The sequence below is a fragment of the Streptomyces sp. NPDC001493 genome (genome assembly GCF_053597235.1).
In genome coordinates, this window is the sequence record NZ_JBSFHV010000041.1 from 1 (window position 1) to 51,293 (window position 51,293).

At 73.0% G+C, this 51,293-nt stretch carries 47 protein-coding genes and 1 riboswitch; of the genes, 27 read left to right on the top strand and 20 right to left on the bottom strand.

The window, feature by feature from the left end:
- Positions 1–61 precede the first annotated feature (61 nt).
- Positions 62–2,260 (top strand): hypothetical protein, encoded by a 2,199-nt coding sequence (locus ACWCWD_RS34865; protein ID WP_450779306.1) that lies wholly within the window; start codon positions 62–64, stop codon positions 2,258–2,260.
- On the opposite strand, the gene ACWCWD_RS34870 is transcribed toward ACWCWD_RS34865, so the two are convergent.
- From ACWCWD_RS34870 to ACWCWD_RS34890, 5 genes are all read right to left on the bottom strand, one after another.
- Positions 2,230–4,683 (bottom strand): right-handed parallel beta-helix repeat-containing protein, encoded by a 2,454-nt coding sequence (locus ACWCWD_RS34870; RefSeq protein WP_450779308.1) that lies wholly within the window; start codon positions 4,681–4,683, stop codon positions 2,230–2,232. The genes ACWCWD_RS34865 and ACWCWD_RS34870 overlap by 31 nt on opposite strands.
- 293 nt (positions 4,684–4,976) lie before the next feature.
- On the bottom strand, positions 4,977–5,585 hold the full coding sequence (locus tag ACWCWD_RS34875; RefSeq protein ID WP_450779310.1) for an Rv1733c family protein: 609 nt from the start codon (positions 5,583–5,585) through the stop codon (positions 4,977–4,979).
- Between the two features lie 155 nt (positions 5,586–5,740).
- The gene (locus ACWCWD_RS34880; protein ID WP_450779312.1) at positions 5,741–6,565 is read right to left on the bottom strand and encodes an MOSC domain-containing protein; all 825 of its coding nucleotides are present in this window, start codon (positions 6,563–6,565) and stop codon (positions 5,741–5,743) included.
- A gap of 88 nt (positions 6,566–6,653) precedes the next feature.
- Positions 6,654–7,235 carry a DUF6643 family protein gene (locus ACWCWD_RS34885; protein ID WP_450779314.1) on the bottom strand — a complete coding sequence of 194 codons (582 nt, stop codon included), beginning with the start codon at positions 7,233–7,235 and terminating at the stop codon, positions 6,654–6,656.
- A 298-nt stretch (positions 7,236–7,533) separates the two neighbouring features.
- A complete protein-coding gene (locus ACWCWD_RS34890) occupies positions 7,534–8,715 on the bottom strand; it encodes a glycosyltransferase (RefSeq protein ID WP_450779316.1) in 1,182 nt (393 codons plus the stop codon).
- 57 nt (positions 8,716–8,772) lie between these two features.
- Between ACWCWD_RS34890 and ACWCWD_RS34895 the strand changes: the two genes are divergently transcribed.
- From ACWCWD_RS34895 to ACWCWD_RS34910, 4 genes are all read left to right on the top strand, one after another.
- Positions 8,773–9,558 (top strand): glutamate racemase, encoded by a 786-nt coding sequence (locus ACWCWD_RS34895; protein ID WP_450779318.1) that lies wholly within the window; start codon positions 8,773–8,775, stop codon positions 9,556–9,558.
- Positions 9,559–9,628: 70 nt separating this feature from the next.
- Positions 9,629–10,192, top strand: coding sequence for a hypothetical protein (locus ACWCWD_RS34900; protein WP_386889795.1), 564 nt, complete (start codon positions 9,629–9,631; stop codon positions 10,190–10,192).
- 117 nt (positions 10,193–10,309) lie between these two features.
- Entirely contained in the window at positions 10,310–11,902 is a 1,593-nt protein-coding gene (gene lnt, locus ACWCWD_RS34905) for an apolipoprotein N-acyltransferase (protein WP_450779320.1), read from the top strand.
- A 22-nt stretch (positions 11,903–11,924) separates the two neighbouring features.
- On the top strand, positions 11,925–12,413 hold the full coding sequence (locus ACWCWD_RS34910; protein ID WP_450779322.1) for an NUDIX hydrolase: 489 nt from the start codon (positions 11,925–11,927) through the stop codon (positions 12,411–12,413).
- A gap of 9 nt (positions 12,414–12,422) precedes the next feature.
- Here ACWCWD_RS34910 and ACWCWD_RS34915 read toward each other — a convergent pair whose 3' ends face one another.
- Complete coding sequence (locus tag ACWCWD_RS34915) at positions 12,423–13,544, bottom strand: glycoside hydrolase family 26 protein (RefSeq protein ID WP_450779324.1); 1,122 nt, start codon at positions 13,542–13,544, stop codon at positions 12,423–12,425.
- A gap of 69 nt (positions 13,545–13,613) precedes the next feature.
- On the bottom strand, positions 13,614–14,900 hold the full coding sequence (locus tag ACWCWD_RS34920; protein ID WP_450779326.1) for a cytochrome P450: 1,287 nt from the start codon (positions 14,898–14,900) through the stop codon (positions 13,614–13,616).
- A 247-nt stretch (positions 14,901–15,147) separates the two neighbouring features.
- Here ACWCWD_RS34920 and ACWCWD_RS34925 point away from each other — a divergent pair, with 247 nt between their 5' ends.
- On the top strand, positions 15,148–15,603 hold the full coding sequence (locus ACWCWD_RS34925; protein WP_450779328.1) for a tyrosinase family oxidase copper chaperone: 456 nt from the start codon (positions 15,148–15,150) through the stop codon (positions 15,601–15,603).
- An 18-nt stretch (positions 15,604–15,621) separates the two neighbouring features.
- Positions 15,622–16,482 (top strand): tyrosinase family protein, encoded by an 861-nt coding sequence (locus tag ACWCWD_RS34930; RefSeq protein ID WP_450779330.1) that lies wholly within the window; start codon positions 15,622–15,624, stop codon positions 16,480–16,482.
- Positions 16,483–16,578: 96 nt separating this feature from the next.
- Here ACWCWD_RS34930 and ACWCWD_RS34935 read toward each other — a convergent pair whose 3' ends face one another.
- The 9 genes from ACWCWD_RS34935 to ACWCWD_RS34975 all read right to left on the bottom strand — a co-directional run bounded on the left by ACWCWD_RS34935 (position 16,579) and on the right by ACWCWD_RS34975 (position 26,604).
- Positions 16,579–16,881: a chaplin gene (locus ACWCWD_RS34935; RefSeq protein WP_450779332.1), complete on the bottom strand. Its 303-nt coding sequence runs from the start codon at positions 16,879–16,881 to the stop codon at positions 16,579–16,581.
- Positions 16,882–17,015: 134 nt separating this feature from the next.
- Positions 17,016–18,176, bottom strand: a complete 1,161-nt coding sequence (locus ACWCWD_RS34940) for a GNAT family N-acetyltransferase (protein ID WP_450779334.1) — start codon at positions 18,174–18,176, stop codon at positions 17,016–17,018.
- Entirely contained in the window at positions 18,173–18,862 is a 690-nt protein-coding gene (locus ACWCWD_RS34945) for a lipopolysaccharide biosynthesis protein (RefSeq protein ID WP_450779336.1), read from the bottom strand. Before ACWCWD_RS34945 ends, ACWCWD_RS34940 begins: the two co-directional genes overlap by 4 nt.
- Entirely contained in the window at positions 18,859–19,989 is a 1,131-nt protein-coding gene (locus ACWCWD_RS34950; RefSeq protein WP_450779338.1) for a glycosyltransferase, read from the bottom strand. The genes ACWCWD_RS34945 and ACWCWD_RS34950 overlap by 4 nt, the downstream gene beginning before the upstream one ends.
- Positions 19,986–20,798 (bottom strand): polysaccharide deacetylase family protein, encoded by an 813-nt coding sequence (locus tag ACWCWD_RS34955; RefSeq protein ID WP_450779340.1) that lies wholly within the window; start codon positions 20,796–20,798, stop codon positions 19,986–19,988. The genes ACWCWD_RS34950 and ACWCWD_RS34955 overlap by 4 nt, the downstream gene beginning before the upstream one ends.
- On the bottom strand, positions 20,788–22,578 hold the full coding sequence (gene murJ / locus ACWCWD_RS34960; protein WP_450779342.1) for a murein biosynthesis integral membrane protein MurJ: 1,791 nt from the start codon (positions 22,576–22,578) through the stop codon (positions 20,788–20,790). The genes ACWCWD_RS34955 and murJ overlap by 11 nt, the downstream gene beginning before the upstream one ends.
- Positions 22,575–23,984: an O-antigen ligase family protein gene (locus ACWCWD_RS34965; protein ID WP_450779344.1), complete on the bottom strand. Its 1,410-nt coding sequence runs from the start codon at positions 23,982–23,984 to the stop codon at positions 22,575–22,577. Before ACWCWD_RS34965 ends, murJ begins: the two co-directional genes overlap by 4 nt.
- Before the next feature lie 2 nt (positions 23,985–23,986).
- Positions 23,987–25,477 (bottom strand): exopolysaccharide biosynthesis polyprenyl glycosylphosphotransferase, encoded by a 1,491-nt coding sequence (locus ACWCWD_RS34970; RefSeq protein WP_450779346.1) that lies wholly within the window; start codon positions 25,475–25,477, stop codon positions 23,987–23,989.
- Positions 25,474–26,604 (bottom strand): glycosyltransferase family 4 protein, encoded by a 1,131-nt coding sequence (locus tag ACWCWD_RS34975; protein WP_450779348.1) that lies wholly within the window; start codon positions 26,602–26,604, stop codon positions 25,474–25,476. Before ACWCWD_RS34975 ends, ACWCWD_RS34970 begins: the two co-directional genes overlap by 4 nt.
- 816 nt (positions 26,605–27,420) lie before the next feature.
- Between ACWCWD_RS34975 and ACWCWD_RS34980 the strand changes: the two genes are divergently transcribed.
- Both ACWCWD_RS34980 and ACWCWD_RS34985 read left to right on the top strand, forming a co-directional pair.
- Positions 27,421–28,440, top strand: coding sequence for an endonuclease/exonuclease/phosphatase family protein (locus tag ACWCWD_RS34980; RefSeq protein ID WP_450779350.1), 1,020 nt, complete (start codon positions 27,421–27,423; stop codon positions 28,438–28,440).
- An 89-nt stretch (positions 28,441–28,529) separates the two neighbouring features.
- Entirely contained in the window at positions 28,530–28,832 is a 303-nt protein-coding gene (locus ACWCWD_RS34985) for a hypothetical protein (RefSeq protein ID WP_450779352.1), read from the top strand.
- A 40-nt stretch (positions 28,833–28,872) separates the two neighbouring features.
- On the opposite strand, the gene ACWCWD_RS34990 is transcribed toward ACWCWD_RS34985, so the two are convergent.
- Positions 28,873–29,520 (bottom strand): nitroreductase family protein, encoded by a 648-nt coding sequence (locus ACWCWD_RS34990; RefSeq protein WP_450779354.1) that lies wholly within the window; start codon positions 29,518–29,520, stop codon positions 28,873–28,875.
- Between the two features lie 207 nt (positions 29,521–29,727).
- On the opposite strand from ACWCWD_RS34990, the gene ACWCWD_RS34995 reads away from it, so the two are divergent.
- Both ACWCWD_RS34995 and ACWCWD_RS35000 read left to right on the top strand, forming a co-directional pair.
- Positions 29,728–30,210, top strand: a complete 483-nt coding sequence (locus ACWCWD_RS34995; RefSeq protein WP_450779356.1) for a MarR family winged helix-turn-helix transcriptional regulator — start codon at positions 29,728–29,730, stop codon at positions 30,208–30,210.
- A gap of 41 nt (positions 30,211–30,251) precedes the next feature.
- A riboswitch (ZMP/ZTP riboswitch) is annotated at positions 30,252–30,337 on the top strand.
- 48 nt (positions 30,338–30,385) lie between these two features.
- Positions 30,386–31,219, top strand: coding sequence for a bifunctional 5,10-methylenetetrahydrofolate dehydrogenase/5,10-methenyltetrahydrofolate cyclohydrolase (locus ACWCWD_RS35000; protein WP_450779395.1), 834 nt, complete (start codon positions 30,386–30,388; stop codon positions 31,217–31,219).
- Between the two features lie 51 nt (positions 31,220–31,270).
- On the opposite strand, the gene ACWCWD_RS35005 is transcribed toward ACWCWD_RS35000, so the two are convergent.
- Positions 31,271–33,157, bottom strand: a complete 1,887-nt coding sequence (locus ACWCWD_RS35005) for an ABC transporter ATP-binding protein (RefSeq protein ID WP_450779358.1) — start codon at positions 33,155–33,157, stop codon at positions 31,271–31,273.
- Between the two features lie 277 nt (positions 33,158–33,434).
- Here ACWCWD_RS35005 and ACWCWD_RS35010 point away from each other — a divergent pair, with 277 nt between their 5' ends.
- The gene (locus ACWCWD_RS35010; RefSeq protein ID WP_450779360.1) at positions 33,435–34,229 is read left to right on the top strand and encodes an SDR family NAD(P)-dependent oxidoreductase; all 795 of its coding nucleotides are present in this window, start codon (positions 33,435–33,437) and stop codon (positions 34,227–34,229) included.
- A gap of 71 nt (positions 34,230–34,300) precedes the next feature.
- Positions 34,301–34,984 carry a ribonuclease H family protein gene (locus ACWCWD_RS35015; protein ID WP_450779362.1) on the top strand — a complete coding sequence of 228 codons (684 nt, stop codon included), beginning with the start codon at positions 34,301–34,303 and terminating at the stop codon, positions 34,982–34,984.
- A 484-nt stretch (positions 34,985–35,468) separates the two neighbouring features.
- Here ACWCWD_RS35015 and ACWCWD_RS35020 read toward each other — a convergent pair whose 3' ends face one another.
- Positions 35,469–35,846, bottom strand: a complete 378-nt coding sequence (locus ACWCWD_RS35020) for an ArsR/SmtB family transcription factor (RefSeq protein WP_450779364.1) — start codon at positions 35,844–35,846, stop codon at positions 35,469–35,471.
- Between the two features lie 95 nt (positions 35,847–35,941).
- Between ACWCWD_RS35020 and ACWCWD_RS35025 the strand changes: the two genes are divergently transcribed.
- The gene (locus ACWCWD_RS35025; protein ID WP_450779366.1) at positions 35,942–37,192 is read left to right on the top strand and encodes an MFS transporter; all 1,251 of its coding nucleotides are present in this window, start codon (positions 35,942–35,944) and stop codon (positions 37,190–37,192) included.
- Between the two features lie 79 nt (positions 37,193–37,271).
- On the opposite strand, the gene ACWCWD_RS35030 is transcribed toward ACWCWD_RS35025, so the two are convergent.
- Complete coding sequence (locus tag ACWCWD_RS35030; RefSeq protein ID WP_450779368.1) at positions 37,272–37,919, bottom strand: ScbR family autoregulator-binding transcription factor; 648 nt, start codon at positions 37,917–37,919, stop codon at positions 37,272–37,274.
- Positions 37,920–38,075: 156 nt separating this feature from the next.
- On the opposite strand from ACWCWD_RS35030, the gene ACWCWD_RS35035 reads away from it, so the two are divergent.
- The 13 genes from ACWCWD_RS35035 to ACWCWD_RS35095 form a co-directional block, all read left to right on the top strand.
- Complete coding sequence (locus ACWCWD_RS35035; RefSeq protein ID WP_450779370.1) at positions 38,076–39,056, top strand: ScbA/BarX family gamma-butyrolactone biosynthesis protein; 981 nt, start codon at positions 38,076–38,078, stop codon at positions 39,054–39,056.
- Complete coding sequence (locus ACWCWD_RS35040; protein ID WP_450779372.1) at positions 39,050–40,186, top strand: oxidoreductase; 1,137 nt, start codon at positions 39,050–39,052, stop codon at positions 40,184–40,186. The genes ACWCWD_RS35035 and ACWCWD_RS35040 overlap by 7 nt, the downstream gene beginning before the upstream one ends.
- Positions 40,183–40,926, top strand: coding sequence for an HAD family hydrolase (locus ACWCWD_RS35045; protein ID WP_450779374.1), 744 nt, complete (start codon positions 40,183–40,185; stop codon positions 40,924–40,926). The genes ACWCWD_RS35040 and ACWCWD_RS35045 overlap by 4 nt, the downstream gene beginning before the upstream one ends.
- A gap of 40 nt (positions 40,927–40,966) precedes the next feature.
- Entirely contained in the window at positions 40,967–41,596 is a 630-nt protein-coding gene (locus ACWCWD_RS35050) for a TetR family transcriptional regulator (RefSeq protein WP_450779376.1), read from the top strand.
- A gap of 106 nt (positions 41,597–41,702) precedes the next feature.
- Positions 41,703–42,731, top strand: coding sequence for a LysR family transcriptional regulator (locus ACWCWD_RS35055; protein ID WP_450779378.1), 1,029 nt, complete (start codon positions 41,703–41,705; stop codon positions 42,729–42,731).
- Between the two features lie 311 nt (positions 42,732–43,042).
- A complete protein-coding gene (locus ACWCWD_RS35060; protein ID WP_450779380.1) occupies positions 43,043–44,041 on the top strand; it encodes an NAD(P)H-dependent flavin oxidoreductase in 999 nt (332 codons plus the stop codon).
- Positions 44,042–44,086: 45 nt separating this feature from the next.
- Positions 44,087–44,677 carry a YciI family protein gene (locus ACWCWD_RS35065; RefSeq protein ID WP_450779382.1) on the top strand — a complete coding sequence of 197 codons (591 nt, stop codon included), beginning with the start codon at positions 44,087–44,089 and terminating at the stop codon, positions 44,675–44,677.
- A gap of 113 nt (positions 44,678–44,790) precedes the next feature.
- Positions 44,791–46,224 carry an FAD-binding protein gene (locus tag ACWCWD_RS35070; RefSeq protein ID WP_450779384.1) on the top strand — a complete coding sequence of 478 codons (1,434 nt, stop codon included), beginning with the start codon at positions 44,791–44,793 and terminating at the stop codon, positions 46,222–46,224.
- Between the two features lie 33 nt (positions 46,225–46,257).
- A complete protein-coding gene (locus ACWCWD_RS35075; protein ID WP_450779386.1) occupies positions 46,258–47,193 on the top strand; it encodes a hypothetical protein in 936 nt (311 codons plus the stop codon).
- A complete protein-coding gene (locus ACWCWD_RS35080; RefSeq protein WP_450779388.1) occupies positions 47,190–47,972 on the top strand; it encodes an alpha/beta fold hydrolase in 783 nt (260 codons plus the stop codon). The genes ACWCWD_RS35075 and ACWCWD_RS35080 overlap by 4 nt, the downstream gene beginning before the upstream one ends.
- Entirely contained in the window at positions 47,969–49,777 is a 1,809-nt protein-coding gene (locus tag ACWCWD_RS35085; protein ID WP_450779390.1) for an isocitrate/isopropylmalate family dehydrogenase, read from the top strand. The genes ACWCWD_RS35080 and ACWCWD_RS35085 overlap by 4 nt, the downstream gene beginning before the upstream one ends.
- Positions 49,770–50,663: a DUF6282 family protein gene (locus ACWCWD_RS35090; protein ID WP_450779392.1), complete on the top strand. Its 894-nt coding sequence runs from the start codon at positions 49,770–49,772 to the stop codon at positions 50,661–50,663. Before ACWCWD_RS35085 ends, ACWCWD_RS35090 begins: the two co-directional genes overlap by 8 nt.
- A gap of 34 nt (positions 50,664–50,697) precedes the next feature.
- On the top strand, positions 50,698–51,293 hold a 596-nt coding region (locus ACWCWD_RS35095; RefSeq protein WP_450779394.1), incomplete at its 3' end, for a phosphoenolpyruvate carboxylase.

The following is a 51,293-nucleotide window of genomic DNA, read 5'->3' on the forward strand; positions in this document are numbered from 1 at the left end:
ACAATTAAAAACAACAATACGCAATACGAGTTTACGTTGGGGGTGATTGTATTTCTGTCTTTTGCTCTTCCGATCCGACACCCCCGCGCCCTGGCCGCGCCCGGCCGCGCGCGGCCGCGGCCGCGCGGTCCGGCTCTACGGTGTGCTGGTCCGGGTCCTCGCGCTCAGTCTCACCGTGCTGCTGACGGCGGCGGCCTGCGAGGTGGCGCTCGACCTCGTGGCCTGGCAGTGCGCCGGCCTGTCCGCCTGTTCGGACCGGCGGTCCTGGCTCGGCTTCCTCTCCGCCGAGCAGGGCGGCTGGTGGTCCCAGCCCGGCAGGCGGCTCGCCCTCGCGGCCGTGCTGCCCACCGCCCTGGTCACCCTGCTCTGGTACCTGTCCAACCGCACCTGGAGCGCGTACGAGTCCCAGCGCCCCTTCCTCGGCACCGACTCGCGAGGCGATTCGCGAGGCGGCCCCGACGGCGGCCTGGACGGCGGTGATCCGTACGGCGACACGCCGGAGCCGAAGGTCCCCACCCCCGACGACACCCCCGACGACACGCCCTCCGCGCGCCCCGCCCTCGGACGCCCCGGCTTCTGGTACGGGCGCCGCCTGGTCGCCCGGCTGCGCGCCGCCCACACCGCCGCGGGGCTCCTCACCGTCGCCGTCTTCGTCGAGCGGGCCACCGCCGACTACGACTCCGCCCACTCCGGCCCCGGCCCCGTACTCCTCGGCCGCCTGCTGACCACCGCACTCGCGCTCTGCGCCCTCCTCGTCCTCGCCGTCGTCTGCCGCCGGGGCCGCAGCGAGCGCCGGCTCGACCACCGCCTCGACGGCGCGGTCATCAACTTCCTCCCGTCCGCCGCCGTCGTCCTGCTGGCCCTGTCCCTCGTCCACGCGGTCTGGTCGCGGCCCGGCTGGACCTCCTCGGGCGTGCTCGTCGCGGGCGAGGACACCTTCCGGGCGCTGACCGTCGGCCAGGGCTTCCTCGTGGTCGCGCTCGCCGCCGTCGCCCTGAGCCTCCACCGCCACGCCCCCGACGCCCGCACCTCGCTGTACGGGCTGGGCGGCCCGGCGATCGCCATGCTGGCGTGCGCGCTGGGCGGGGTGATGACCGGCGGGCTCGCCCAGCGGGTCGCCGACTGGCTCGACGGTCCGGGCACCCCCGGCATGGGAGCGGGCTCGGCCATAGGAGGTCCGCCCGTCCTGCTGAGCTGGCAGGCCTCGGTGCTCCCGGTGCTGCTCCTCGTCCTCCTGGTGCCCGTGGGCGTACTCCTCGTCCGTACCGCCGGGCTGGCCCGGCGCACCGAGCCGGTCGTCGCCGCCGAGTACGCGCCGGAGTACGGGGGCCGCACCCCCGAACGCGGGCGCACCCGGCAGATCGCACGGGTACGGGCCACCGCCCGGCTCACCGACGAGGCGTCCTGGATCATCGGACTGGTGTCCGGGTCCACCCTGTTGCTGGGCGCCGCGGCGCTGGCGGGCTCCTGGGCCAGTGGGCAGGTGCCCGGCCGGGCCATGGACGGAACCGGTCCCTTCATCGAATCCGCCGCGGAGGCCGCGCAGTCGACGGGGTCCTGGATGGTCGGCTTCGGCTTCATACTGTTCGTCGCCTCCGGCCGGCGGGCCTACCGCGACGCCTCGGCCCGGCGGACCATCGGCATCCTCTGGGACGTCGGCACGTACTGGCCGCGCGCCGCCCATCCCTTCGCGCCGCCCTGCTACGCGGAGCGGGCCGTGCCCGACCTCGCCTCCCGGATGTCCGCCTGGACGGCCAGGACCGGCGGCCGGCTCGTCATCTCGGGCCACTCGCAGGGCAGTGTGCTCGCGGCCTCCGCGGTCTGGCAGCTCCCGGCGGCCACCCGCCGCCGGATCGCCCTCCTGACCTACGGATCACCTGTCGAACGCCTGTACGGTCGCTGGTTCCCGGCCTATTTCGGTCCCGCCGCACTGCACGGGCTGCACGGATCGGTCCACTGCTGGCGCAACCTGTGGCGGGCCACCGACCCGATAGGGGGACCCGTCCGGGTCGACGTGGCCGCGGGACGCCCCGAGGTCGACCGCGGACCGCTGAAGGACCCGCTGGTGCACGGCCGCACCGCCGAACTGCCCCTGCCCGAACCCATCCTGGGCCACTCCGACTACCAGGCCGACCCGGTGTTCGCCCGGGAACGCGCCGCGCTGCTCGCCGAACTCGGCCCCGTACTGCCCCGGCAGGGCGACGGGGCCGGTCACCCGAGCACCGAGGGTCAGGGGAGTTCGGGCAGATCCTCCGGGTAGAGCAGGGTCAGGTCGTCCGTGCTCGTCTCGGCGAACTGGGCGACCCGGCCCGCGTGCCGTTCCACCATCGATTCGAAGGTCTGGCGCGCGGTGCGGCCGTTGCCGAAGGCGGGGCCCTTGGGCAGCTCCGTGAAGTACTTCGTGAGAGCCTCGCCCGTGCCCTCGGCGAGGGTGTACTCGTGCTCCTCGGCCTGCTGCTGGACGATCCGCAGGAGTTCGTCCGGCTGGTAGTCGCCGAACGTGATGGTCCGCGAGAAGCGCGACGCCACACCGGGGTTGACGGTGAGGAACCGCTCCATCTCGTGGGTGTAACCGGCCACGATCACCACCACGGCGTCGCGGTGGTCCTCCATCAGTTTCACCAGGGTGTCGATGGCCTCCCGGCCGAAGTCCCGGCCGGAGTCCTCGGGCGAGAGGGCGTACGCCTCGTCCACGAAGAGGACTCCGCCCCGCGCGCGGTCGAACGCCTCCTGGGTGCGGATGGCGGTCGAGCCGATGTGCTCGCCGACCAGGTCCACCCGGGAGACCTCGACCAGGTGGCCGCTCTCCAGCACGCCCAGAGAGGCCAGGATCTCGCCGTACAGCCGGGCCACCGTGGTCTTGCCGGTGCCGGGGGAGCCGGTGAAGACGAGGTGGCGGCGGACGGAGGCGGCCTTCAGGCCCGCCCGCTGCCGCCGTCGACCCACCTCGATCATGTCGGTCAGCGCCCGGACCTCCCGCTTGACGCTCTCCAGCCCCACCAGCGCGTCCAGTTCGCCGAGGACGGCGTCGGAGTCGCGGGCCGGTTCGGCCGGGGCGCCGGGCACGGGGGCGGGCGCGGCGGAGGGCGCCGCGGCGCGCTGCGCGGGCAGCGAGCCGAGCAGCCCCGGCGCCGCCGCCTGGGTCGCGGTGAGCACGGGCGCGGCGGGCGCGGCGGGGGTCCCACGCAGGGCGCTCTCGTCGCTGGTGCAGTCCTCCACGACCGGCCCGGCGCCGCCCGATCCGTCGTGGGAGGTGCCCTCGGGGAACTCGTAACCGCCCCGCGCGCAGCGCTCGGTACGGCACCGGGTGAGGGTGGTGCGGCAGCCGTCCATCACATGGAAGCCGTACCCCTCGCTGCCGGTCACCCGGCAGCCGTGGAAGGTGCCCCGGCCCTCGGCGGAGACGTAGAACCCGGCCTCGGCCGGGGAGGTGACCGTGCAGCGCTCGATGGTGGGATCGGCGCCCTTGGTCACGATGACGCCGGTCTGCGCCGCGTCGATGGTGCAGTTGTTGAGCGTGCCGCCACTGCCGTGGTCGCGGAACCAGGCGCCGGTGGACGCCTCGCGGATACGGCAGTCGTCCAGCTGCGCGGTGGCCCCGTCGCTCACCGAGACCGCGGTGTTGCGGATCTGGGTGAGATCGCTGTCCACCACGTCGGCACGGGAGCCCCGGTCGAGGACGAACAGGGCGTCGGGCACGTCGTGGACGCGGCAGGCGTCCAGTATCACCGTGGCGCCGTCGCTGACCCAGACGGCGGGATAGTCGCCCGTGCTGTCGTGGATCTCGCACTGGTTGGCGTCGACCCGCGTGCCGGGGTCCCACACCGAGAGCCCGTTGCGGCCGAACCGGCGGACCGTCGAGCGGGTCAGCGTCAGCACCGAGCGGGAGCGCAGGTCGATCGCGTTCTCCGGGATGTCGTGGATGTCGCAGTCGGCGAGCGTCAGCACCGCGTCCGTGTCCAGCGTGATCCCGTCGCCGGAGGTGCGGTGCACGGTGCAGTCGGTGAGATGGGCCGAGGCACGCGCGGTCACCTGGACCCCGCTGCCCTTGATCTCGTACACCTCGCAGCCCACGGCCTCCAGCCCGCTGCCCTCACCGGTCACGCTCAGCCCCGAGCCGGAGGAGTGGTGGACGCGGCACCGGTCGAGCCGGGGGTGGGCGCCGTCGCGCACCGACACGCCGGACTGCCCCGCCGACACGACCTCGCACTCCTCGAACACGCCGCCCGCGCCGTCCAGGACGGCGATCCCGACCCCCGCCGGATTGTCGACGGTGCACCGGCGCACGGTGGGACGGCCGGCGCCGCGGACCTCGATCCCGGCGGCCGAACGCGTCACTATCCGCAGGTCCACGAGGTCGGGGGCACCGCCCTCCACCAGCACCGCCGGGGCCGCCGAGTCCTGGCCCTCCACGTGCAGGTCCTGGATGATCGCGGAAGCCCTGACGGTGAGCGGCACGCCGTCCACCGGGGCGATCCGCACCGAGCCGACGGCTCCCTCGGGACCGCGCAGCGTGACTGCCCGCTGGACGACGAGATTCTCCCGGTACGTTCCCGGAGCGATCGTGAGGACATCGCCCTCGGCCGCCGCTTCCAGGGCCGCGCCGAGCGAGGGGTACTCGCCGGTGCGGCGCCGCCATCGCGATGTGCCGGTGTGCGTCACCTGGACCGTGCCCTGTGCCATGGCGCTGTTCTGCCCCCACCTCGTGCTGTGTGCGATCCCTCGTACCCGTACGCACATTCGTGCGACCGCGAGGTGCCGTCGGCCTTCCGACGACGGCGCGGGCGGGTCCGCCCTGCCGAGGGGAAGGGCGGGCCGGTCCACCGTAGCGCGCGCCGGGGGCGGGAGTTGACGACTCCCGCCCCGACCTCACCGAAGTGGGGCCCCGCACAAGGCCGTAGACCCGCTCCGCAGGGGCACTGGGGGATGCCCGGGAACCGGGTCCGGGACGTCCCGTGCTGCGCTCGCGCTCGCGTTCACGAACCCGTTCCGGTTCTGCCCCAGTCCGGGCCCACCGCCGCCCAGGCCCGGTCCAGCCGTTCGTGCCGCCGCCGCACCATGAACCGTACGCCGGCCCGCCGGGCCACCTCCACGGCTCCGGCCGTCAGCAGGAACGCGCCCGTCCCGGCCAGGCCGGCGTGGATGCGGGCGGTCGTCGCGTCCATGGGGCGGGGGGTGGGAACACCCCGGTCGTCGGTCCATATCCGCACCCGCTCGCCGGGCTTGCGCACGTGCGCCGCGGTCGGCACCGTGCCGTGCCGCTCGCGGCCGTCCGGAGCCGTCCATCGCGCCGTCACCGTCTGCAGGGTCGCGGGGCCGGCCCCGCCCTCGGGGTCACCGGGGAACGCCGCCTGGCGCGCGGACACGCTCACCACGACCGCGCTCACCCGATGGCGGTGCTCCTGCTGCTCCCGGATCGCGGCGCGCAGGGTGGAGTCGGCGAACGAGCCGCAGAGACAGCCGACGGCGGGCGCGACGACCAGCACGAGGACGAGTGCCCACAGAGCCAGCCACGCCTCGCGGCGGTCGGTGACCCGGCACAGAGGATTGTGCCGCCAGCGCCAGACCCCCACGACCGCTCGCACAGCTGCCGCCCCCTTGCCTCTCTCCCCCTGCGCCGCCCGTTCGCAGCGCACACACCCTCGCGAAGCTCCCGCGGGAGCTTCGCGCGGCCTCACCATCCCCAACGCCCACCCGCCCCCCGACCGTTCCCGGCCGGCCGCCGCCACGGGCGTGAGGCTCATTCCAGGACGCGAACCGGGTCCCCGACCCGGACGGCTCCCGTCCCCTCGGGCACGAGGTGCATGCCGAAGAGCAGCTTCGTCCCCGACCTGCGGTGCAGGGCGAGCGTGCGCAGCGGTTCCCTGCCGCGTCGTGCCGTCGACTGGTCGATGGTGGTGATCACGCATCTCTGGCAGGGCTTCGCCACCCGGAAGGCGACCGGTCCGATCGCGACCCGCCGCCAGCCGTCCTCCTCCCACGCGTCGGTGCCGTCCACCACGGCGTTGGGCCGGAACCGGTTCATCGGCAGCGGGCCCTCCTGCGGGTGATCGCCGCTCGCGATCAGCGCGTTGAGGGCATGCAGCGAAGCGCTGGTGGTCAGCAGCAGCGGGTAACCGTCCGCGAGACTGACCGTCTCCCCGGGGCGCGCGTACGCCGGGTTGATGGGCCTCCGGAACGACGGCTCGTCCTGATGGACGAGCCGGACCTCCGTTCCGAGGAATCCGCTCAGCCAGACCCGTGCGGCCGGTGCCGCCTCGACCACTTCGACCCTCTTGCCGAACAGCTCCACGGCGACCGTGTCCGCGCGCCCAGGCACCGCCACCTTCAGCGGCTGTCTGCCGGGGGCGGAGAGCTCCACCCCGCCGTCGGGCAGCGGTGTCGCGGAGATCCCTGCCAGACGGGGGTTCTGACGCTGTGTGACCGCTGTGCCCGCCCCGTCCACCAGCATCCAGCGACGGTCGCCGGCGAGTCCCCACGGCTCGACGACGGCGCTGTCGACGGTCAGTGCCGCCAGCGACTTGACGGGATGGAGATGGAGGGAGTGCAGAACGGGATGAGCCATCCGCCCATTTTGTCAGCGGCCTCCGAGGACTCCCGCACGCACCCGTCCGTGGCCACGACCAGTGCTGTTCCCTCCGGACCGGGTGCGGTCAGTACCCCCGGCCCTGGTACGGCTGGTCGTACGGGTCCTCGTACGGCGAAGGCGCCGGTGCGGGGCGGGGTGCCGCCGGCCGCATCGCCTCGTAGCCCGTGGCGGGCGCGGGACGCGGCGGCTGTTGCTGCTGCGGGTAGCCGCCGCGCCCGGGCGCCTGCTGCTGGGGGAATCCGCGCGCCGGGGTCTGCTGCGCCGGGAACCCCCGTGCGGGGGTCTGCTGTTGCGGGTATCCCCGCGCGGGGGAGGGCTGCTGCGGGATGTACGGCGCGGGGGCGTGCTGCAGCTGTGCGGGCTGCATCTGCGCGGGGTGCATCGGAGCCTGCGGCTGGTACGGCTGGGCCATCGGCTGCTGGTAGCCGTAGGAGCCGACGGGCTGGGAAGGAGCAGCGGGAAGAGCCGGCAACGAGGACGGCAGCGCGGGGAGGTAGCTGTTGCCGGTCTCGTATGCGGCGGGCACTCGGATCGGTGCGATCTGAGGCGTGCCTCGCTCCGCGACCAGGGAGTCGTAGATCGGAGTGTCGGCGAACGACGGTGCGGCGTAGTAGCCGCTTCCGTAGCTGGAGCGGGGGGAGGTCATGCCACCTAAGTTAAGCCCACGATGTGCTAGTTGGGGAGGCCGCCCAGAAGGTTGTTTCCCGAGTTGTGTGCCAGCTGAGTTCACCAATGCGAGCGAACTTCCCATAAAGGGTCACCGTGGTGTGTAGTGATCGTGTAAAGGGCGCAATGTCGGGCGGCCGTAAGATCCTGTCGCGTCCCGGTTTGGGCGGACGGCGGCAGGACCCCGCGCACCCGCCCCGGAGCGCGTGCGACGACCCGTCACCGCCCCGTCCACCATCACCGTCCGCGTCACCGCACGTCCCCCGTCGCCGTCCGCGTCACTGCTCCGGCGCGGTCTCCGGCCGTGGATAGGTACGCCCCTTCCAGGCGGCGCCCCGCCCCCGGTAGTGCTGGACCGCCGAGTCGACGGTCATCAGCAGATACAGCAGGGCGGTGAAGGGGAGCAGCGGCGCGAGCCAGAGCGACTGGCGGTAGTAGGTCAGCATCGGCAGATACGTCACCGTCATCACCGTCCACGCCAGCCCCCCGGCCCACGAGGCCGCCGGATCGACCAGGGCCGAACCGGCCACCAGCGTCACCGGCGGCGCGAGATAGACGAGGGCGAGCCCCGGCACCGTCCCCGCGAGCAGCAGCGGGCTGTGCCGCAGCTGCGCGTACGCGCTTCGCGAGACCATCCGCCACAGCTCCCCGAGCCCCGGGTAGGGGCGGACACTGTCCACCCGCTCCGCGAGCCCCAGCCAGATCCGGCCGCCGGTGCGCTTGACCACCCGCGCCAGCGACACGTCGTCGATCACCGCCTGCCGGATGGACTCCGGGATCCCGGCCCGCACCGCGGCCTCGTCGCGCAGCAGCACGCAGCCCCCGGCCGCCGCGGCGGTCCGGGACCCCGGCCGGTTCACCCGGCGGAAGGGGAAGAGCTGCCCGAAGAAGTAGACGAAGGCCGGCACCACGAGCCGCTCCCAGCAGCTCTCCACCCGGAGCCGGGCCATCTGGGAGACCAGGGCGTAGCCGTCCGGGCCCGCCGGCCCGGCCGCCGCCACCAGCTCCCGCAGGCTGTCCGGCTCGTGGGCGATGTCCGCGTCGGTCAGCAGCAGGAACTCGGGGCCGCGCCGCCGCGCCACCGCGATCCCGTGCCGTACCGCCCACAGCTTGCCCGTCCACCCCGGCTCCGGTTCGCCCGGCGTGACGACCTGGAGCTCCAGCCCGCCGCACCGGTCCGCCAGCTCTCGGGCGAGCTCCCCGGTGCCGTCCGTACTGCAGTCGTCGACGAGGACCACGAAGACCTCACCCGGATAGTCCTGCGCCAGCAGCGAGGGAAGGCTCACCGGAAGGATCGGGGCCTCGTCCCTGGCCGGCACGACGACGGCGACCGAGGGCCAGCGCGCCGGCTCGGACCGCACCGGCAACCGCTGGTCCGTCCGCCAGTAGAACCCCTGGCCGAGCAGCAGCCACACCCACGTGATCAGGGAACCCACGGCAGTCCAGGCAACGGCGCTCATCCGCCGAGTCTGCCCCACTCCGACCGGCCGCGGAGGGGGGTGGCATAAGGTGACCGGGTGAAGATCGCGCTCATGGACTCAGGAATCGGACTGCTGGCGGCCGCCGCCGAGGTGCGCGGACTGCGCCCCGACGCCGATCTGGTGCTCTCCTCCGACCCCGGCACCATGCCCTGGGGACCGCGCGGGCCCGAGGACGTCACCGCGCTCGCGCTCGCCGTGGCCCGCGCCGCCGCGGCGCGGCGGCCCGACGCGCTGGTCGTCGCCTGCAACACGGCGTCCGTGCGCGCGCTGCCCGCGCTGCGCGCCGAGCTGGAGCCCGCACTGCCGGTCATCGGCACCGTACCGGCGATCAAGCCCGCGGCCGCCGGCGGCGGTCCGTTCGCCATCTGGGCCACCCCCGCCACCACCGGCAGCCCCTACCAGCGCGGGCTGATCCGGGAGTTCGCGGCCGGTGTGGACGTCACCGAGGTGCCCTGCCCGGGCCTCGCCGACGCCATCGAGTACGCCGACGAGGCCGCGATCGACCGTGCCGTGGCCGAGGCCGCCGCCCTCACCCCCGCCGATGTCCGCACCGTGGTCCTCGGCTGCACCCACTACGAGCTGGTCGCCGACCGCGTCGCCGACGCCCTGCGGCGGCCGGGCCGCCCCCCGGTCGTCCTGCACGGCTCCGCCGGGGCCGTCGCCGCCCAGGCGCTCCGCCGCATCGGCGCCGAACCCGCTCCGTCGGCCGAACCGACCGGCTCTCTCACCGTCCTCCTCGGCGGCCGCGAGGCCGAGCTCCCGGACGCCGCTCTCACCTACGCCGAAGGCAGGCTGCTGCGGGGCGTGGGCGCCTCCCGCTGACCTCGGCCACCGCCCGATCGGCCTTCCCGCACCCGCCCCGCGGGTGCGGGTCATGGGTACGCTGCAAAGCATGACGGACCACCCCGGCCGTGCGGCGCACGGCTCGACCCAGGCGCCGTCCACCGTGTGGACCGGCAAGGCCACCAACCGCGCACAGTGGCTGCTGGCCTTCGTGGGAGCGGCGTGCCTGGCCCTCGGGGTCGAGATCGCCCTCGATTCCAACTGGACCTCAGGGGTCGCCCCCCTGGTGATGTCGGTGGTCGGCTGCGTCGCCGCCGGACTCCTGATGCTCTACGGCACCCTCGCCTTCGTCCATGTCGCGGTGAAGGTGGACGGCGACGCCCTGGAGGTCCGCTGCGGCCACATGGGGCTGCCGCGCCGCCGCATCCTGCTCACCCACGTCGTGGGCGCCGAGTTCGTCCCCCGCGTGACCCCGCGCCAGTGGGGCGGGTGGGGCTACCGCTGGCGCCCCGAACAGGGCACCGCCGTCGTGGTGCGCCGGGGCGAGGCGCTACTGCTCCGGCTCGGCGACGGCCGCTCCTTCACCGTCACCGTGGACAACGCGGAGGCCGCCGTACGGTTCATCCGCGACCGGCTCCGCCTCCCGGCGGCCGGCAAGCCGTCCGAGGCCTGATCCCCGGGACCCGCCCGTCGGCCGGCGCTCCGTGACGCGGGATCCCCGAACACCCGCGCCGGCCACGTGAGTCTCCCCACTGCCGCGCCCACAGCCGCCGCCCGTAGACTCCCGCAGGTGAGCGCCACCATCACCTCCGTCGACGAACCGTCGCCCGTTCCCGAGTCACGTCCCCGCGGGCGGTGGCTCACCTGGGCCCGGCCGGCCGCGGCCGTGCTCTCCGGAGCGCTGCTGTACGTGAGCTTCCCGCCCCGGCCCCTGTGGTGGCTGGTGCTGCCCGGCTTCGCCCTGCTGGGCTGGGTCCTGTACGAACGCCGCCCGCGCGCCGCGTTCGGCCTGGGCCTGCTGGCCGGACTCGGCTTCATGCTGCCGCTGCTGCACTGGACCGGAGAGGACGTCGGCCCGGTCCCGTGGGTGGCCCTGGCCGTGGCCGAGGCCCTCTTCATCGCGGTGGGCTGCGTCGGCATCGCCGCCGTGACCAGGCTGGCGTACTGGCCGTTCTGGGCGGCAGCCGTCTGGACCCTCGACGAGGCGGCCCGGGCCCGCGTGCCGTTCGGCGGGTTCCCCTGGGGCAAGATCGCCTTCGGCCAGGCCGACAGCGTCTTCCTGCCGATCGCCGCGCTCGGCGGTACACCGCTGCTCTCCTTCGCGGTGGTCCTCTGCGGGTTCGGCCTCTTCGAGGTGGTCCGGCGGGTCCGCGCGTACCGGTCGACCGGAGACCTCCCGCGCGCGGCGACCGCGATGGCCGCGGCGGCGGTGCTGGTCCCCGTCGCGGGCGCCTTCGGCTCACTCCCGTTGGTCGACAACTCTCCGGAGGACGGCACCGCGACCGTCGCCGCGATCCAGGGCAATGTGCCGCGCCTCGGCCTGGACTTCAACTCCCAGCGGCGCGCCGTGCTCGACAACCACGTCAGGGTCACGGAGCAGCTCGCGGCGGACGTGAAGGCGGGCAAGGAGCCTCAGCCCGACTTCGTCCTCTGGCCGGAGAACTCCTCCGACCTCGACCCCTACCGCAACACCGACGCCTGGGACGTCATCGACCGGGCGGTCCGCGCCATCGGCGTCCCCACCGTGGTCGGCGCGGTCGTCGAACCCGACACCGGGAAGCTGCGCAACACCCTGATCCAGTGGGACCCGGACAAGGGACCCGTGGAAACGTACGACAAGCGGCACATCCAGCCGTTCGGCGAGTACATGCCGATGCGCTCGGTCGCCCGCGTCTTCAGCAAGGACGTCGACCGGGTCCAGCGTGACTTCGGCTCCGGCACCAAGGTCGGCGTGTTCGACCTGGCCGGCACGAAGGTCGGCTTCGTCACCTGCTACGAGGCCGCGTTCGACGACGCCGTCCGCGACACCGTAAAGGCCGGTGGCCGGTTGATCGCCGTACCGAGCAACAACGCCACGTTCGGGCGCACCGAGATGACCTACCAGCAGCTCGCCATGTCCCAGGTCCGGGCGGTGGAGCACGGCCGCGCCGTCGTCGTACCGGTCACCAGCGGGGTCAGCGCCGTCATCCGCCCGGACGGCACGATCATGGAGAAGTCCGGGTTCTTCACCCCCGCGGCCCTGGTGGACGAGGTGCCCCTGCGGTCCTCGCTGACTCCCGCCACCCGGATGGGCGCACTCCCCGAAGGGGTCATCGCCCTCTTGGCCGCCGCCGGCATCGTGCTCGCCGCCGTCCGCTCCCGCAGGGGCCGCCGCGCCCTCTGAGCATCACGTTAGGCTCTGATCCATGGCTACTCCCGACTTCATCCGTGCGATCAGGGCCACCGCCGGCCACCAGCTGCTTCTGCTGCCGGGGGTGAGCGCGGTCGTCTTCGACGAGGACGGCCGGGTCCTCCTCGGCAAGCGGGCCGACACCGGCAAGTGGTCGATCATCGGCGGCATCCCCGAACCCGGCGAGGAGCCCGCGCAGACCGCCGTGCGCGAGGTGTACGAGGAGACGGCCGTGCACTGCGTGGCCGAACGTGTGGTGCTCACCGAGGCGCTGAAGCCCGTGGAGTACCCGAACGGGGACCACTGCCAGTACCTCGACATCACCTTCCGGTGCCGGGCCACCGGCGGTGAGCCGCGCGTCAACGACGACGAGTCGCTGGAAGTGGCCTGGTTCGCCCTGGACGCGCTGCCGCCACTGGCGGAGTTCGCGCGCTTCCGGATCAAGCAGTCCCTCACCGACGGCCCCACCTGGTTCCGGGCCGCCGAAGGGGACGACCTCGTCTGAGCTGCGGACTCAGAGCTTCACACAGATCCGCCGGCTCTTCGTCCAGTCGGTGAACCAGTCGCTCAGCGACAGCGGGAAACACCATTCGGCCGGTCCCGGCATGGTGGACGGATCCACCGGGAGCGGGCGGTTGTCGTCACTGAGGAAGGACCGGTAGAGCTTCGACGCCTCCGGATTCCCGGTGCATCCCCACACCCCGTGCGGGCAGTAGTCCGTGATCGTCTGGTAGACGGGCGGGTGGAGATCCATCCATTCGAGCATGCGGCGCATGTACTCGGGGTTGTCTCCGTTGCGGAAGAGGCCCCACTCCGGGTAGGAGATCGGCTTCTTGTGCTCGGCGGCGAAGTCCACGTGCTTCTGAAGCCCGTACTCGCCGTACACCTGGTCGTCGAAGTTCTCGCCCGGCGGCTGGTCGTAGGAGTCCATGCCGACGATGTCCACGAAGTCGTCACCGGGATAGCAGTCGGTCCAGGGAACCGCGTCCCGTCCCCGGCTCGGCGCGAAGTCGAAGCGGAACCGCTGGCCCTCGACCGAGCGCATGGCGGTGACGATCCGCTGCCAGTACGCCTTCCAGGCCGCCGGGTCCGGCCCGCAGCGGTGGGCGTACGTGGTGCCGTTCATCTCCCAGCCGAGCACGATCACGGTGTCCGGGATGCCCAGCCCCACCAGCCGCTCGGCGAGCTTACGGAAATGCCGGTCGTACAGGCCCGCCGCACCCGACCGCAGCCGCCTGCGCACGGTGGCGTCCGAGACCCGCACCTCGTTCCGCTCCATCATCGGCGTGTTGAGGACGAACATCCGGTCGTTCTGCTCCTGCCGCCACCGCGCCCACGCGCCCAGGAAGTCGACGGAGCCCTCGATGTTCACCCAGAGGTCCCCGGGGAGGTAGCTGTGCCCGACGCGCAGCTCCTTACCGCCGAGCCACCGGGACATCTCCACCATGCGCGCCACGCCGTCGGGGCCGTAGTCCAGGTAGGCGCCGACCGCCGTGCTCCGCGGGTCGACATGCGGTCCGGCACCGTCGGCCGAACCCGTCCCGGTGACCCGGAAACCGGAGGCACCGCTGACGGCGAGCACACCGGCCGCGACCGTGCCCACACAGAGATTGACGATACGGCGACTTCGGGACACGGCTGCTCCTCGGTATCGGCGGACGTCCGGCCGGCCCGGCGGCGGCTCGGCTCCACGGGCGGACACCACCTACGGCGTCGGGACGGAATCGAAGGTCAGCGCCAGACCGCGGACCCGGTTGTCGAAGTTGGAGTCCACCAGCTGCGGTTCGCCGAGCGCCCGCGCGGTGTCGGTCCGGGTGAGTACCTCGGTGAAGAGCGCCCGCATCTCCAGGCGGGCCAGGTGCGCCCCGAGGCAGTGGTGCGGACCGCCGCCCCCGTACCCCAGATGCGGGTTGGGCGAGCGGGTGATGTCGAAGCGGTCCGGGTCCGCGAACACGGAGGCGTCGCGGTTGGCGGAGGCGTAGAAGAGCACGGCCTTGTCGCCCGGCCGGAAGGTGCGCCCGCCGAGCTCGTGCTCGGTGGTGACGGTCCGCCGGAACTGGATGATCGGCGTCGAGTGCCGGACGATCTCCTCCACCGCCCCGTCGATGTACGCGTCGACGTCGGACACCAGCAGCGCGCGCTGGTCGGGGTAGCGCGAGAGCAGAGCCATCCCGTGTGCCAGCGCGTTCCTGGTCGTCTCGACCCCCGCGACCAGCAGCAGTGAGAAGAAGGCGCCGAGTTCGCGGGCGCCGAGCGACTGTCCGTCCACGTCGGCCCGGACCAGAGCGGAGATCAGGTCACCGGTGGGCCGTCGGCGGCGCTCGTGCGCGATGCGCGCCATCACGAGCTGCATCCGGGCGAGCGACCGCAGCCCCCGGCCGGGCACCCGGATCCGGGCCAGTCCGCGCCGCTCCACCCCGACGTGGCTCGACGCGTGGTCGATCTGGGCGGCGATCCACGGCCGGTACGTCCCCGGAATGCCCATCAGGTCGCAGATGACCTCGAACGGAAGACGCGCGGGGGCCGACCGCATGAAGTCGGTGGAGCGGCCGGCCACCGCCTCGTCCACCAGCCGGCGCGTGACCCGGGAGATGTTCTCCTCCGCCTCCGCGAGCAGCCGAGGGGTGAAGGCGCGGGAGACGATCCGGCGGAGTCCCGTGTGGTCGGCGCCGTCCATGTTGACCATGGAGTTGCCGAAGACGGCCTTCGCCCAGCGGGCGGGCTCCGGGACGGTGACCCCCGGCGCGCTCGCGAAGACGTCCGCCCGGCGGCTCGCCGCCCTGACGTCCGCGTGCTTCACCAGGGCGTAGAAGGAGAGCCCCGCCTCCCGGCCGCCGCGCGCGGTGAACCGCACCGGAGCGTCCAGCTCGCGCAGCATCTCGAACGCCCTCAGCCGCTCGGTGCGCGGCAGCCGCCAGAACGCCGGGTCCGCCAGATCGACGTCCCTGGGCCGCTCCGTACGGACACCGGGGACCTGTCCGGGAACGCTCATGTCCACCACCTTCGGCAGTCGGGACTCCCATGCTGACCCGGCCATGCACACCCGAGGTCCGACGCGGCCGCGAACGGCCCGGATTTCCCACGGTTGAGGGATTGACCGGCGGTACGGCGAGCCGTTACGGGCCAGAGGGTGGCACGCACCGTCTGATGGGCGTCGATACCAGCCGCACCGACAAGCGGTTTCACCTACAAGCAGCTTCACCGACAAGCTCACCGGAATGACAGGAAGGCGGACGCAGATGGGTTCGAGCAGGAAGGCCCGAGGCGCCGTGGGCGGACGGAGCGCGGCCACCCGCAGGGGTGTGCTCCGCTCCGTCTTCGCCGTCGGGGTCGTGGCCGGAACCGGGGCGGCCTGGGAGCCGATCGTCGCCGCCCGCGGCCCGGAGAGCCGCGGCGCCACCGAACCCCCGCGGCCGGGGGAGATCACCGAGACGTACCGGGGGCGGACGATCCGGGTGCGCTCGGACCCCGGACCCGACGGCACCGCCGGGCCCGGCGTGCGGACCGTGAGCGCCGGTCTCCACCCCGAGGCCAGCATCGACGGTGCTCCCCTGCACCTCATGCGCCGGGCCGACGGGAGCTACCTCAGCGCGGTCACCCACTACGAATCGCATCCGACGCCCCTCGCGGCCGCGCGCGCCGCGGTCGACGTCCTGGGCACGGCCCGGCTGTCCGCCGCGCCCCACAGCATCTGACCGAAGGACAGGTGGAAGGTGTACACGCGAAAGAACCAGCGCGATCTCACCCGGACCGAACGGAAGCGGTTCGTCGACGCCGTGCTCACGCTCAAGCGCTCGGGGCGGTACGACGACTTCGTGGCGACGCACCGCGAGTTCTACGTCACCGACGGGGAGGACCGGCCGCGCGCGGCACACATGACCCCGTCGTTCTTCCCCTGGCACCGCCAGTACCTGCTGGAGTTCGAGCAGGCCCTGCGGGAGGCCGACCCGACGGTCTCCGTCCCGTACTGGGACTGGACCCTGGACCGCTCGCCGGGGGGACCGCCGTGGACGCCGGACTTCCTCGGGGGCAACGGACGGGAGGGGGACCGTCAGGTCACCACGGGCCCCTTCGCGTACCGGGAGGGGAACTGGCCCATCAGCAACGGCGTCACCGACGACCTGTTCCTGACCCGTGACTTCGGCCGGCCGGCCGATCCGGTGGCCCTGCCCACCGCGAATGACGTGCGAGGAGCACTGAACGACCCGCTGTACGACGCCGAGCCGTGGAATAGCGTCAGCCGCACCGGCTTCCGCAACCGGGTGGAGGGATGGGGCATCCGGGGGGCGCGCGCCATCAGCAACCACAACCAGGTGCACCGCTGGGTCGGCGGCGTGATGGCGGGGGCGGGCTCCCCGAACGACCCGGTCTTCTGGCTGCACCACGCCTTCATCGACCGGCTCTGGGACCGCTGGCAGAAGGCTCATCCGGGGTCCGGCTACCTGCCCGCCCGGGAGCTCACCGGCGACGATCCGCAACGCGGCCGGGTGTTCGCCCGCAACGAGCCGCTGCCGCCCTGGGGGGTCGCACCGTCCGGGCTGCTCGACCACAGCCGCGTCTACCGCTACGCCTGACCCGTACGTTCTCCGGCGGGCGGCGCCGGACGGCACGGCGGCCGGTCTCCCCTCCGGGGATGAGGAGGGGAGACCGGCCGCCGTGTACGGGTTCGGTCAGTGACCGTACGCGTCGTGGTCGCCCTCGTAGGCGTCCTCGTGCTGGAGCGGCTGGGGGGCCGAGCCGTTGACGCAGGTGTTGCCGAAGGCCGGGTTCAGCAGGCCGACGACGTTGATCGTGTTGCCGCAGACGTTGACCGGGACGTGCACGGGCACCGAGATGATGTTGCCCGAGACGACACCGGGGGAGCCCGCGGCGACCGCACCGGCCCCGGCGTCGGCCGAGGCGAGGCCAGCACCGCCGGCGATGAGGGCGCCGGTTCCCGCCAGGACGGCGGCGACCTTCGTGATACGCGACATCAAGAACTCCTATGGAAGAACGTTTTGTTGTGGAGCTGCGGAGCCTTCCGGCCCCGCACTGACTGACAAACGCCGGGAGCGGCGGGCGGTAACGGATCAGTCGGGAAGTTCTGGGTACAGCTCCGCCGGATGGCTCAGCGCCCCACCCCCGTCAGCGCGGTGAACCGCTCGTGCCAGTCCCGCGCCGCGGGGAAGCGCGCCTTCACCGCCTCGGCCGCCCGGTCCCGCGCCGCCACCTGGGCCGCACGCAGCCTCAGCAGCGGTTCGAGTCCCGGCCGGGACAGCAGCAGCCGCTGGTTGACCACCGAGACCGGCTGCCAGTAGCTCTTGTACTGCTCCGCGCCGCGCAGCAGACTCAGCGTCCGCCGCCCGTCGGCAGCCGCCTGCCGCGAGACCTCGCGCAGCAGCAGGGTCGCCACGTCCACCTTCCGCTCCCGCAGCAGCGGGTGCGCGCCGTACAGGTAGCAGCCCGTCAGCGGACCCGCGTGCAGCGACAGGTTCGCCGCCAGCACCTCCCCGTCCAGCAGGAACTCCGTGAGCGTCGCCCCGCCGTCGCGGACCATCCGCCCCGCGGCGTGCGTCAGATGAGCCGCGAAACGGGGACGCAGATGCTCGGGGTTGACCCCCCGCCCGCTCCACTGCAACGCGTGCAGCCGCAGCAGATCTCCCACGGTCGCCGGAACCCGCTCGACCGGGACCTCCCGGCACACGACGCCCAGCGCCTCCACCTTCCGGAGCTTGGCCCGCACCCGCTGGGCCCGGGAGCCCGACATCTCCTGGGCCAGCGTGGCGAGCGGCGCGGCCGGCAGCTCCATGCAGGTGGAGTCCGTGAGCCGGACGCGGGGCCCGGTCCACCCGGCGAAGAGCCGCTGCGCCAGGGCGTCGGGGCGTACCTCGCGCAGGTCGACCACGCTGGAGCGGGCGGCCCGGTGGAGCCCTCGCGCCAGGGCGTCGACCACCGACCCGGTCTCCGCCTCCCCGGGCTCCTCGTCGACGAGGATGTCGAAGAAGTCCGAGATCGCCCCGCCCATCGGCATCAGCACCGGCATCGGCCGGTGGGCGAGCAGCAGCGCCGCGGCGCCGGACAGCCGACCGCCGCGCCGCACCAGGACGACCCGGAGATTCGCGTCCTGCCCGTACGACAGCCACCAGGAGTGCAGCCAGGCGTGACTCTGGAACGGCGTGGCCGACGGGCAGCGGCGGTGCAGGGCGTCCCACTCGGGCGCGAGCGCGGCGAACTCCCGGCCGTCCCGGCAGAGCGTCACGCTCAGGGAGCCCTTCGGCGAGGGGGTCATCGCGCGGGCTCCCGGTCCTCGGGCACCAGGGACTCGGCCTCGTGCGCCGGCCCGGGTACCGGGGCGGCCTGAGCCGGGGTCAGGTGTTCCTCGGGGCGACGGCGGACGAGGAGCAGCAACCCGCCGACGAGCCCGCCCGCGCTGCCGCCCACGGCCGCGGAGAGCGGCACGGAGGGCGAGGCCGGGTCGCTCGGCGCGACGGCATGGGTGAACTGGATCAGCTTCACCCCGGTGTCCTTGGAGACATGGCCCCCGCTCACGATGAGGGCCTCGACGACGGCGTCCGCGATCTCGGCCGCCTGCCGGGGCCGCCCGGCCGTGCCGGTGACCGCGATCATCGGCGAGTCGGGGGAGGTCTCCGCACGGACGTGGCCCCGCAGCTTCCGCAGGGGTTCGCCCGCCGCGCCCTGCGCGTAGCCGAGGGTCGCGTCGCCGGTCGCCAGCCGGCCGTACGACTGCGCGTACCCCAGCGCTGCCGCGGGGTCGGTGGTCTTCGTCGCCGCGACGGTCATCGCGTACCCGGTGGCCTCGTAGGTCTTCGGCGTGAACACGCCGTAGGCGATCCCGCAGGCGGCGCCCAGCAGGGCACAGGCGGGCAGCGGCCACCAGACGGGCGGACGGAGAGCGGAGCGGAGCCTGCGGGTCCGTCCGGGCGCGGCCTGGTTCTGGGCGGGGGTTTCGGTCATGACTCTGCTCTTTCCAGGGGACGGGACGTGGCGAGGACGTGGCGGTACACGTCCATGAGGTGATGACTGCTGCGCCGGATGTCGTACGCGGCGACGGCGGCGGGCGGAGGAAGACGCTGGGGGCCGAGATCCGCCAGACTCCGCAAGGCGGAAGCGAGTTCGGCGGGATCGCCGGAGATCCGGCGGGCGCCCGGGGCGCTGCCGGCGGGGAGGTCGTCGAGCGCGGGACAGGCCTGGTGCAGCACGTGCAGACCCGACGCGAGCGCCTCCACGACGGCCAGCCCGAACGACTCCTCGCGGGAGGCGGAGACGAACACGTCGACCGCGCCGAGCACCGCGGGCACGTCCGGGCCGGGCCCCGACGCGCCGCACGCTCCGAGGAACCGGACACGGTCCGCCGCGCCCAGCCGCTCGGCCAGGGCCCGCAGCGACGCGAGCTCCGGCCCCTCCCCGGCGAGCACCAGCCGCGCGCCCGGCAGCGCCGCGACGGCCCGCACCAGCACGTCGAACCGCTTGCCCGGCACCAGCCGCCCCACGCCCCCGACCACGAAGACGTCCTGGGGAAGGCCGAGGAGGGCACGGGTGGCGCGCCGGGACTCCGCGTCGAACCGGAACGCCCGCGCGTCGATGCCGTTCGGCACCAGATGGATGCGTTCCTCGGGCACGCCCCACTCCCGCAGCCGGCCGGCCACGGTGGGGGAGACCGCGACCGTCGCGGACCCCAGCCGTTCCGTACCCAGGTAGAGCGCGCGGGTGCCGGCGGTCAGCGGGCGGCCCTCGATCTCCGCGTGCCCCAGGGAGTGTTCGGTGGACACACCGGCGCGGACCCCGGCCAGCCTCGCGGCGATCCTCCCGTAGACGCAGGCCCGGTAGAGATGGGTGTGCACGAGGTCGTACGCCCCCTGGCGCACGAGCCGGGTGAGCCGGCCCACCGCTCTCAGGTCGCGGTTGCCCGCCATGCCGAGGTGTGTGACGCGCACCCCGTCGGCGCGCAGCCCTTCGGCCACCGCCCCGGGGTTGGTGAGCGTCACCACGTCGCATGGGACCGGCAGATGACGGATCATCAGACGCAACTGCTGTTCCGCGCCGCCGATTCCCAGGCCCGTGATGACATGCAGGACCTTCATCGGCGGACCTCCGCGAGCGGACCCGAGGGCACCGGTCCCGAGGGAGTGCGGCCCGCCCGGTGGCGCATGTGGTGCCGCAGTTCCTTCGCGCGCAGTCGCAAGCCCTGGTCGGCGTGGCTGACATGGGTGCGCGGCAGGGCGAACTCGCCAACCAGAGTGCCGGGTTGCAGGGCGCAGCCATACGTGTACCCGGCCTCGCGCACCGAGTCGAGCACCCGCTGGTCGGCGTAGCCGTACGGGTGGCAGAAGCCCTCCGGGAAGGTCCCGGTGAGCTCCCGGACCAGCTCGCGGCTGCGCCGGGTCTCCGCGTGGAGCTCCTCGTCGGGCAGTGCCGTCAGGTCCCGGTGGTAGAGGCCGTGGGAACCGATCTCCATTCCGGTGCGCGCGAGCCGGCCGATCTGCGCGTGGGTGAGGAGCGGCTTGCGCGGACCCTTCGGGTCCCACTCGTTGGTTCCGCCGTCGCGGCCCGGCAGGACGAACACGGTGGCGGTGAAACCGTACCGGCGGAGGACCGGCAGGGCCTCGTCCATGAAGTCCGCGTAGCCGTCGTCGAAGGTGAGGCCCACCAGTCCCCGCCTGCCCTCGGCGTGCGCGCGCAGCAGGGTCCCCACCGCCACGCCCGTCAGCCGGCGGCTCCGCAGCCAGGCCAGCTGGGCGTCCAGTCGTCCGGGGGAGACGGTGATCCCGTACGGGTCGTCCGTGGGGTCGCCCACCGAGTGGTAGGTCCAGATCCACGGCCGGGCGGCGGCGGCCGGGCGGGGGCGGGCGGAGCGGGGTGCGGCGACTCGCGCCCACGGGTCAGTTGCCATGGATGAACCTCTGTCGGGTCAGGGCCAGCAGATGGACGACTTCGGGAACCCGGCACACGCGTCCGGTGAGGAGGAAGGCGGCGGGTACGAGCACGCATCCCGCCGCGAGGCCCAGGAGGGGGTCGGTGACGACGCCCGCCGACGCCCAGCCGGCCGCGGCGGCGACGGCGGCCGGCACCGCCAGGCGCAGCAGGGAGAGGCTCACGGCCCGTACCTCGATGGCGACCACCCGGGAACCGAGCCCCTGGAGGAGGAGCGCCGCCGTGACGGTGATGCCCACCGCGTTCGCGGCGGCGATGCCGAGAACGCCGTAGGAGTACGTCACGGCGAACCCGGTACCGGTCGTCACGACCAGCCCGGTCGCCATCGCGAAACCGGGGTACCAGGTGGGGCGCCCGGAGGAGAAGAACGGCCGGCCGAGCGCACCGACCAGGCAGTGGCCGAGGAGGCCGAGCGCGTAGACCCGCATCACCTCGGCGGTGGCCCGGGTGTCCTCGGCGCCGAACGCCCCGCGCTGGAAGAGGACTTCGATGATCTGTGGGGCGTACCCGATGACCATCGCGGAGCCGAGCAGGACCACCAGCGCGGCCAGCGCCAGATCGCGTTCGACCCGCAGCCGGGCGCTCTCCCGGTCGCCGTCCGCCATCGCCTGCGCGACCACCGGGAAGGTCACCGTGCAGATCATCAACGACAGCACCATCGGCATCTGCGCGACCTTCTGCGCGTAGTTCAGATGCGAGATGGAACCGGCGGGCAGCGTGGAGGCGAGGAACCGCTCGACCAGGACCTGCGCCTGACGGCTCACCACGAAGAGCAGCACGGGCGCGAGGACGGCGGCTCCGGGCAGTCGCGGGGCGGAGCGGGGCATGCCGGACACGGCGGTGCCGTCGGCCTTCTGGAGCTCCGGGCGCTTCGAACGCCCGCTGTGCTCGCGGGTGAGGACCCGGGAGCAGAAGGAGGGGACCTGGACCAGGACCATCAGTACGCTGCCGGCCGCCACCCCCACCGCCGCGGCCCGCACCCCCCACACCGAGTGCAGCCCCAGGGTCATGGCGATGATGCCGACGTTGTACGCGACGTAGACGGCGGCCGGAGGGCCGAAGCTCCCATGCGCCCGCAGCGCCGCACTGAAGTATCCGGTGACCCCGAAGGTGAGCACGGTGACGGCGGTCAGCCGGGTGCAGTCCACGGCCAGCCGGGGATCCGCCAGCCCGGGAGCCAGCATGCCGACCACCCAGGGAGCGCCCGCGAACAGCAGCGCGGCGCCCCCGGCCAGCAGGGTGAAGAGCCTCGGGAGCGTTGCCGCCACAAAGGCGCGGACCGGCTCCTCGGGGGCACCGAACGGCCCGGCGGGCCCGGCCGGGGCCGCCCGGCGGGCGAGCACCTGGCTGAACGCCGGGACCAGCAGCAGCGCCATCCCGTCCTCGATCAGCAGCGTCGCCGCCATCTCCGGGACGGTCCAGGCGACCAGGAACGCGTCGCTGTCGCCGCCCGCACCGAAGAAGTGGGCGACGGTCTGGTCGCGCAGCAGCCCCAGCACGGCGCCGACCAGCGTCAGCCCGGCCGTCGCCGCGGCTGCGCGCGCCAGGAACCGCGACAGCACCGGGGAGGTCCGAAGCGGTGCCGCCTCCGCGGTGACGACGGCGTCACCCGCCGGCCCCCCGGCCACCGGCGACCCGGGCTCCGGGTGGGGTGCCCGGCGGGGCGCCGCCACTCCGGGCCCGTCCGCTCCGGGTGGCGGCCCGGCGGAGGGGCCGGCGCCGGTCGTGGTGTCGCTCACGCGCCGGCCGCCTCGTCCGGAACGCTCAGCGCCCACCACGCGCCCAGTCCCAGCACGACTCCCGTGAGCACGGTCGTGGGCCCGCCGATGTCCGCGTACAGGAAGTCGATGGTCTGCCACACCACCAGCCCCACGGCCACCAGTCCGCAGTCGATCGCGCCGGCCCGCCGGCGGCGGGCGAGGAAGAGGGCGCGCACCGACGCCACGAGGACCGCCAGCCAGCCGCCCACGACGGTGACGAACCCGATCAGTCCCTGCTCCCCGAGGACCAGCAGATACATGTTGTGCGGGGACAGCAGGGCCTGCCTGCGGAACTCCTGGCCGGCCCCCTCCGTGTCGCTCCCCGAGGACAGGCCGATCGAGGCGTGGCCGTCGCGGAACTCCGGGAAGCCCTTGAGCCCGACGCCGGTCGCCGGCCGCTCCCGCCACATACTCCCTGCGGCCTCCCACAGGGAGTACCGGTCGTTGACGGACCGGTCGGGGGCCCGCGCCACGTCGGTGACGCTGGATAGCCGCTCCCGGACCATGTCGGAACCGATGCCGAACCCGCCGACGAGGACCACCGACAGCGCGCCCAGAACAAGCAGCGACCGGGTCGCCGTGCGCCGCCCGGTCAGCACCACCACCGTGAGCGCGGCCAGCGCCGTCGCGATCCACGAACCCCGGCTGAAGGAGACGGCGAGGGCCACGACCAGCCCGGCGGTGACGACGAGCGCACAGGGACGCAGCCAGCGGCGCACCGGGGCGGGCGGGCAGAGCGCGTACGGCACGGCGGCGAGCAGCCCGTACGCGACGACCGTCGCCATGCCCATGATGTCGCCGGGGCCGAACGTCCCGACCGCGCGGACCTCCTCGCCCATGTAGGAGGCACCGGTGCCGGTGGCGAACTGGCGGACTCCGACGAACCCCTGGACCACGGCGAGCAGGACGAGCGCCGCGGTCAGGAGCCGGAAGCCGCGGGCGTCCCGGATCGTCAGGCACACGGCGAGCGGCACGAGGACGAAGACCTGGAGGTAGCGGACGAAGCCGGGGAGCGCCGCCACCGGATCCGAGGCGGTGACGGTCGCCACGGCGAACCCGGTGACCGCCAGTCCGGCCACGAGCACCGCGCCCGCCGGCAGGGGGCGTACCCGCCGGGCCAGCAGCCGCCCCAGGCAGCACAGCACAGCCACGCCCGACGCCAGGTCGGCCGGAAGCGCCCCTCGGGAATCGGGAGTTCCGGCGCCGGGCACGGGGAGGGCCAGCAGCAGGACGGTAGCCACCAGTGGCAGCAGGGTCCAGAGGTCCAGCGTCCCGGCGGGCGGTGCCGCCTTCACCGGAGAGGCCGGTGGGGCCGGTGGCGCGGCGGGCGCGTGCGACGCGACGGGGGCGGGGGCGACCGGGGCGTCGGTCGTGGGGGGTGTCATGCTCAGCTGCCTCCGCACCGGAAGAGGGAGAGGACGGTGCGGGCGAGCACGCACACGTCCTGCCAGAGTGACCAGGTCTCGATGTAGCGGTTGTCGAAGCGGGCGCGGTCCTCGATCGAGGTGTCGCCGCGCAGACCGTTCACCTGGGCGAGCCCGGTGATGCCCACGGGCATCCGGTGGCGCGCCTGGTATCCGGGGTGAATGGTGCTGAACTGGGCCGCGAAGAAGGGGCGTTCGGGGCGAGGGCCGACCAGGCTCATGTCCCCGCGCAGCACGTTCCACAGCTGCGGCAGCTCGTCCAGGGAGGTCCGGCGGAGCGTCTTGCCGACCGCGCTCATCCGCCGGTCGCCCGCGACGTTCCACCGGGTCGCCGACTCGTGGGCGTCGGCGGGCCGGAGCGTACGGAACTTCAGGAGGGTGAACGGCCGTCCGTGCAGGCCGAGTCGCTCCTGACGGAAGAGCACCCCGGGCCCGTCGCAGAGCCGCACCGCGCACGCGCAGGCCAACAGCGCGGGGGAGGCGGCCAGCAGGGCGACGGAGGCGAGGGCGATGTCCATCGCGCGCTTGACCGCGTGGGAGAGGGGACGCCGGCGCGCGGCGAGCAGACGGTGCGCGGAGTACCCCCACAGATGGTCCGGACGTGCGGGCCGGTGCTCCGGCATCGCGCCGGTCGCCGGAGGCTCGATCAGCCACATGCGGCAGCCGTGCCCGGTGAGGAGGGCGAAGAGGTCGGTGCCCTCGGGGGTCGCCGCCGGGTGCTCGGTGAACAGCACGTGCCCCACCCGCTTGCGTACGACGGTCCGGCCCACCTCCTCCCGCGTGCGCAGCACCGGAGTCCTGCCCGCCGCTCCGTCGTCCGCCGCCGGGCTCCCGTCCGCCGCGCGCAGCACGACCCGGCCCACGGCCCGCAGGCCGTACTCGGTGCGGTCCCGCAGGGCGGTCGCGGCACTCCGGGCGAGCGGCCCGGACCCCACGACGAGGGCCGGCCGGGGGTGGCGGGCCGCGGCGCGCGCGCCGGCCCGGTACAGCACACCCCGTGCGACGCAGCAGAAGAGCGTCTGCACCCCCACCGCGCAGAGCAGCGTGGTCCAGCCGATCGCGTAGCGGGTGTCGTACGTGGTGAGGGTCTCGGCGGTCACGAACCACTGGAGCAGCGTCAGCCCGAGGACCGCCGGGAACTCGGACGCCGCGGAGCGGGACAGCCGGGGCCGGTACAGGCCGCGGGAGGAGTGGAGCAGCAACTGGGCGGCCGCCTGGGCCGCGAAGACCACGACCGGCCAGCGGGGGGCGGGACCCACCGCCGGGGCGAGGCACGCGACGAGCCCGTCCGCACCCACGAGCAGCACGGTCAGCCGGTGCCGGCCGACCTGCCGGACGACCGGCTCGGAGTAGCGCCGGACCGGGCCGCCGCGTGGCCGATGGACGGTGGAAGAAGCAGGGGGCAGCGTGGTCCCCCGGGCAGTGCCCGGGAGTGATGCACTCTCCGTCGTCATCGCTCGGTCCGCTCTCTCGTCGTGGTGCCGGACGGGTGGACAAGTTCCTGGTAGAGGTGGTTGACCTCTGCGGCGGTCCTGCGCACGTCGAAGACCGCACGGGCGTGGAGCTGGGCGGCGCCGCCGAGTTCCGTACGGAGCGCGGGGTCGGACAGGAGTGCGGTGAGCGCGGCGGCCAGGGCCGCCGGGTCGTCCGGCGGGACGAGGCAGTGGGCGTCCTGTCCGGGCGGCAGGCTCTCCCGGGCGCCGGCAACGTCGGTCATCACCACCGGTCTGCCGCACGCCATCGCCTCCAGCGGCGCCAGGGCCATGCCCTCCCACCGCGAGGGCAGGACGACGACGTCGGCCGCGTGGATCCAGGGGCGGACATCTTCGGCCGCTCCGGCGAACAGCACGTCCGCCGGGGCCGCTTCGCGCAGCCGGGCCTCCTCGGGCCCGCTGCCCACCAGGGCGAGGCGGCCCGCCCCGGGACGCATCGCGCGCCACGCCTCCAGCAGGACGTCCTGGCCCTTCTGCCGGCTCAGGCGGCCGACGCAGACCAGCAGGGGCGGCCCGGCGGGGAGACCGAGGGCCGTTCGGGCGGCGGCGCGTTCCTCGGGCCCGGCCGGCCGGAAGCGGTCGAGATCGATGCCGTTGTGGATCACCGACCAGTGGGCCGCGATGCCCGCCCGCTCGCCCGCCCGGCGCTCGCAGTCGCTGACGCAGAGCACCCTGTCCGCCCAACGGGCCCCGAAGCGCTCCCACTTCACCGCGGAAGCCGCGGTCCCTCCGCGTACCGCCTCGAACGACCAGGCGTGCGGCTGGAACACGGTCGGAATCCTGCCGCGTACCGCCATCCGGCCCGCGAGGCCGGCCTTCGCGCTGTGCGCGTGCACCAGATGCGGGCTGTGCTCCCGGACCAGGGACCGGGCTCCGGCGATCTCGCGGGCCAGCCCGAGGCCGGGGTCGCGTACGGCCCGCCATCCGTGGACCTCCGCCCCCGCGGCGGACGCCAGCGCGGCCAGCGGGCCGTTCGGCGGGCACCCGACGACGGGCCGGAGTCCGGCGCGGACCTGCGCCCGCACGAGATCGACGACGACCCGGGCGACGCCGCCCTCCACAGGCTGAACGAGATGAAGGATCTTCAACAGAATTGCTCCGGGGTGACGTTCTCGCGGCGCCTTCGGCGGTTTTCGTACGCACCCCCCCACACGGCCGGTCGGAAATTCTCATGACCGATCGAGAAGGTGTGTACGTGCGTTCTGTGTGGTTTCCGGTGAGCGGTCCTGGGCGCGCTCACCCTTCCGGGCAGGGTTGTTCGTGTCGCGCTTTCGCGCGAGAGTGGAAAATGAGTTAAACCGAACTGCACTTTGACAGACAGTCAGCCGGAATGCGTGGATGACTCGCTCGTGCGACCGGCCGCGCCGGACCCGAATGCCGCACGTCGCTGACCTGTCCGCGTGCTCGGAGCGCCGGGATCCCGCATGAGCGGAAACGTTCCGGCGGAATGTGGGGAGACGCTTCCTCACCCTTTCGTCCCAAGGGCGTTCCGCTTGTTCGCCCGGCCTTTTCGTGCAGGACCTTCCCGACGAGGCCCTTTCCGCGAGAGGGGTGCGGGAAAGGGGCCGCGCACAGGGTGCTGTTCGCACTCGTGGCCTTGACCGTGCCGCGTGCCGTCGAGCCGGTCCGTTCGGCCGAACGTCCCGGCCGTCGATTCGGGATGGAGCTGTCCAGAAATTCCACCGCTCACGACGGAGTACCGGCCCCAGCGGAACCGGAAGGAGCCCGGACGCGTCGTTCTCCGGTGCGACCCGCAAGCGGAGTCCGGAGCCGTACGCCGGGACACCCCACGCTCTGTTCCGGGCTCCGCCGATCTCGTACGACCCCAGGGTCTCCCGCCCGGATCATGGTGGGTTCTCGGGGCCCGCGCCGGCCTGATCCGAACGGAAGACCCCAGGAGAACGATGCAACCGGCAGAGACCCCCGCTCCCGCGCCCCCGGGCGTATCGCCGGCCGTCCCGGCCGTCCCGGCCTGCCGGAGGTGGTACAGCTCCGGGCGGGGGAAGACGGGGGCCGCGCTCGCCGCGGTGGTGGCCGCGCTGCTCGCCGCGCCCCGGCTGGTCCCCAACACCCCCGGCCGCATGGGAAGTCTGCTGGAGACCCTGCTGCCCTGGCTCGGCCTCGCGGTGCCGGTACTCCTCTGTGCCGGGCTGCTGAGGAGAGCGCCGGTGGCCGTGGTGGCCGCGCTGCTGCCCGCCCTCGTCTGGGGCGTCCGGTTCGGCGGCCTCTTCCTCACGGGGACGGACGACTCCGGCGCCCTGGTCGTGGTCCAGCACAACGTCAGTGACGAGAACGCCGACCCGGAGGGGACGGCGGCGGCCCTGAACCGCAGCGGGGCGCGGATCGTCGCGCTGGAGGAACTCACCCCGCAGGCCCTGCCGGTGTACGCGCGGGCGCTCGCGTCGCGCTTCCCGTACCACGGAGCGAGCGGCACGGTGGGGCTCTGGTCGGCCTATCCCCTGACGGACGTGCACCCCGTGGACATCCGGCCGCACGGCATCGCCGAGGGCTGGAACCGGGGCCTGAGAGCCACCGCGCACACCCCGCGCGGCGACCTCGCCGTGTACGTCGCCCATCTGCCGTCCGTCCGCCTCGGCGCGACCGGCCTGCGCTCCGGCCCCCGGGACGAGAGCGCCGCCCTCCTCGCCACCGCGATCCGGGACGAACCACTGGCGCGGGTCCTCCTGCTCGGCGACTTCAACAGCACCGTGGACGACCGGGGACTCGGCCCGCTCCGCGCGTACCTGGACGCCCCCGGGTCCGGAGTCGCGTTCAGCTTGCCCGCGTCCTTTCCGGTGGCCCGTATCGACCAGGTCCTCGCGCGGTCCGTCCGCGTCACCGGCATCCGGACCCTCCCCGCGACCGGCAGCGACCACCTGCCCGTGGCCGCGTACGTCGACCTCGGGGGCGCGGGCGCCGAGTAGCCGTACTCATGCGGACGGAAGCCGTCCCGCGGGCCGCCCTGAGTACGCCGGCGCATCCGAGGGCCCGGCGCCGCCGGTGGGATGGGACCATGCCCAGCGAATCGCGCCCCCGCCCCCGCCCCCGTGTCCGCGTCCGCCACGTCACCGTGGCCGGTTCCGCCCTGGCCGGGACTCTCCTCCCGTTCGTCGCCGGTGTCCTGCTGGCGAAGGCGGCCGCTGGCGATCCGATGACCTCGGTGAACGCCCTGTTCACCCGCACCGGACCCGGCAGCCCGGTTCCGCCCTCGCAGTGGCGCGGCTGCGGCCGTGCGGTGCTGCGCCGGAGCGGGGAGGGCCGCGCGATGAGCGGCGCCGTCCGGCTCGCACGCGCGGTGCGGGCCGGACGGGACTGACGAGGGACCCGAGTCCGGGCAGGGGGCGGGGCCGGCGGTGCTACCAGCGCTGCCAGTGCAGGACCTGGTCGCGGGGGACCCGTCGGGCCGGCTTGAAGTCGGTGCCGATGGTGTGGGCGAGGGGCAGGAACGCGGCGAGCATGACCTCCTCGTACGGAACCCCGAGCACCTCGGCGAGCTCCCGCTCCAACGGTCCCTGTGCGGTGGTCCAGACCGTGCCGAGCCCCCGCGCGCGGGCGGCCAGCATGAAGCTCCAGACGGCGGGGAGGATCGAGCCCCAGGTCCCCGCCTGTTCGACGACGGACGCGTGGTCCGTACGCCCTTCGACCGCCGGAATGACGAAGGCGGGCACCCGGTGGATGTTGTCGTGGAGGTGGCGCAGCCCGTCGTAGACCTTCTCCATCGAGCCGGGCCGCACGTGCATGCGTTCCAGGTCCCGTCTGCCCAGCGGTGCAGACTCGTTGACGGCGAGCGAACGCCGGAACAGATCCGCGACCAGCGCGCGCCGGTCGGGGTCGGTCACCACGAGGAAGTGCCAGCGCTGCCTGTTGCGGCCGGTCGGTGCCTGTGTCGCGAGATCCACGCACTCCTCGATGAGGGAGCGGGCGACCGGCCGGTCCAGGTCGAGCCGTCTGCGTACCGCGCGCGTGGTTGACAATAACTGATCAGGTGTCAGGTCGAGAGTCACGAGTTCCTCGATCCGTCGGTGATGGGATCACATCAACAGGCCATTTTTCATGTCGAGTTGAGGTTCATCATGCTCCAGATGGTCTGTGTCCAGACGGTCTTGGTGCAGATGGAAGGTGAGCATACGAGGGGTGGGTGCGGGGGTCAAACAATCGGTGGCCAGATGATTCCCGTACCCTGTGAGCCGCAGGACGAGGAAGGAACACCCATGCCGCACCGTGGCGTCGACACCGCGCAAGCCACCTACTTCCCGCGACTCGCCGAGGAGCGGCTCGACATCGCGCTCTGCCGCGCCTCCGCGGCCGTCGCACGCGCCGCGGAGGGGGATGCGGACGAGCGGGGCCTCGGTGTCGGCCCCCATCTGGTGCTGAAGATGCTCGCGGAGACCGGCCCCTGTTCCCAGCGTGTGCTCGGTGAGCAACTGCGCATCGACCGCACGGTGATGGTGGGGATCTGTGACGGACTGGAGCAGGCGGGCCTCGTGCGCCGGGAGCGGAACGTCACCGACCGCCGCGCCTACGCCGTCACCCTCACCGCCCCCGGGCGCAGACAGCTCGCCCGGGCCGAGGAATCGGTCCCGGTGTTCCTGGACGAGGCGTTCCAGGCGCTGACGGTTGCCGAACGCCGGCAGCTCTCCCGGATCCTCGGCAAGCTGCTGGCCCCCGCTCCCCGGTCCGAAGGGCGCGGCTGACCGGGACCGGGGACGTGGGGCGGCCCCATCGTCTAGGGTGACGAGCGGGCCGTGACTGGCGTTCAGGTGGAGTACCACCGGGGAGCGGCCTGACACCTTGTCGCTGCCGTACGCCTGGGCACTCCACCGTGAAGCTCAGGAGCAACACGTGGCCCGGACACAGACAGCCCGCCTCATGGACGGCACCGCCCTAGCCCGGCGTACCGTCGAAGCAGCCTCGGCCTCGGCGGCCGCCATCCGGCGGCGGACGGGGACGGCGCCCTGCCTCGCGACGGTACTCGTCGGCGAGGACCCCGCGTCGGTGACCTACGTACGGATGAAGCGCGCCCGGTGCGAGAAGGCCGGCATCGAGTCGCGGCACGTGGCCCTGCCCGCCTCGATCTCCACCGCCGGGCTGGTCGAGGCGGTCACGGAGCTCTCCGAGGATCCGGGGGTGCACGGCATCCTGCTGCAGCATCCGGTGGGCCCCCACATCGACGAGCGTGCCGCGTTCGAGGCGATCGCGCCGGAGAAGGACGTCGACGGCGTCACCATGCACTCCTTCGCCGCCATGGGATTCGGCCTGCCCGGCTTCGTCTCCTGCACCCCCGGCGGGATCATGCGGCTGCTCGACGCGTACGAGGTCGACCTCGCCGGCAAGCACGCCGTCGTCGTGGGGCGGAGCGCGATCCTCGGCAAGCCGGCGGGCCTGCTGCTGCTCGGCCGGGACGCGACGGTGACGTACTGCCACTCGCGCACCACCGACCTCTCGTCGCACCTGCGGGAAGCCGATGTGCTGATCGCCGCGGTCGGCAGACCTCGCTTCATCGCGGGGGCGGACATCAAGCCCGGGGCCGTGGTGATCGACGCGGGGTACAACCCGGGCAACGTCGGCGACGTCGACTTCGAGTCCGCCGCCGAGCGGGCCGGGCTGATCACGCCGGTGCCCGGCGGTGTGGGCCCCATGACGATCGCCGTGCTGCTCGACCAGACGGTCCGGGCGGCGACCCACCAGCTCGGCCTGGGCTGACGCGGCCGGCTTCCGGGCCGTACGCCCGGAAGCCGCCGCCGCAGCGCCCGGTCACCCCACCGCGTGCGGCGCGGTGTCCGGGCGCTCGAACTGGGTGCGGTACAGCTCCTCGTACCGTCCCCCGGCGGCGAGGAGCTCCTCGTGGGTGCCGCGTTCGACGATCCGCCCCGCCTCGACGACCAGGATCTGGTCGGCCGCGCGCACCGTCGAGAGCCGGTGGGCGATCACCAGCGCCGTCCGGCCCTCCAGGGCCTCGGCCAGAGCCTCCTGGACCGATGCCTCCGAGGTGGAGTCGAGGTGCGCGGTCGCCTCGTCGAGGATCACCACGCGCTGACGGGCCAGCAGCAGCCTTGCGATGGTCAGTCGCTGGCGCTCGCCGCCCGAGAGCCGGTAGCCGCGCTCGCCGACCACCGTGTCCAAGCCGTCCGGGAGCGAGGCGACCAGCCCGTCGAGCCGCGAGCGGCGCAGGGCGTCCCAGATCTCGTCCTCGGTGGCCTCCGGCCGCGCCAGCAGCAGGTTGGCCCGGACCGACTCGTGGAAAAGGTGTCCGTCCTGGGTGACCATGCCGATCGTCTCGCGCAGCGAGTCGGCGGTCAGGTCGCGGACGTCCACGCCGTTCAGCCGGACGGCCCCCGCGTCGGCGTCGTACAGCCGGGGGAGCAGCTGTGCGATCGTCGACTTGCCCGCCCCCGACGAGCCGACCAGGGCGACCATCCGGCCCGGCCGCGCCGTGAAGGACACGTCGTGCAGCACCTGGGCGCCGCCCCGGTCGTCGAGCGTGGCGACCGCCTCCAGCGACGCGAGGGAGACCTTGTCGGCGGACGGGTAACCGAACGAGACGCCGTCGAACTCCACCGAGACCGGCCCGTCCGGCACCCGTCGTGCGTCCGGCTTCTCAGCGATCAGCGGCTTCAGGTCCAGGATCTCGAAGACGCGCTCAAAACTGACCAGGGCGCTCATCACCTCCACCCGCGCGCCGGCGAGCGAGGTGAGCGGGGCGTACAGACGGGTCAGCAGGAGGGCCAGCGAGACGACGGCACCGGGTTCGAGCGTGCCCTGCTGGGCGTAGTGGCCCCCGAGCCCGTAGACCAGCGCGAGCGCCAGCGCGGAGACCAGGGTGAGAGCGGTGATGAAGCCGGACTGCGCCATGGCCGTCCGGACGCCGATGTCCCGCACCCGCAGCGCCCGGGCCGCGAACTCGGCGGACTCGTCGGCGGGCCTCCCGAACAGTTTCACGAGGGTGGCGCCCGGCGCCGAGAAGCGCTCCGTCATCTGCGTCGCCATCGCCGCGTTGTGCGCGGCCGCCTCCCGCTGCAGCGACGCCATCCTGGCGCCCCGGCGACGGGCCGGTACGACGAACACCGGCAGCAGCACCAGGGCGAGCAGCGTGATCCGCCAGGAGATGCCGAGCATCACGGCGAGCGTCAGGACCAGGGTCACGACGTTGGCGACCACGCCCGAGAGGGTGTTGCTGAACGCCCGCTGCGCCCCGATGACGTCGCTGTTCAGGCGGCTCACCAGCGCACCCGTACGGGTACGGGTGAAGAAGGCCACCGGCATCCGCTGGACGTGGTCGAAGACGGCCGTCCGCAGGTCCAGGATGAGGCCCTCGCCCAGGTTGGACGACAGCCAGCGGGTGAGCAGCCCGAGGGCTGCGTCGGCGAGCGCGATGAGCGCGATGAGCAGCGCGAGACGGACGACGGTGTCGCTCCGGCCGCCCCGTACGATCGCGTCGACCACCTTGCCCGCGAGGACCGGCGTGGCCACCGCGAGCAGGGCTCCCGCCACACTGGCGGCCAGGAACCGCACCAGCCGGCGCCGGTGCGGGCGGGCGAATTGGAGGATGCGGCGCAGGGTCTCCCGGGAGAACGGCCGGCGGTCGCGCTCGGCGTTCATCACACTGTGCAGCGACGACCAGGCGGTGAATTCCATGTCCATGCAGGGGCTCCGGGTTCTTCCGACCGACGGACGGCCCGCTGGGGGCCCGTAGGACAGGAAAATAGGACCTCAACCATTGTTGAGGTCAAGCGGGTTCATCGTCGCGCCCGCCGCCGGTCCCTGTCGCGCGGACGCGCCGGGGCCCCGTTCCGGTACGGACCGCGCGCGCCCGCCGGTACCGGACCGCGCGCCCCGCTCCGGAAGCGGTCCGCCCGGCGCGGTGCGACGGTGGACACGGTGCCGCTCCGGCACCCGAACCGGCGGAAGGGACCACGAGGTGCGTATCGACCTGACGGGCAAGAAGGCCGTCGTCACCGGATCGTCGCAGGGGATCGGCCTCGCCATCGCCTCCGGCCTCGCCGCCGCCGGAGCCTCGGTGGTGCTGACCGGACGCGACGCGGACCGGCTGGAGTCGGCGACGCGGACCCTGCGCGACGGGGTACCGGACGCGGACGTCGAGAGCGTCGCCTGCGACCTGGTCACCGAGGAAGGGGCCGAGCGGCTCCAGCAGGCCGTTCCCGAGGCCGACGTGCTCGTCAACAACCTCGGCATCTTCGGCGCCCGCCCGCCGCTGGAGATCACCGACGAGGAGTGGCGGACCTACTTCGACACGAACGTCCTCAGCGCGGTCCGGCTGATCCGCCGCTATCTGCCCGGAATGACCGGCCGGGGCTGGGGGAGGGTGCAGAACATCGCGAGCGACTCGGCGATCGTCATCCCCGCCGAGATGATCCATTACGGAATGTCCAAGACCGCGTTGCTCGCGGTCTCCCGGGGTTTCGCCAAGGAGGCGGCGGGAAGCGGGGTGACGGTCAACTCGGTGATCGCGGGCCCGACCCACACCGGAGGCGTCGAGAAGTTCGTGTACGAACTCGTGGACGAGGACCTGCCCTGGGACGAGGCGCAGCGCGCGTTCATGCGTGTGCACCGGCCGCAGTCGCTGCTCCAGCGCCTCATCGAACCCGAGGAGATCGCCAACCTGGTGGTCTACCTCAGCTCGCCCCAGGCCTCCGCCACCACCGGTGCGGCGGTCCGGGTGGACGGCGGGTACGTCGACTCGATCGTGCCCTGACCGCCGCGGGGGCCGGTCCGGTGCGGTACGCGCGGCCGGAGCCGTCCCCGGGGGCTGGCATGATCGGGGGTATGGACGAGAGCATCATCGCCGCGTGTGACGGGGCGTCGAAGGGCAACCCCGGGCCTGCCGCCTGGGCGTGGGTGGTCGCGGACGCGCAGGGGCGACCGCAGCGCTGGGAGGCGGGACCGCTGGGCACCGCCACCAACAACGTCGCCGAGCTGACCGCCCTGCGCTCGCTGCTGGAGTCGACCGACCCCTCGGTGCCGGTCGAGGTGCGCATGGACTCGCAGTACGCGATGAACGCCGTGACCAAGTGGCTGCCGGGCTGGAAGCGCAACGGCTGGAAGACCTCCGGCGGCAAGCCGGTCGCCAACCAGGAGCTGGTCGTCCGCATCGACGAGCTGCTCACCGGCCGTGCGGTGCGATTCCAGTACGTTCCCGCCCACCAGGTCGGCGGGGACCCGCTCAACGCGCTGGCCGACCAGGCCGCGAGCGAGGCGGCGGTGTCGCAGCTGCCCGCCGGTACGGCCCACGGGACGGCCGCCCTGCCCCAGCCCGCCCCGTCCCGCGCGGTCAAGAGCGCGCCCGGGAAGACGGCGAAGGCATCCACCGGCGGAGCCCGTACCGGGGCCACGATCCGGGCGAAGTTCGCCGGGCGGTGCCGCTGCGGCAAGCCGTACGCGGCGCAGGAGATGATCGCGAAGAACCCGGTGGGCTGGGGCCACCCGGAGTGCCGCACCGACGCGGCCTGAGCCGATGCCCGGCCCGGCGGCCCACCGCCGGGCCGCCGCCGCACGCGTGGTCCGGGACGCCCGTCGGGCGCCCCGACCCGCGCATCCAGTGGGCCGGGTGGTCCGAGTGATCGGGATGGTCCGCACTCGTGCGTCGAGTGGTCCGCTTCTCCACGACGAGGCCGCTTCTGTGTGGCGCGTCGTTCCCCCGGGTACGTAACCCGGGTTCCCCCGACCTCCCCGTGAGGTCCCTGGTTCCAGCGAGGCCCCCGGCTCCAGTGAGGCCGCCGGTCCCTGCGAGGCCCTTGGTCCGAATGAGACCTCCGGCCCCCGGTCCCTGCGAGGCCCCCGCCGGCCGGCGCGTCCCTGGGCCGCGCGCCCCGGCGCCCGGCGTGCGCGCCGGGGCGCGGGCGGTCCGGTCGGGCCCCGGCGCGTCCCTGGGCCGCGCGCCCCGGCGCCCGGCGTGCGCGCCGGGGCGCGGGCGGTCCGGTCGGGCCCAGCCCGCTCAGGCCCCGGGTGTCCAGGCCGCGACCAGCTCCAACAGGCCGGGGAACCGGGCGTTGAGATCGTCGACGCGCACCTGGCTGCGGCGTTCGAGTCCGTACTGGCGCTGGCGCGTGACCCCCGCCTCCCGCAGTGCCTTGAAGTGGTGCGTGAGCGACGACTTGGGCCGGTCGAGGCCGAACCAGCCGCAGGTGTGGTCGAAGCGCTCCGACTCCAGCAGGAGCTTCTGGATGATCGTCAACCGCAGAGGATCGCTGAGCGCGCCGAGCACGGTTTCCAGGCGCAGCTCCTCGACCGCCGGTTCCGGGAGAGGTTCGGGCAGGTCAGGGGGTTCGGGGAGCACCCTGATGACGGGGTTGGCGCCCGTGGCCGAAGGCATAGGCAACTCCTTATGACGTGATTCCTATGTACGAGTTCAATCGTACTGCATGCTAAGTTCGACTCAACTCGTACTTGAGAGTCGGGAGGAACGTCATGTCCGAGACTCGGACCACACCTGTCCAGGCGGTCGACGCAGGAGGGCAGAACGGCACCGCCGGGGCCGGTGCCCCGTTGTGGTGGGTGTGGCTGGCCGCGTGGCCCGTCACCGCGGTGTTCGTGCTGTCGAACGCGGCCACGCCGCTGTACGTGCTGTGGCAGCGCGACATCGGATTCTCCAAGGGCACCCTGACCGTGGTGTTCGCCTTCTACATCGTCGGTCTGCTCGGATCGCTCCTGGTCTGCGGAGTCGTCTCGGACCGGCTGGGGCGCAAGCCCGTACTGCTCCCCGCGCTGGCGCTCGGACTCGCCGCCTGCCTGATCTTCGCCACCGCCTCCTCCGTGGCGGCGCTGATCGTGGCGAGGCTGTTCACCGGGATCGCGGTGGGTGCGGTCGTCTCGGCCGGCATGGCGGCGGTGACCGACGTGGCGGGGCCCGAGCGCAAGCGGATCGCCGCTCTGCTCGCCTCCTGCGCGATGGTCTTCGGAGCTGGGCTCGGCCCGCTGCTGGCCGGTGTGCTGTCCGAGACGCTGCCCGCCCCGACCGTGACCGTGTTCGTGGTCGAGGCCGTGGTGCTGGCCACCGCGGTGCTCGTCGTGACGCGCATGCCGGTCCGCCGTCCCGTGGCCCCCGCCAAGGGAGCCTGGGTGCGGGTGCCCGGGGTCCCGCGCGGCAACGGTCGTGAACTCACCCTGGGGATCGCCGTGTTCGCGCCCGGTATCACCGCGACGTCGTTCGTGCTGTCGCTCGGCCCCTCGCTGTTGTCCGGTCTGCTCGGTACGACCAGCAGGATCGTCGCGGGGGCCATGGCGTTCGCGATGTTCCTCACGGCCACCGGTGTGCAGTTCGCGGTGCAGCGGCTGAGCCGTCCGGCCATCCTCATGGCGGGTGCGGCGAGTACGGCCGTGAGCATGATCACGCTGATCGTCGCCGTGCACACCTCGTCGGTGACGGTCCTCATCGCTTCCGCGCTCCTCGCCGGCGCGGGGCAGGGGATGGGCCAGCTCGGCGGACTGTCGCTGCTCAACTCCAGCGTCCCGCCGAGGCATCTGGCGGAGGCCAACGCGGCGCTCAACGTGGGGGGTTACATCCTGGCCGGCATCCTTCCGGTCTCCGCGGGTTACCTCAGTGACGCGGTGGGGCTGACCAACGGGGCGACGACCTTCGGCGTGGTGCTGCTGGGCCTCGCGATCGCCGGAGGCCTGGTGGTCGTCGGCAGCCGGAACCGGGTGGCGCGGCGCGCCTGACGAAGGGCCCTGGACGAACGTGCTCCCGGTCAGTGGTGCACCGCCGACGGCGGGGGTGTACCACTGACCGGGAGCATTCTCATTCGGAGCGGATCGCGCGGAACAGCAGAGCGCTCAGCGACTGCCAGCGACGCACGACGTCCGCCCGGCCGTTCAGGACGTCGGACACGTGCTGGGATCCGAAGAACGCGGAGACCAGGGAGCGCGCGGCCTCGTCGGGGACGACGCCGGGGCGCAGTTCGCCCGCGTCGAGGGCGGAGGTCAGCAGGGACTCGAGAAGAGAGATCCAGTCGACGTACGGGGTGGGCAACGCGGCGTCTATGTGCGGCCGTTCGATCTGCAGTCGGGCGCCGGCCTGGACGATCACGTCGTTCTCGAAAGCGTGGGCGACCAGTTCCAGCATGCGCGCGGCGGTGTCGATCGGGCCGAGGCCCTCGCCGTTGACCTCGTCGAGCAGATGCGGCCAGCGTGCGTAGTGCTCCTCGACGATCGCCACCGCGAGTGCTTCCTTGGTCGGGTAGTGGAAGTACACCGCCCCCTTCGTCATCTCGACCCTGTCGGCCACGTCCTTGACCGAGGTCTGCTGGAAACCGCGCTCGCTGAAGAGCTCCGCGGCTCCGATCAGCACGCGCAGACGCGTGCGGGCCGAGCGTTCCTGCTTGGGGTCCGAACCTCTTCTGGTGGGGATCGCCAGGGAGGCGAAGGCTGTGGACTGCGGCTCTGGCACGGAAACCGTCCTAGGTGAGTGTGGCGCATACGGCATGGCGAAAAACGATCTGTCAATATACCTTCCCGAAGGTATATTTCTCGTCATCGCCACGTGTTGCGTCGGGACGATACCGGTGCGTGGCTCCCACGGCGACCAGGAAGGAAAACCGCGAGCGTGCACGTCATACCTGGACTTGAGGTACCTGTCGGCCACCACCCCGGGCCGGAGCGCCACTGGAAGGGAATGAACTTCGACCACTTCGTTCCGCGCGAATCCGTCCACAAGTCGGCATACGCGGAAGTACTTCTGACGGACGCACAGCTTCTGGACGACGGGCGCATCGCCGTCGCCGCCCGCTGGCGCCGCAGCCACTACCTCGGCCACCGCGGCGGCGCCGCCGATCCGGTGCTGCTCGCCGAGACCGCGCGGCAGACCGCGATCCACCTGTCCCACCGCTTCTTCGGTGTCGGGCGGGACCAGGCCTTCGTCCTGAGTGAGCTCTCCGTCGATCTGGACGAGGCGCTCCCGCCGGTCGGCGCGGAGCCCCTCGCGGTCGGGCTCCACGTCCGTTGCCGCAGACCCGGCGCCGGTGAACGGCGCCTGCGCTTCGAGCTGGAGGCCGACGTGCTGGCCGGCTCCCGGCGGTACGGGCGGGTGCGGGTGTGCTGGGAGCCCATGGAACCCCGCCGCTACGCCGTGGTGCGCAAGCGCGGGGGCGGGCAGCGGGGAGAGGCGGTGGCGGGGCAGCCGGCGCCCCCGGTGCGCGCGGGCTCCCCCGCGGAGCGTGACGTCCTCGTCGACGGCGACCCGGCCCGGCCGAACGTCTGGTGGCTGCGCCTGGATCTGGAACACGACGTGCTCTTCGACCACGAGTCCGACCACGTACCGGGCATGGCTCTGGTGGAAGCGTTCCGGCAGGCGGGTGCGGCCGCGGCGGGCGACGGGCTCCGGGAGGGCCAAGTGGCCCTGCTCGCGGTGGAGTTCAAGGCGTTCGGCGAACTGGACGCGCCGGTGTCGATCATCGCGGAACCCGCGGGGCTGGACGGGACGGCGCTCACGCTCCGCGCCTGCCAGGGTGACCGGGAACTCGCGTGCGCCCGGGTGCGATGCGGAGCGGGCGAGCTCTCTCCGGTCCGGCAGGAGGCGGCGTGCTGACCGTGCCGCACGCCACCGTCGAGGAACGGGACGTACGGACCACGCTCGCGGAGGCGGCGCGCCGCGACGCGTGGGGCGCCGAAGAGCGCCGCAAGCTCGGCCCGGACGTCGCCGCAGCCCTTGTCGACGCGGGGTTCCCACGCCACTTCGTGCCCGCCCGGTGGCAGGGCAGGGCGGGGAGCTTCGCCGGACTGCTGGCCGACGCCTCGGACGTGGCGGAGAACTGCGCCGCCGCGGGATGGTGCGCGGCGCTGTACGCGGCCCACGGCCGGCTGGCCGCCTATCTGCCCGAACAGGGGCAGCGAGACCTCTGGGCGCACGGTCCGGACGTGCTCATCGCCGCATCCGTCGTTCCGCCGCAGGGCAAGGCCGAGGCGGTACCGGGGGGTTGGCGCCTGGACGGGCAGTGGCGCCTGGCCAGCGGCGTCGACCACGCGGACTGGGTGCTGCTCGCGTCCTGGACACCGGGTCCCGAAGGGCCCGAGCACCGCGTCTTCGCCGTGCCGCGCGAGGCGCTCTCCGTACAGGACACCTGGTACTCCGTCGGCCTGCGGGGGAGCGGCAGCAACAGCGTCACCGCCGACGGCGTCGCCGTACCCGCCCACCGTTCCTTCCCCCTCAGTGCGCTGCTGCAGCCACTGCCCGACGCGGCCCGCTGCCACCGCGTCCCGTACCCGATGGTCGCCGCACTGATCTTCGCGGCGCCCGTGCTCGGGGCGGCCCGCGCGGCGCTTCGGGCGTGGACGGCCGAGTACGCCCGGGCGGCCCCGCGCGGGGCGGGGCACGTACCCCTTCTGGCGCGCGCGTCGGCGCAGATCCATGCCGCGGGCCTGCTGCTCGCCTGCGCGGCGGAGCGCGCGGACCGGGGCGAGATCACCCCGCTCACGGTGGCCGAGAACCGGCGCGACGCGGCGACGGCGGCGCTCCTCTGCCGTGAAACGGTCGACGAGCTCTTCCACGCCTCGGGCATGCGCGGACAGAACCCCGACAGCCCGGTGCAACGGGCCTGGCGGGACGTCACCACGGCCGCGGGACACGGCGCGCTCGCGGTCGCGAGCGCGGCCGACGCCTACGCGGACGCGGTACTGACGCGGGAGAGACACGACCGTGACGGCGGGGGTGCCCGATGACGGCCGAATGCCGGAAAGGGCCGGCGCTCGCGTTCTTCGACGTCGACGAGACAGTGATCACGGCCAAGAGCATGGTGGCGTTCCGGGAGTACTGGCTCGCGGCGACGGACCCCGCGCGGGCCGGGGCGGAGGCGTCCGCCCTGCGCGCCGCGGCGCGGACCGCACCGGATCGCGAGGCGCTGAACCGGTGGTACTACCGGCGCTACGCCGGTGTCGCCCTGGCGGATCTCGAAGCGGCGGGCCGACTCTGGTACGACACCTACCGCCGGGGCGCGGCGGCGTTCGTTCCGGACTCCGTGGAGGCCCTCGCCGCGCACCGGGCGGCGGGCCGCGAGGTCGTCCTGGTGTCGGGGTCGATGCACCCGATCCTGACCCCCCTCGCCGAGGAGTTGGGGGTCGGGACCGTGCTCTGCACCGAGCTGGAGGTGGGGGCCGACGGACTCCTGACCGGAGAGGTGCTCCGGCCGATGATCGGCGCGGCGAAGGCGGAGGCCGCGGTCCGGGTCATGCGGGAACACGCTGCCGACCCGGGCGACTGCTTCGCCTACGGCGACCACGAGAGCGACCTGGCCCTGCTCCGCGCCGTGGGCGGGCCAGTGGTGGTGGGCGCTTCCGGGCCGCTGAACAGCGAGGCGGAACGGTGCGGCTGGACGGTGTTGCCTGGCCGTCCGGGGCCTCTGCCGGCGAAAGGCCGTAGAAGCCCCGGACGGACCAGACCCTCTCGTAGGAACCCTTTCTGATGGTATGTATGGGCTTTCTTCAGTAGGGAGGGCGCAGAACATGGCCATACAGGAACGGGCACGGCGCACGAGGGAGAAGGTGCTGACGGCCGCGGCCGAGGAGTTCGCCGCCCTGGGGTACACCAGGGCGACGCTCGGCGCCGTGGCGGAGCGCACCGGGATGACCAAAGGCGCGCTCTACGGGCACTTCTCCTCGAAGAAGCTGCTGGCAGGGGCGCTGATGGATGAGGCGCGCCAGGTCTGGGCGCACCTGCGGGCCGAGCACGACACCCCGGGTGTCGACGGCCGGAGCGTTCTGGAGAGCGTCGTCATCGGCTTCGCCCGCCGGCTCCAGTCGGACGTGCGGCTGCGCGCCGCCGTCCGCCTCGCGTCCGAGTGCCCGGCTTTCGGGTGCGCCTTCGCGGATGTGCTCGCCGACGTACAGAACGCCCTGACCACCCTGGTGCGCCGGGCGCAGCGCGACAGCGGATTCCCCGCGTACTCGCCGCGCCTCGTCGCCCGTCTGCTGATGACGATGATCTACGGGCTGCTGCACGCGCCCGCCCAGAGCGGCGAGCGCGGGGGAATGCCCGGCGTGGAAGCGCTCTGGCGACTCCTCTTCGCGGCGTTGTCAGCCGACCAGGTGTCGGTGGCGGGGCTCGGAGAAGACGATGCCGTTTCGGGTGCGTAAAAAATACCTTCGAGAACGAATTTAATGTCATGCTCCAACCGGTGCACGTGACGTCGACTGGGCACGCTCCTGCGAGGCAGGGGCGAAGACACTCTGGAGGAAGTGGATGAGCGTGCTTGACGAGTGGGCGGGCGAGCGTGCCCCGGTGGGCGCCGGTCCCGGCAGTGAGGTGCCGGCCGCGCTGACCGACGCCGTCCATCGCGCCGTCTCCGACGCGCGGGACGTCGACGACTTCGACATGAGGCATCTCCGGTATTTCCTCACCGTGGTACGCAGCGGGACCGTATCGGCCGCAGCCCAACAACTCCGAATCTCACAGCCGAGCCTCAGTCAGCAAATACGCCGACTGGAAAAGCGCGTCGGGGCGGCGTTGTTCATCCGCAGTTCGCGGGGGGTTGAACTGACGGCCAGTGGCCGGGCCTTTCTCCGGGAAATTCAAGGAATTCCCGGTCAGTTGCGCTCGGCCATCGCGGCCGCGGCCCCCGCCGCGCAGGTCTGGTCCGTCGGCGTCTGCGGCGGAGTCCCGGCCGACGTACTCATCGAAGTGCAGAACGGGCTGCCCGGAGGCGGTTCGCACGGTGGGCGCGATTCCGGGGCGAGGCTGCGGATGCGCTCGGTGGGCGCGGCGGACCAGGACGACCTGCTGAGGAGGGGAGAGCTCGCCTTCGGCATCGTGCGCATGCCGATCCTCTCGCCGCATCTGGTGGGCGCCGTGGTCTGGGACGAGCCGCTCGGCGTCGTCATGGCGCGGGAGCACGCGCTCGCCGAGCGTACGGAACCGACCTGGAGCGACCTCGCACGCCAGCGCCTGCTCTGGTACGACGAGGGCTGCGCGCCCGGGTTCGCCGACACGGTTCCCGCCCATCTGGCGAGGCTGGGCTGGAACTCGGTGCTCCACCCGGTCGACCAGGACCAGCACGCGCTGTTCCTGCACGCCCTCGAAACGACCTCCGACCTGGTGGCGCTGCGACCCCGCCGCGCCGTGGAGAAGGAGCCGCACCTGGTGTGGCGGCCGCTCCCCACCAGCAGACCGCCGCGCGAACGTCTCGCGGTGACCGCGGCCGGCGACAGCCATGCGGCGCGCGTGCTCCAGCGGGTCGCCGGCGAGCGGGGATGGGGGTTCTTCGCCGAATAGCTCTGCCGGCCCCTCAGCGGCGTGTGTCCCGGGTCTTCCGACCCGGGACACACGCCGCTTCTGTCTGCCCGGCCAGGCGATATAGGGGTCCGCATATGGCAGTTACGCGATTTGCGTCTTGGACCGGAGGCGGAAGCCATGGCTAATGTCATGGGCACAGAGCAGAACGGGCTCATCGGGCGGATTCGATCCGCCGGCCGGACTGCGTACCCGTGCGCCGAGTTCAATGCGGAATTCGGTTTCGCGCCCCCCATTTCCCGCGGCCTGCCGGCCGTCCCCAGTCGTGCGACAGAAACGGACCAGGGAGCATCGTGATCTCGACCAAGCTGACGGAACTGCTCGGAATCGACCATCCGGTCGTCTGCGCCCCGATGGGCTCCGTGACCGGCGGCGCCCTCGCCCGGGCCGTGACCCGGGCCGGCGGTCTCGGCCTTGTCGGCGTCAGCTACGGCGACGCCGCTTTCATCGACGAACACGTGGCCCGGGCCGCCGAGGCGGGCGGCGTCTGGGGCGTCGGCTGCGTCATGTTCACCTTCGACGACCGGCCCGGCCTCTGGGACAAGGTCCTCGGCTACGCACCGCCGGTCATCGCCCTCTCCTTCGGCGACGCCGCGCAGGTGCACCGGTTCGTCGCGTCGGCCACCGACGCCGGGTCACGGGTCATCGTCCAGGTGCACGACCCGGAACAGGCCCTGATCGCCGTGCGTGCCGGAGCGTCCGCGCTCGTGGCCCAGGGCGCCGAGGCCGGCGGCCACCACAAGACGCAGGCCACCCTGCCGCTCGTACCGGCCGTCGTCGAGATCACCGACGGCGCGGTGCCGGTGGTCGCGGCCGGCGGATTCGCCGACGGCCGCGGGCTGGCGGCGGCTCTCGCGCTCGGCGCCGACGGCGTGATGATGGGAACCCGGTTCGCGGCGACCGAGGAGTCGCTGGCCACCGCCGGGTTCAAGTCCCACCTGGTGTCCGCGCGGACCGCGGACACCGTCGACACCCGCGCGTTCGACGTCGTGCGCGGCATCCCGTGGGACGAGGTCTACCGCGCCCGTTCCGTGAGCAACGACTTCACCCGTACCTGGACCGGGCGCGACGCCGAACTCGCCGCCCGGCGGGCCTCGGTCGAGCCCGAGTGGGCCGCCGCGGTCGCCCGTGACGACACCACCCAGCGCGCCATGTTCGCGGGGGAGGTGCTCGACCTGATCGAGGACATCCAGCCGGCCGCACAGGTCGTCCGGCGCGTCGTGGCCGACGCCGAGGAGATCCTCACCGGCCTCGCCCGCCGGATCGCCCCCGCGCCCGGCCCCACGGCCTGAACCACCCTCCTCCACCCGCTACTTCACACCCACGGAGAACCCGGCATGATCCACGTACTCACCCTCACCTACCTCACCCCGCGAGAGACCGTTCTCGCCCACATGGCCGAGCACAAGGCATGGCTGCGCGACCACGGTGACCAGGGCCGCATCCTGCTGAGCGGTCCCCGCCCCGAGGGCGGCGCCGTCATCGTGACCGCCGACCTCGACGGGGCCGAGGTGCGCGAACTCATCGAGAGCGACCCCTGGACCAAGCTCGGCATCGCCTCGTACGAACAGCTCGCCTTCGAGGGCCGCAACGCCAGCCCGGGCGTCGTCACCGCCGCCGTGCCGGACGACGGCGTCTTCCTCATCAACGTGGCCACCACCGAGGACGCACCCGCCAGCGTGGCCGCGCTCGCCTCCGCGGTCGAGCACGTCGCCGCCACCGCCGACGGCTTCAAGGGCTCGCGTCTGCTGACGAGCGTCGACGGCGACGCCATCGTCAACTTCGCGGCCTGGACGGACCGGAAGTCCTTCGACGCGATCTTCGAGGACCCCGAATTCGCCCGCCGCTACCAGGACTTCGCGGGCACCACGACGGGTGCGAAGTACCGGCTCTACCGCACCAGCCGGGTCATCACCCCCAACCGCTGAGCCCCGTCCCGCGCCCCCCACGCCTTCCCCTCAACCGCTGAGCCCCGCCCCGCACACCCCGCACACTCCCACACCTCTCTCGCCCTCACCCACTCTCTCCCCGAGGAGAATCCATGTCAGCCTCGTCCACCCCGGCCCCCTACGACCTCGTCGTCATCGGGTTCGGCGCCGCCGGCCTGTCGGCCGCGCTGTCCTTCGCCGAGGCCACCGAAGGCCGCGACACCCCGGCCCGGATCGCCGTGCTCGAACGGGCGACCGAGGAGAAGCGCGGCGGCGCCACCCGCTGGACCGGCGCGTTCCTGCGGATCACCGAGGACCGGCAGCTGGACACCGACTGGGCCGACCACGTCGGGCGGGTCTCCGGCGGCCTCGCGGACGACGACTACTGCCGCACGGTCGAGCGCGAGACCCCGAAGACGCTGAGTTTCGTCGAGAAGCACGGTGTCGAGATCGCCTTCGAGCCCTTCCCCCTGCCGCACACCTTCAACGGCGGCACCCCGACCATGAACCCCCCGGCCAGCCCCCGCGGCGGCGGCGCCTCGATCGTCGAACGCCTGGGCGCCGCCCTGGAGAACGACCCGCGGGTCGAGATCCACTACGAGACGGAGGCGCTCCGCCTGACGACCTCCGACGACGGCACCGTCGACGGCGTCCTGGTCCGCACCTCCGACGGCCACACCCGGCGGATCCAGGGCCGCGCCGTGATCCTCGCCAGCGGCGGCTTCCAGGGCAACACCGAGATGCTCACCCGCTACCTCGGCGACAAGGCCTGCGACCTCCCGCTCATCGCCCCCGGCATCACCAACAGCCGCGGCGACGCCCTGCGCATGGCGCTGGAACTCGGGGCCGACACCGCGGGCCAGTTCGACGGCATCCACGCCGAGCCGGTCGACACCCGCACCACCAAGGCCGACGCGGTGCTCTACGGCTTCAGCACGGGCATCTTCGTCAACTCCGCCATGCGGCGCTTCTTCGACGAGGGGCGCGACACCTGGGACAACACCTTCGAACACGTCGGGTACGAGATCTGGAAGAACCAGGGCCAGGAGGCCTACTGGATCGCCGACGGCAAGACCCTCGCCATCCCCGGCTTCCGTAACTCGCTGCTCAGCGACGTCGACCCCGAGCAGGCCGACACCCTGGAGGAGCTGGCCACCAAGCTGGGCATCGACGCCGAGGGACTGGAGAAGACCGTCGCCGAGTTCAACGCGGCCGTCGTCCCCGGTGAGTTCGACCCGACCCGCCTCGACGGCAAGTCCACCACCGGACTCACGCCGCAGAAGTCCAACTGGGCCACCCCGCTGGACACCCCGCCCTTCATCGGCGTACCCCTCACGTCCGCCGTCTGCTTCACCTACGGCGGCGTCCGCACCGACGTCGACGGCCGCGTGGTCACCCCGTCCGGCACCGCCATACCCGGCCTGTACGCGGCGGGAGAGGCCACCGGCCTCTTCTACCACGCCTACCCGCCGGCCACGTCCGTACTGCGTTCGCTGATCTTCGGCCGGCTCGCCGCCCACCACGCAGCCGCCAGCCAGTCCGCCTGATCCCGCCCGCCCGAAACTCTCCCTGGAGGAACCATGAACATCGTCAACATCGACGTGACCCTCCGCGACGGTGGTTACCGCAACGGCTTCAACTTCCCCCTCGACTACGCCATCGAGCACGCGCGGCTCAGCGTCGAGGCCGGATTCGACTGGGTCGAGATCGCCTACCGCAAGGGCTCGCTCCTGCCGGTGCCCAACATCGGGCTGACGGGACGCGGCGACGACGAGTTCATCGCCGCGGTGGCCCGCGAGATCGGGGCGGGCCGGGTCGCGATGATCCTGCACCCGAAGAACATCACCGAACACGACCTGCCCGCCATGTACGCCGCCGGCTCCCGGCTGGTCCGCATCATCCTGCCGGCCAAGGGCTACGAGCGCGGTCTGGAGTACATACGCCAGGCCAAGGACATCGGCTTCGAGGTCGGGGTCAACTTCGCCCGGATCAGCCAGTGGGAAGGCCGCGATGTCGTCGAGGTCGCCACCGCCGCCACCGACGCGGGCGCCGACGTCGTCTACCTCGCGGACTCCAACGGCAGCCTCTCTCCCGTGGACACCACCGACCTCACCACCCTGACCAAGTCGGTCACCGGCGGCCCGGTCGGCCTGCACGCCCACAACAACCTGGGGCTCGCCCTGTCCAACGCCATCAGCGCGGTGGCCGCGGGCGCGACCTGGATGGACTCCTCGATCCAGGGCATGGGCAAGGGCCCGGGCAACCTCATCGCCGAGCAGTGGCTCGCACACCTCGACCGCACCGACAGCGAGGCCGCCGCCCGGCTCCACCTCGGTCCCGCCCTGGAACTGGCGGACCTGCTCCTCTCCGCCATCCCCGAGGGGACCCCCTCCCTGCCGCTGCCCGACCTGGTCCTGGGCCGCTACGACCTCCCGGTCGAGCGCCGCAAGGACCTGCTGAGCGGCAGTCACCGAGAGGGCATCGCCACCGCACGCGCGCTCGCCACCGTCCGGTGACGCACACCGCAACCGCTGTTCCCGCGGCGGTCTTCGGACCGAAGGCCGCCGCGGGTCTGGCCAACCCGGCACACGCACTGGTGTTGGGACCGGTGACCCCCCGCTGGGACGGAGGAGCGTTCTTCGCCCCCGTCACCCAGGTCCTCGCCGACGCCGGCCTGCGGGTGACCGTCGTCGACACCCTCGCTCTGCGCGAGGAGGGCGACGACTCGATGGACCACTTCGTCGCCCGCTGGCGCGCACTCCTCCCGAGTTACGGCCCCATCGACCTGATCTGCGGAAACGCCCTCGGCGGCGCGGTGGCCCAGGCCCTGCTCCCCGACGTCGGCCCCGCCGCGGCCGCACTGCTCGTCTCGGGGCCCGCCCGCACGGACGCTCTCCTGGAGTCCCGGCTCACGGACATCGCGGATCTGGCCGCCGACGGCCGCTCCGACTACGCGCTCGCCCTCCTCGACCGGCGCGTGAGGCCCTACGGCCACGGCCCCGCCGCCGGCACCGCCGCCCCCGCACCGCACGACCCCCACGCCGGAAGCCGCCTGGCCGAGGGCATGCGACTGCTCTGCGGCACCGACGTCACGGCGGCCGTGCGGGCCCACTCCGGGCCGCTGCTGCAGATCGTCGGCAGCCACTCCCAGCTCGTCACCCAGCGCCACACCGCCGCCGCACCCCACCACCGGGTGCACATCATCGAGGGGGCCGGCATGCGCCCCCACTTCGAACGCACCGCAGAGGTGTCCGCCCTCGTCGGCACCTTCCTGCGCGAGAAGGGACTCACATGAAGAGCGTCGCGGTCCTCCCCGGCGACGGCATCGGACCGGAGGTCACCTCCGCCGCCCTCGACGCCGTGGACAGGCTCAACCTCCCCCTCGACCTCCGCTTCGGCGACATCGGCTGGGAGTGCTGGCGCGAGGAGGGCAACCCCGTCCCGCAGCGCACCTGGAAACTGCTGGAGGAGACCGACACCTGCCTCCTCGGCGCCATCACCAGCAAGCCACTGCGCGAGGCCGAGGCCGAACTGCCCCCCGGACTGCGCGGAACCGGCCTCACCTTCGTCTCCCCGGTCATCCAGCTGCGCCAGCGGCTGAACCTGTACGCCAACATCCGCCCGGTCACCGACCTGGTGGACGGGCGCTTCGACTTCACGGTGATCCGGGAGAACACCGAGGGCCTCTACGCGGGCTTCGACTTCCACGGACTCGACGACGCACTGTGGAACACCGTCCGCGACCACCCCAACGCCCAGGCCTCCGGCGCCGCCGCCACCAGCGTCACCCTGCGCCTCCAGACCGAGTTCGGCATGGACCGGCTGCTGCGCCACGGATTCGCCTACGCACGCTCGCACGGCCACCAGCGGCTCACCCTGGTCGACAAGCCCAACGTCCTGCGCCACAGCAGCAACCATCTGCGTGAGCGGCTCGAACTGATCGCGCGGGACCACCCCGACATCGAGACCGAGATCCTCAACGTCGACGCTGTCGCCCTGTGGATGGTCCGCAGACCGGAACGGTTCGGCGTGCTGGTCGCCGAGAACATGTTCGGAGACATCCTCTCCGACCTCGGCGCGGGTGTCATGGGCGGACTCGGCCTCGCTCCCAGCGGCAACATCGGCGACCACGGCAGCTACTTCGAGCCGGTGCACGGCAGCGCCCCGGGCATGGCCGGCCAGGACCGTGCGAACCCCATGGCCATGCTCCTCGCCGTGGCCCAGATGCTCGACCACCTGGACCTGGCCGTACCCGGTGAGGAAATCCGGGCCGCCGTACGGACGGTGGTGGCGCGCCGGACGACCGTCACCTACGACATGGGCGGAACGAGCGGCACCCAGGAGGTCGCACGGGCCGTGGCCGGAGAACTCGCCCCCGCCGGAGGCGAGGCGGAGACCACCGCGCCACGGACCGGCCAGGCGCCCTCGGACGAGGTGGTCGACCGGATCGCCCGCCTCGACACCGCGTCCGTCTCCGACGCGCTGGACAGCCTCGGAGTCGGCGGGGTCCTCGCCGGCATCGCCCCGAGGGTGCCGGGGACCCGGGCCGCGGGCCGGGCGTTCACCGTCACGTACCAGCCCGTCGACGACACGGGGGAGGGCTTCCGCAACGCGGCCAACTACCTCGACGACGTGCCCGAGGGCTCGTTCGTCGTGGTCGACAACGCGGGCAGCACGACCTGCACCAACTGGGGCTCGCTCCTGACGAGCCTGGCGCAGCGCCGCGGGGTGCGCGGCACCGCCCTGCACGGGTCGGCCCGGGACATCGCGGAGATCCGCGCCGCCGGCTACCCGCTCTACAGCACCGGCGCCACGATGGTCAGCGGGAAGAACCGGGTGGAACTCGCGGCGACCGGCCGGGACGTCACCGTCGGCGGCGTCACCGTGCGGCCCGGCGACATCGTGGTCGCCGACGACAACGGGGTACTGGTGGTGCCCGACGCGTACGCCGCGGAGGTCGCCGAACGCGCGGAGGGCGTGGAACGGACCGAGGGCGCCATCGGCGCCGCCGTCGCGGCCGGCCTCCGCCTCGACGAGGCCCGCCTGCGGTACGGCTACGCCAAGCCGTGGGACGGCGGCAGGCAGCCCTCCCATGCGTGAGACGGCCCCCATGCGTGGTACGGCCCTGGGCGAGTTGGCCGCGCACGCGCTGGTCGACGTCCACTACCACGCGGGCCCCGACCTCTACGACCGACGGCTCACCTCGGCCGCCGCCGGCCGGGCGTACGCGAAGGTGGGCGGCTGGGTCGTACTGAAGAGCCATCTCACCTCGACGGCGGCCCGTGCCTGGGAAGCCCGGCAGGAGGGGCTGCCCGTCTCCGGCACGCTCGTCCTCAACGAACTGGCCGGCGGCATCCGCCCGAGCGCCGTCGAACAGGCGGTGTACGCACACGGCCCCGACACCCCCGCCCGCCTGGTCGTCCACCTGCCGACGCTGGCAGGACCCGCGCACACCTCCACGCTGCGACGCACCTCGTTCCACCCGCTGCTCGACGCCGACCGGTGGCGCGCCGACGGCGTCCTCGCTCCCGACGGGCGGCTGCGCCGGGACGTGGGCGAGGTGCTCCGCGCGGCCCGCGACCTGCCCGTCGTGCTGGCGACGGGCCACTGCGACCGGGAGGCGGCACTGCGCGTCGTGGACGAGGCCGTGCGGCTCGGCGTACCCCGCCTCCTCCTCACCCACGCGACCCACCCCATGTCGGGCTTCACCCCCGCCGACCTGGCCGGCCTCTCCTCCGTACCGGGTCTCCACGTCGAAGTCACCGCGCTGACAATGCTGTTGGGGCACCACGACGCCGGACACCTCGGCGACGTCGTGCGCGCCCATCCCCGCGTGGTGTTCAGCTCCGACCTCGGACAGCCCGACCAGCCGGACGTCGAGGAATGGCTGGACCTCCGCACGCGGTGGTTCCACGACGCGGGCCTGACGGCCCAGGAGATCGAGGACATCACCCGGTCCAACCCCGCGAACCTGCTGACGCCGTGAACCGGACCTTCACCACTCCCACCCAGGAGCAGTCATGAACGCCCGAACACCGCACGCCTCGCACGCCACCGTGCACGCGGACATCCAGCATCTCGCCCGGCTGCTGGACGAGACCCTCGTCCGCCAGGAAGGAGCGGACCTGCTCGAACTGGTCGAGCAGGTCCGCCGACTGGCCCGCGAGGACGGCGAGTCCGCCGACGCCCTGCTGCGCGGAACCGAACTGCGGACCGCGGCCAAACTGGTCCGCGCCTTCTCCACCTACTTCCACCTGGCCAACGTCACCGAGCAGGTGCACCGGAGCCGCGAGCTGCGCACCGCCCGCGAAGGGGCGAGTGCCGCCCTCGCCCGGGTCGTGCGGCAGGCCGCGCAGGAGTCCCCCGAGGGTCTGGCCCGCGCCGTCGAACACCTCAATGTCCGGCCGGTGTTCACGGCCCACCCCACCGAGGCCGCCCGCCGTTCGGTGCTGAACAAGCTGCGCCGCATCGCGGCCCTGCTGGAGACCCCGGTCATCGAGGCCGACCGCCGCCGCCACGATCTGCGGCTCGCGGAGAACATCGACCTGATCTGGCAGACCGACGAGCTGCGTGTCGTCCGCCCGGAGCCGGCCGACGAGGCGCGCAACGCCATCTA

Coding starts and splice junctions, on each gene's coding strand:
- ACWCWD_RS35000 (WP_450779395.1), top strand. CDS start 30,386: ATGGACGGCACCGCCCTAGCCCGGCGTACCGTCGAAGCAGCCTCGGCC.
- ACWCWD_RS34950 (WP_450779338.1), bottom strand. CDS start 19,989: ATGAAGGTCCTGCATGTCATCACGGGCCTGGGAATCGGCGGCGCGGAA.
- ACWCWD_RS34885 (WP_450779314.1), bottom strand. CDS start 7,235: ATGACCTCCCCCCGCTCCAGCTACGGAAGCGGCTACTACGCCGCACCG.
- ACWCWD_RS34970 (WP_450779346.1), bottom strand. CDS start 25,477: ATGACGACGGAGAGTGCATCACTCCCGGGCACTGCCCGGGGGACCACG.
- ACWCWD_RS34995 (WP_450779356.1), top strand. CDS start 29,728: ATGCCGCACCGTGGCGTCGACACCGCGCAAGCCACCTACTTCCCGCGA.
- ACWCWD_RS35090 (WP_450779392.1), top strand. CDS start 49,770: ATGCGTGAGACGGCCCCCATGCGTGGTACGGCCCTGGGCGAGTTGGCC.
- ACWCWD_RS34870 (WP_450779308.1), bottom strand. CDS start 4,683: ATGGCACAGGGCACGGTCCAGGTGACGCACACCGGCACATCGCGATGG.
- ACWCWD_RS35045 (WP_450779374.1), top strand. CDS start 40,183: ATGACGGCCGAATGCCGGAAAGGGCCGGCGCTCGCGTTCTTCGACGTC.
- ACWCWD_RS34935 (WP_450779332.1), bottom strand. CDS start 16,881: ATGTCGCGTATCACGAAGGTCGCCGCCGTCCTGGCGGGAACCGGCGCC.
- ACWCWD_RS34945 (WP_450779336.1), bottom strand. CDS start 18,862: ATGACCGAAACCCCCGCCCAGAACCAGGCCGCGCCCGGACGGACCCGC.
- ACWCWD_RS34980 (WP_450779350.1), top strand. CDS start 27,421: ATGCAACCGGCAGAGACCCCCGCTCCCGCGCCCCCGGGCGTATCGCCG.
- ACWCWD_RS35065 (WP_450779382.1), top strand. CDS start 44,087: ATGATCCACGTACTCACCCTCACCTACCTCACCCCGCGAGAGACCGTT.
- ACWCWD_RS34985 (WP_450779352.1), top strand. CDS start 28,530: ATGCCCAGCGAATCGCGCCCCCGCCCCCGCCCCCGTGTCCGCGTCCGC.
- ACWCWD_RS35005 (WP_450779358.1), bottom strand. CDS start 33,157: ATGGACATGGAATTCACCGCCTGGTCGTCGCTGCACAGTGTGATGAAC.
- ACWCWD_RS34965 (WP_450779344.1), bottom strand. CDS start 23,984: ATGACACCCCCCACGACCGACGCCCCGGTCGCCCCCGCCCCCGTCGCG.
- ACWCWD_RS35025 (WP_450779366.1), top strand. CDS start 35,942: ATGTCCGAGACTCGGACCACACCTGTCCAGGCGGTCGACGCAGGAGGG.
- ACWCWD_RS35015 (WP_450779362.1), top strand. CDS start 34,301: ATGGACGAGAGCATCATCGCCGCGTGTGACGGGGCGTCGAAGGGCAAC.
- ACWCWD_RS35055 (WP_450779378.1), top strand. CDS start 41,703: ATGAGCGTGCTTGACGAGTGGGCGGGCGAGCGTGCCCCGGTGGGCGCC.
- ACWCWD_RS34910 (WP_450779322.1), top strand. CDS start 11,925: ATGGCTACTCCCGACTTCATCCGTGCGATCAGGGCCACCGCCGGCCAC.
- ACWCWD_RS35075 (WP_450779386.1), top strand. CDS start 46,258: ATGAACATCGTCAACATCGACGTGACCCTCCGCGACGGTGGTTACCGC.
- ACWCWD_RS34900 (WP_386889795.1), top strand. CDS start 9,629: ATGACGGACCACCCCGGCCGTGCGGCGCACGGCTCGACCCAGGCGCCG.
- ACWCWD_RS35085 (WP_450779390.1), top strand. CDS start 47,969: ATGAAGAGCGTCGCGGTCCTCCCCGGCGACGGCATCGGACCGGAGGTC.
- ACWCWD_RS34940 (WP_450779334.1), bottom strand. CDS start 18,176: ATGACCCCCTCGCCGAAGGGCTCCCTGAGCGTGACGCTCTGCCGGGAC.
- ACWCWD_RS34925 (WP_450779328.1), top strand. CDS start 15,148: ATGGGTTCGAGCAGGAAGGCCCGAGGCGCCGTGGGCGGACGGAGCGCG.
- ACWCWD_RS35070 (WP_450779384.1), top strand. CDS start 44,791: ATGTCAGCCTCGTCCACCCCGGCCCCCTACGACCTCGTCGTCATCGGG.
- ACWCWD_RS34880 (WP_450779312.1), bottom strand. CDS start 6,565: ATGGCTCATCCCGTTCTGCACTCCCTCCATCTCCATCCCGTCAAGTCG.
- ACWCWD_RS34890 (WP_450779316.1), bottom strand. CDS start 8,715: ATGAGCGCCGTTGCCTGGACTGCCGTGGGTTCCCTGATCACGTGGGTG.
- ACWCWD_RS35050 (WP_450779376.1), top strand. CDS start 40,967: ATGGCCATACAGGAACGGGCACGGCGCACGAGGGAGAAGGTGCTGACG.
- ACWCWD_RS34955 (WP_450779340.1), bottom strand. CDS start 20,798: ATGGCAACTGACCCGTGGGCGCGAGTCGCCGCACCCCGCTCCGCCCGC.
- ACWCWD_RS34920 (WP_450779326.1), bottom strand. CDS start 14,900: ATGAGCGTTCCCGGACAGGTCCCCGGTGTCCGTACGGAGCGGCCCAGG.
- ACWCWD_RS35020 (WP_450779364.1), bottom strand. CDS start 35,846: ATGCCTTCGGCCACGGGCGCCAACCCCGTCATCAGGGTGCTCCCCGAA.